We start from the raw sequence: 57671 nt of genomic DNA, 5'->3' as shown, positions 1-57671 counted from the left end.
TCTGCCGGGCGGTATCGCCGCCAAGCTGGTTTATCCGAAACGTCGCGTCATGACCATTTCCGGCGATGCCGGATTTCTCATGAACGTTCAGGAGCTGGAAACGGCCGTACGCCTGAAACTCAACACGGTCAACATGATCTGGTCCGACGGCACCCTTGGCCTGATCGAATGGAAGCAAAAAAACAAATTCGGCCGGGCCTACGCTACTCGCTTCGAAAATCCGGATTGGGTCCAACTGGCCCGCTCCTACGGTGCGCATGGTATCCGGGTGAAGAAGGGGGACGATTTGACGCAGGTGCTCAAGAAGGCGTTCCGCCTGAAAGGCCCGGTGGTGATCGACTGTCCGGTCGATTACAGCGAAAACGTGAAGCTGACCAAACGACTGGGGAAACTGGTGTGCCCGATATGAGGGGCTTTTTGAACAAGAGAGATATTCAGTAAGAGATAAGGATAGTATCATGGCCAAGCAATACAAGATGTACCTCGGCGGCGAATGGGTCGACCGACCGGAAAAAATCAAGGTAATCTCACCCTACGACGGCGCATTGGTGGGAACGGTAGCGTCCGCTTCCAAGGCCGATTATACCGAAGCGATCAAGAAAGCCCAGGCGGCATTTGCCGTTACGCGCGAATTGCCCAGCTACAAGCGCGAGCAGACCTGTCTTCAGATAGCGGCCGGGATCGAGAAAAACGCGGACAAGCTGGCCCGGATGATGGTTCGTGAGTTGGGTAAGTCGCTCAAGGACTCGCGGGGCGAAGTCAGCCGCTCCATTGGCGTGTTCCGGGTGGCAGCCGAGGAGGCCAAGCGGATCGGCGGCGAAATAATCGACTTGGACTGGTCGCCCGGCTCCGAGGAGCGCATGGGCCTGGTGCGGCGTTTCCCGCGCGGCGTGATCGCCGGTATTTCGCCGTTCAATTTCCCGCTAAACCTGGTGGCACACAAAATCGGTCCGGCCATTGCATCGGGGAATACGATTGTTCTGAAGCCGGCTTCATCGACGCCGATCATGGCTTTGTTGCTCGCCGAACTGATTGACCAAACCGACTACCCCAAAGGAGCGGTGTCGATTCTTCCGGGATCATCGCGTGAGTCCTCGCCGCTGCTCGAAGATCCCCGCGTGAAGTTGGTGACTTTTACCGGATCGTCCGAAGTCGGCTGGTGGATCAAGAACCACGCCGGACAAAAGGAAGTAGTGTTGGAGTTGGGCGGCAACGCCGGAGTGGCGATTGCCGACGACGCCGATCTCGATTTTGCCGCGAGTCGTTTGCTTTATGGAGCGTTCGCGGCGGCCGGGCAATCCTGTATTTCGGTCCAGCGGATCTACGTGCACGAGAAGGTTTATCCCCGGTTCCTTAAGATGTTCAAGAAGAAGGTCGAGGGCCTCCGTATCGGTGATCCGCTTAACGAGAAAACCGATATCGGCACGATGGTCTCCGCCGACGCAGTCAAAGCCACCCTTGAGACGATCAAGGAGGCGGTGGCCGGGGGAGCGAAAATACTGACCGGCGGCACGGCGCGTAAAAATCAACTGCGGCCGACGGTGTTGACCAATGTCAAGACCTCGATGGATGTCTGTTCCAGGGAAGCGTTCGCGCCGCTGGCTGTGATTATGAAGTACAAAAACTTCAAGTCGGTCGTGGATCAAATCAACCATTCCGACTACGGTCTTCAGGCCGGAATTTTCACCAACCGCGTGAAGGATATCTTCTACGCTTATAAATATATCGAATGCGGCGGTGTGGTGATTAACGACATCCCGACTTACCGGGCCGATCATCAGCCTTACGGTGGAGTGAAGTCCTCCGGGCTCAAGCGCGAGGGAGTGCGTTATTCGATCGAGGATATGACCGAGTTAAAAATTCTCTCGATGAACTTCAAGACCGAATAAGCGGTCGAAGGAAAAGGGGCTAAATGATGTCGGAAGACAATAACAATCGCCGACGGAGTTTTCGCTGGACGGCGATAATCCTGATCCTGCTGGTGATTTTCGTCTGGGTCACCTGGCCCAAAGACGTTGATCGCGAGTATGATTTCGAGGCGGTTGAGCCGAATCTGGATACGGCCGGTCTCCCGCCCGAAACACAGACGGCGTTGATGACGGCTTATGATGAAATCGGGCTCCATTTTACGGAAGTGGAACCGATTTTCAATCGGGCTTGTTACGACTGCCACAGCCATCGCGATAAACTGCCGTGGTATTTCAATCTCCCGGTTATGAACGGTATCATGCGCGACCATATTTCCGAAGGCCGCGAGCATCTTGATTTCACCGCCGGATTCCCGCTCCGAGGCAGAGGCGCTCAGGGCGAGTTGCTGCATGAGATGGAGGAGGAGATCAGCGAAGGCAAGATGCCGCTTCCATCGTATCTATGGACCCATCCCGAGGCCAAACTGGAAGGAGCGGTGTTGGATTCGGTAATGACCTGGCTGGAGAATGCGCAGGATCGCATTGCGGCGGTATACACCGCAACCGGCGAGCCGGTTGCACCGCCGGCGAAGAGCGTTGAATAAACCATACGTCCGAACATTCGGCTGGACACGTTGGCAATGCGGGCGACACCAGGCCACCCGCTATCGAGTGCAGGTTTCTTCAACGTATAGCAGCGGAGTTTGTCTCCGCCTCGGCCGAAGAGGGTGAGGGGGAAGACTGATGCGTTTTCCGGACAGTCCCAAACATGACAACGGCAGGAGCACCGTGCTCCTGCCGCTGTCCGTTGTGTCGCGCGGGTGGAGATTTAACTGCAGATCGGGTCCGGGCCGTTCTGGAACATGTACGTGACCAGATAAACCAGATCGGCAATATCTACATACGAGCCGCTGCCGTCGATGTCCGTGGCACGCATCAACGGCGGCTCCGGTCCGTTCTGGAACATATAGGTTACCAGGTAGACCAAATCGGCGATGTCCGGTCCCGAACCGCTGTAGTCGATGTCGGCGCAAACGAAACCGGTTCCCTCAAGTACGACATCCAGTGTTCGTTCCTCGGTCATCATCAGCACCGTATCTATCGTAGCATAGCCCAGCCGTTCAATCGTTATGGTCTGGTCGGCTCCGCCGCAGAGTAGTGAAAACGCGCCGGTTTCATCGGTCGTATCGACGGCGCTGCACGGCGCAGCGCTGATAATCGATCCTGCCAGGTTGGGGTAGCTGTCGCTGAGGCCGACCGTACCCGACAAGAGTATCTCGTTGGCCACCGTGATAGTCATGGAATCGGTGGTCACGTTGCCGCCCAGATCGGAGGCGCTGACGAATACTTCGTAATCGCCGTTGTGAAAGAAAACGGTATTCCAGCCGAGTGCCTGATGCTCCGGTTCGATGATCGTGTCGCCGTCACTGTTGGTCAGATTGAAATAATAGCGATAGGTGTTCCCCGGCGCATCGAAGCTGTTGCAAGTGGCGTCATCCTGATAGACCGTCTCGGTCAGGTCAGCCATGTCATCGTAGGAACCGTGTTCGTGCGTGAAACGCACCGAACGAGTCCAGTCGATCGAAGAATCGCCCTCGATTTTGTATTTCACTTCGTAAGGGACCGAGCGAAAGACATCGAAATTGTGCAAATCGTGAATGCAGGCGATGATGTCGACGTCGCCGCTGATCGGGGCGCCCTCGGCGAAATAACTGTCGGTCTGATTGGTACAGAAGGCCAGAAGCTGATCACCCAGGGCAGGGGTTATCTCCGGGGGAATGGTATCGTTAATCGGCTCCAGGAATTCGAGCGGATTATCGTAATAGCGCCAGTAGTCCCAGCCGGTTGACCATGCGTGGTTGGTGCCGGAATACCGAATTTTCGAGAGATGAAGATGCTCGGTGGTGGTTGGGCTGGACGGCCAGTTGACCACGACGCCGATAGAGTCACCTGCCTCAATATACTGTCCGGGAATGCCGGCGATGCTGGTGCTCACGAGGTGAGCGTACATCCAGGCGTCACATTCCTCGGTTCCGGATGAGTCGCCGATTATGATCCGCCACATGCTGTAAGAGTCGCTATTAGTCACTACGGTTTTGACCCAGCCGGATTTCATGGCGAAGACCGGGGTCAGGTACGGTACGGCGATGTCGATACCGCTGTGCATGAACGGCGGCTCGCCCGGATTTTGCAGGTAAATACCGTAATGCGCCGATACCGCGTGGTAGGTCGAGTCCGGCCACACCGGCCAGTTGTAGGCTGCTGCCGGTGAAACGGCGACGACCACCAGGACAGCCGATACAATCAATACTTTAATTGACAATCTAGCTCTCATCGAATCTCTTCTCCTTAGATTATCAGACACGACGCCACAAATCGATACCTCACATAAGGTATTATTTCTGTCTGTATGCAGTCCTGTTAAGGACTGCAACATAGAATGGAATAGCGGTGATACAGGCCGGTGTGAGGTAAATGCCCGACCTATGAAACAAGTGACGCACGATGCTTGCAAGTCTGACAGACTGCAGCACGTTTTTTTACAAGAGCCACCCCGTCAACTGCTGTTAATCTTACGGTTGCGAATCAGCGTTGTCTAACAATAGCTTAGGGCTATTTGTCGATAGTGAGGCCCACCGCCGAGGGTTCAAAATCCCCCCCCGTCGAACTTGACTAGTTCAGGTTGAAAGCTTCAACCAGATTAAGTCCCTGTTCCAGCACCTGGTAGTTTTGATAGGTAGAAGTTGTCATGAGATGTCCGGTCCGGCTGTAGAATTCGATCGTCAGATCGTGCGGCCCGGTTGGAACCACGAAATCTCCGACGAAAATTCTCCCCGGCAGATATTGCGATGAGCGCAGATCGGCGTTTTCGCTGAGATCGGTGGCGACATCGACCGCCAGCTTCTTGAGCCAGCCTTCGAGTCCGCCGGTGTCGGCTTTTTCCTTGAGCTGATGTGCCGCAAGTCCCTTGGCCAGGGCTCGCGCTATTGTTCGGATGAACACCCAGGATTTTTTAGCGTCAAACGTTTCCCGCGCCACTTTGTTGACATCCTCAATCAGGTTCAACTCACCCGCCGGTTGCCCGTCGATTGTCAGTTGTACCGAACCGACGTCGGAAAACCGATCAACCAACTGCGGGATGGCGAACTTGAAATAATAGTCCTCATTGATCGGCGCGGGAAAATGTGCGTACTCGACCTGGTTGGTGTCGGGACCGTCGTAAAGGACCTGTACCAGATTCAGGTCCTTGTCGGTGCGCAGGCGAAGACTGAGAGTCTGCTTGTTGGGAGCTAAACCTGCCAGAGCGACAACGGCCAGAATGGCTCCCTCGTCTGAGGCGTAGGTCACCTCGGGCAGGGTGAAGTCATAGACGTTCGGTTGCAGGGTGAACGCCTGACGCAGTTGCTCCTCGTCGATGCGGGCATCATCGTATTTGCCGTCAGCGGCATAAAGGTGCATGCTCAGCCAGCGCGCGAAGGCATCGTTGTAAAAATGAACTTCCTTGACGTCGTAATCGAAATCGATATAGCTGGTGTCTTTGCGTGATTCTTCACGAAAAACCGCGGCCGCATCGGCGTATTTGGTTTTAAGCAGATCCAGCTTGAGGTTGGCGCGCCGTATCTCTACCAGGGCATCTTCATGATCGTCGAGAGCAGCATAGTTGAGAGCTTTGATCAGATTGGTGTAGAGGATTTCGTAGTCTTCGCCGGAATAATCGAGAGCGTTGTCGTTGAGCACGGTCGAGAGCATCGCCTTGGAGACCGACTTGGTGAAAAGCTCATCGGCGGCCTGCTCCGCCTGGGTTAGTTTCTCGTTGCTTATCTCGTAATTCTCGGCGTAATGATTGAGCATACCGGCATCGATGAAATAAATCAGGCGATCTTTTTCACCGAATTTGTTCTTCTCCCGCGCCGTTTCGAGCGACTGCACCGCCGTCTGAAGACTGTCGGCTCGGACCTGAGCGGTTATCGGCTCGTAGAACCCGAAACGGGTCGCCATGGAGCCGCAACCGCTCAGCAGCCCGATAACGATCAGGCCGAGAAGAAGCCGGAATGACTGAATTGATCGGGACAAATCAGATTACCATTTGGTTTTGCCCTGGGAGATTCCCTTTTTGATCTTCTTGGTGCCGATCCAGACCTTCTCCATCGACTCGATATTGATCAATTCGAGATCGGTCTGATAAAAAGTAACGTGTTTACCTTCCTCCTGGTCGGTGATGGTCTTGATAGAGCCCTGGAGGATAAAATCGGCGCCGGTCTCCTCGCGCAACTTTTTAGCTGTTTCACGTGAGGCAAATTCCTGCTGCTCCTGGCGTTCTTCGCGGATCTCGGACCGTTGCTCCTTGGCCGCTACGAATCGCACCTTGCCGGAGTTGATCAACTCCCGCTCGAAATCGGCGATAAAGGTCCCGGTGTTGATATGCTCCGAACTTTCGTTGTGGATCGTTCCGACCGTCACTACCGGCTTGTCGGCTTTGGCCTGCATGTAGTCGGTGTACCAGGGGCGGTTGAGGCAGTCGGATATCATCTCCTCGGCAACCAGCCGGGAGTCGGTGTCGTTCCATTGACCCGAAAGGTCCGTGACCGAGTCGGTGTCGAGGCGAGTTACGGTCTTGCCGCCGCCACAGCCGCCGATCAGGGCGATTACGATCAGTCCCGTCAATAACAGTCTCATGATTACTCCTTTGTCTATAAACACTTTGTATCAATCTTTCCTGACCCACGTCAATCATATCGGCCAAATCCTGACGGTTCAACATTATTTTCGGCTATGGTCAACCCTTGTTGAAAAATGACCGATAAAAATGATATAGATTATAGTACCGCCGGGAGTTGCGGGTTCATTCTGATCAATAGGAGGCAATATGGCCAGAAAGAATATCTTTTCCACGTCCCCTTTCGAGGAACAGCTAGGATTTTCACGTGCCGTTCGGGTAGGTAACCATATTTACGTTTCCGGTACGGCGCCAATCGCTGCTGATGGCTCCACGGCCTGCCCGGGGGATGCTTATGGTCAGGCCAGACGTTGTCTTGAGATAATCCAATCGGTGCTGGAAAACAGCGGCGGGTTGATGTCTGATGTTATTCGTACCCGTACTTATATCACCGAAGCCTCGGTTTGGAGAGATGTCGGTCAGGCTCACAGCGAGTTTTTTGCCGATGTCAGGCCGGTATCGACAATGGTGGTGGTGAGTGGTTTGGTTAGAGACGACTGGATGGTCGAGATCGAGGCGGAGGCGATTGTCGAGGAATAACAAGACAACCAGCGGCAGGTAAATAAAAACGGGCGGCCCGGCATGGGACCGCCCGTAGTTTTTTTTGGGGACGATCAGTTACAATCCGCGGGAGGACCGCCGTTGAACATGTAGTTTACCAGGAGCAGCAGATCGGTGATATCGATATTCCCGTCGCAATTCATGTCGCCTCGGAGGACATCGCCGGGATCACCGGTGATTTCGGTCACGTGAATCGATACGTTTCTGGTGGAAGTGTTCCCTAACGCATCGGTGGCCAGCAGTTCAAGCGTAAAGTCTCCGACATTGCCATAGGCCGGTTGCCAGTTGAAAGTCCATGGCCCGTCACCCGTGAGAGACGGTTCCGGGAACTCCGACCAGTAGCCGTAGAAATCATTGATTTGCAGGCTGACCGGGGTGTTAAGACCGTACACCGTGATCGGGAAGGACAGTAAGTGCGTAGCCTGTACACTGTACTCACTAGCGCAGGAAATGGCCAGATCTGATTCTATTACCTGCAAGTGGCTGGTTAGAAAAGTCAACGGATTATCCCACCCCGATCCGCCGACTTCGTTGCTGCAGACGCCCAGGGTGTCGATTTTAATGAAGCTTAAAAGATCTCCCGGCCAAACATTCGAAAACCACATCTCGCCGATTTCACCGGCGCCCGCCGGTAAGTAATGCTGCATGGAAATAAACCCGGCGCAGATCGAATCGATGGTGCCGCCCTCACTGTAATATCCGTTACTGAACGACATGAATAAATCAAAAATGTTGGTTCCTGAGGTTCGGCCCGAACGAGTGATCGAATCCGCATAAATTCCGGGACTGGTTGTGCTTGCCGTGAAAGACAAACTTGCACCGATCAATTCATGGGAGCGATTGTTCATGTAGACCGGGACACGAATTACACCATTCCCCATGTAATAGGCGAATCCATCTCCTATCCGAACGGTATCGGGGGATTGTCCCACCGCTGTCGATCCCACGATTAACAGCGCTATTGTGGTAATCAATGCCAACTTATGCATACATATCTCCCTGAAGCTTGACAACGTGATGAACGGTATACTTTATAATAGCAAAGCCGGTCGATGTATGCAACGACAAATAAGCCCTGTTTTTTTCAAGAGGATTAGTCTTTGTCGTCGGTTTCCAACACACCCAGCTTCTGAAGCCGGGTACGAATCGCTCCCCGCTTGCGCTGCAGCGCTCGGGCGATTTCCTGAAGGCTCCGTCCCGAGCGATAAAGCTCCACCAACTGGCTTTCTTCAGCCTTACTCCATTCGGCAAAAGCTCGCGGGTACTCCTTGCGCATTTCGGAGAGGTTAACGATCCGACCGCCGGAAGCGCGGATGCGGATTTCTCCCTCGACGTTAAGCTGTTGCTCCGGTGTCACGAATTGTTCGATCAACTCGTTGGCAAGTTTGGCCGTGACCATGATGTCCGACAGGGTGAGTCGTGAGTCATGGAGCAGAATCTGATAATACGAATATCCCTTGGCGATCATCGCCAGGATATCGGTTACCTTTATTTCGGTGTCTCGGATAGTAATTGGTTGTTGCATCGTAACTCCCCTTTATAACGGGTTTTCTGTTTTCTGATCCAACATGCGACAGGGAGGTGACAGGGGATGTCAGTAATTCTATGGCGAATTGGTTGACGAGGGAACCCATGCCGAGTAATTTGGTTAATGATAACAGTTTAGACGGCCAATAAATCGGTCGACCGAGAACGGGGATAATTCAGGAATACGGGGCCAGATATATGATATTCGGAGCACATGAATCAATAGCGGGTGGTGTTTACACTGCCATTGAACGAGGGCAAAAGGCGGGTTGTGATGCCGTTCAACTGTTTAACAAATCCAACAACCAATGGCGGGCCAAGAAGCTGACCGATGACGAGATCGAGAAATTCTTTGCCCTCCAAAAGGAGACCGGTGTCGCCGCGGTAGTTTCCCATACGAGTTATTTGATCAATATCGCTTCTCCCAAAGACGATCTGGCCAACCGCTCTCTTGCGGCTTTGACCGAAGAAATGGAACGTTGCCATGTGCTCAAGATTCCTAATCTGGTCATGCACCCCGGATCGCATGTCGGCTCGGGCGAAGAAACCGGGATGCTCCGTATTGCCGAGAATATCAATCGCATGTTCGAGAAACTTCCCGACAACTCTGTCACACTCCTGCTCGAAGCGACTGCCGGACAGGGATCAAATCTGGGTTACACATTCGAGCAACTGGCCGGGATCATCGATAAGGTTGAAAACGGACAACACATGGGAGTATGTCTCGACACCTGTCATATTTTTGCCGCCGGCTATGATATCCGCGATCCTGAGGAATACAAAAAGACGTTTGATACTTTCGACAAGGTGATAGGACTTGATCTCCTTCGGATTATCCACGTCAACGATTCCAAGCGGGAGTTAGGTTCGAGGGTAGATCGTCATGAGCATATCGGTAAGGGGCAAATTGGCCTGGAGGGATTTCGCAATCTGGTCAACGACCGTCGCCTCAAGAACATTCCGATGATTCTCGAAACTCCCAAGGGGGAAGACCTGGCCGAGGATATCGAGAACCTGGCTGTGTTGCGGGGATTGGTGAAGGAGTGATCCTTAATAGACCGTGATCCCGGTTATGAGAGTATAGCTTTTGGTGGATTCGAAGACTATATCTACAGAGAGAAAGCAAATCGTCCGCAGCGCAGGTCCGTCTTCGAACCTGCGCTTTTAAGTGATATGCAAGCTGACCTGCCTGTCGAAACTCATGTCCGATGCCGACGCCATGTTGACGCCTACGAATGGTTAGCACGCCTTATGCCTGACCCTTCGCCTATATTTACTGCGCGATCAAATATACCCTTAGGTAAATCTGCTTTACCGGCGTTATATTCCGGCATCCTCTTAGCGGGGACATTTCGGTGTAACCGTTGAGCCTTCCTTCACGACTTTCGCCGATCAACGGTTGTTTGCAGTCCGATCTGTTTCCCGGAGCGGTGTTTTAAACGTACCTGTCTTTTATTACCATTCATTAAGCGGAGTTATAACCGATGAAGTCACGCCTTATTACGTGGCTGCTCGCCGGTATGGTGCTGGTTTCAGGCACTGGTGTACGTGGCGAGCTGAGCGGAGACATTGTCGAAACGCTTCAGAATCTCCCGTTGACCTTCACCCCGAACGTTGGTCAGTGGGACAGTCAGGTGCTTTTTCAGGCCGATGCCGGTCCCGTAACTATCTGGATTACTCGTACCGGGATCACTTATCAAATGACCCGGCGCAGTGTTGCCGCAACATCGGGATCGCCCCGGGGCGGTCAATACGAACAGCTTTTATTACGTGTCACACTACCCGGTGCTCGTGAGGAGTTTGTCGCCGTCGGTGAGGAGTCGATCGAGCGGCATACCAACTTCCTGATCGGCAATGATCCCCGGGGTTGGTGGACCGATCTTCCCGGCTATCGGGCGGTGTGTCTGTCCCAGGTCTATCCCGGTATTGATCTTCGTTTTTACGGTCGCGGCGACGGCCTTCTGGAATACGATTTCATTGTCGCCCCCGGAGCCGATCCCGGTTTGATCCGGATTAACTATGACGGTGCGGAATCAATGACAGTTAATGAGGCCGGGGAATTGGTCATTGGTACGCCCTGGAACCGGGTAATCGAGAAATGTCCGCAGATTTTTCAGGCTTCATCCGATGGCCGGTCATCGGTTACTGGTGCTTACCGCCTGGTCGATCGATTCTGTTTTGGGTTTGAGATCGGCGACTATGATCCGACTCGCCCTTTGGTGATCGATCCCACCCTGGCTTATTCGACCTATCTCGGCGGCGGCGGGAGCGACATTATCGAAGATATGGTTGTAGATGCTACCAGTTCGGTGTATGTCACTGGGTATACTTCCTCACGTAATTTCCCGTTACAGACGCCTTACCAGACCACTTTTGCCGGTATCGACGCGTTTGTTTCCAAACTCTCTTTTGCCGGTGATGCTCTTGTTTTTTCAACTTACCTGGGTGGTATGTGGGACGACTACGGTCGCGGTATCGCAGTCGGGTCGAACGGTCGGATTTATGTAACGGGGGAGACGGAGTCATCGAATTTTCCGATTATGAACGCCGCCGATCCGACTCTGGCGGGGGAGAAGTTCGACGCTTTCGTAACGGTTCTTAACGCTTCCGGCAACAGCCTCGTGTTCAGCACTTTTCTTGGAGGCGCCATGGATGATTACGGCCGCGACATTGCCGTTTCTCCCGCCGGTACGGTGTACGTTACCGGTGAAACCAAGTCGACCGATTTCCCTACCCTCAATCCGTTCCAGGCGGCTTTGGCTTCTTCGAATAAACCGGATGCGTTCGTTACGATGTACTCCGCGACCGGGGTGGTTTCAGGCAGCACTTATTTAGGCGGCGCGGGTGACGACTACGGGCAGGCAATTGCCTGGGCCGATACCGGCGGAGTCGGGATCGCCGGTAAAACCAATTCAGCCAATTTCCCGCTCCAGAATCCGCTGCAGTCGACACTCCAGGGAGCGACCGATATCTTCTTCGCTCGTTTCAACGCCGCCGGTAACGGGCTGGTATATTCAAGTTATCTGGGCGGATCAGCCAATGAATTGCTGGGTGGGTTGGTTTTTGGATCAGGCGGAGCCGCGACACTGACAGGATCGACCGAATCAGCGGATTTTCCAATCGTTGCCGAGTTACAAACGGACCAGACCGGATGGGATGCTTTTATCTCGCGGGTTACACCGGATGGCTCCGCGCTTCAGTTCAGCACCTATTTAGGTGGCGTTTCCGCTGATTACGGTCAGGCGGTGGCGTTGGATGCGGCTACCGGAACGATCTATCTGACCGGGGAGACTTTCTCCAATAACTTTCCAACCGTTGACCCTTATCAGTCCGGTTTGAACGGTACTTCGGATGTCTTCGTGGCCGGTATCAGCGCCGATGGCTCCACGCTCAATTTGAGCAGTTACCTGGGTGGTTCCACCGGACTGGACTACGGGACTTCAGTCGGGTTCAGCGGCAGCCTGTTCGTAGCCGGTTACACCTATTCAACCGACTTCCCGATGCAAGCTGCTTTTCAGGACAGTCATCGCGGGGGTAATACCGATGGTTATATCGCGCGGATGATTCTTCACCCTATCTGTGCCGACATCAACGGCAATGGTTCGGGACCTGACATCGCCGATCTGGTTTATATGGTGGCTTTTATGTTCCAGGGCGGGCCTGAACCGCCTCTTCCTGCGGCATGTGATATCAACGGTGATGGCTCTATCGCCGACATTGCCGATCTTGTCGATCTGGTCACCTACATGTTCCAGGGCGGCAGCGCTCCTTCCTGCTGGTAGGAGTGGCATCTATCTCACATCGCACAACGTGTCGACGCTCCCCAATGGCCGGGGGCGCGACACGTTTCGGCGAAATGGGAACTTCGTCAACCTTTACGGATCATTTCCCCGCGTTTATGATCAGGGTGTCTTCGATATCAAAACCCAGAACGGAAGGCGTGTCCGGGCGAAATACCAGTTTGAGAATCGCATCCGGCGAAATCACCACGCTGCGACTCTGGGCCGAGTTGTAGCGATGGTCGGGAGAAAAATCAGCCTGGTCGATACAATCGGAGTCAATCGAATAAGTACGCTGGAATTCCACCGCACAGCGTGTCGGTTCCGTGATCGAACCGATATCTTCCGAAAACGACACCACTACGTTGTAGTCAAGCAGGGCTGTAGTCCCGTTAACCGTGCGTGAAAACCAGGTCCCCAGTTCGTTACCGGTCTGCGCCAACGGACGATCCGCATAGTGGCGATCGCGGCTCGAAGGATCGTTGAGTCTTCGCGAAATGATTCCGATCCGTTGCGGGCCACATTCGGTCGGAAGGCCCGTGCGTTCGGGAGAGGCGGTGACACTCAATACCCCCTTGCGGCCTTCGGGGCCGATTCCCAGGGGAATAAATATCGGCGCATCGCCGGGAAGGGCGGAGGAAACCGGAATCGCTCGGCCATCGGAAATATCATAGTAGTTCTTGCCGACTTGATCGGTCAGGTTCATTACGATCACCGAGCCCTCGATGAATCTTCCATAGCTGCGATCCATCAGTCGCAGATCGAAAACAATCTGGCGGTTGACACCTGAGGCTTCGAGATCGATCGATCCCACCTGGACTGATTTCTCGTTGGCGGTCCAGTACATCACACCGGTACAGGGAACGGAGCCGGTGCAGAAACATTCGCCGGACATACCGCCGTCAATCAGCAGGGTGTCTTCGAGGTACATCAAGCGGACTTCAAGATACGTGCTGTCCGGCGCAGCGGCGAACGAGGCTGCCGCCGACAGCAATATCAGCATTAGGCAGGTATATCGTTTCATATACTGTCCCTCTCCGTTTTGGGGGTGACGGGAATTTCGACCGATACGGCCGTGACCGGTTCGCAGGTTATTACCTGAACGAACCGAGCCTGTTGTATTGCCGCCGGTGGTTGTTCTGGTCCGATGTTTTGAGACCAAGGGGTGAGCCATCCCCAGGCGGCCGCCAGAAGTACCGCCGCCGCTACCGGCCAGGGGACTCGGATCGAGTGTCGGTACCAGGGGATTACATCCGGTTCGTTGGGGAGCCCTCGTTCGGGACGAATCTCCGGCATGGAAGTAAGTTCCTGCCGTAATAGTTGCACGCCTTCAAAGAAGCGGCGACAATCAGGACAATCTTTCAGATGTTTTTCGATTTCGGGCGGGATATCCATCGTGCCGCTGTCGAGCCGGTCGGAGATCGACTTTTGTATTTCTTCACAGGTCTTCATTTCAAGAAAACCTCCTTATCTTTTATCTTCTTGCGAATGCGAAAGAGTCGCACCCGCACGTTCTCTTCGGACAAGCCCAGCATTCCGGCAATCTCTGCGACGGCAAAGCCCTGTTGCTCCCGCAGGAGCAACAATTCTCGCTCGGCCACGGTCAGTCCGGCCAGTACCCGGCTTAAGGTCGTGCCGAACTCGGGATTGTTCGGGGCGCAGAGATAATTCTCGGGAAGCTGATCCAGCGATCGACAGCTCGCGCGCCGCCGCCGATTGAGGATCAGGTTGCGGGCGGTTACGATCAGCCAGCCGCGTATGGAGTTCACCGTGCGGTGCGAACGAGCCTCGCGCATGAGTCGCAGAAACGACTCCTGCACGGTGTCCTCGCTTTCGTTTCGGTCCCCGCATAGGGCGAGGCAGAAACTCATTACGGCCGAGCTGTGGCGGTCGTAGAGGCGCTGCATGCCCGAGCGGTCGCCCCGGCGGAAGGCGCTCCAGTCTGTCCGATCGTTGTTTTCCATATTCTTAAGAGAACGACACATGAACCTCCCGAACGTTACGAACAAACTACACCGGCGGAGCGGTAAAAACAAGAATCCGCAGTCCCTGGCTATATGTAGAAACTCGGTGGCCCGCCCGTCCACGGGTGGGATTGATGTGCCGTTGGACGTCTCTACCTGACAGTTCCTCGTAGGCCTGTTTTGTGTCGTCTTTGCGAGCGAAGCGAAGCAATCTTGATGTCGGGAAGGTGAGATTGCTTCGTCGCTTTGCTTCTCGCAAGGACCTGGATGGGGCATTATCAAACGATTCGCGGGGATTCAGGTTTCTGCGTTCGCGTGGCTTTGCGCGCGCGCACTCCGGAACCCGACATACGACACTCCTCGAAGACGTTCCAGGGGAATATCATGCCGGCGAAGGCCGGCATCAAGAGATGGGGTCGAAACCTGCAAGGTTTCGACAATTGTTATTGCAGGTCTCTCCGAGACCTGCAGCACCGCTGGTCCCCGGCCTCCGCCGGGGTGACGACAAGCGAGCCGTGCGTCTGGCTACTGGTGCAGGTGCAGACCAGGACGTCTGCCGCCCACGAAATGACATTGTTACCTATCTACCCGGTTTGTATCCACCTTATAATCCCACCCGTGGACGGGTGGGCCACCGGACGTCTGTCGCCCACGAAATGAGTTAATGAGCGGATTCGAAGACGGACCCGCCCGAGTTATCAACCCTGCTGTCTCTAACAACCACTTGCCATGATCGCCCGATTAGCGTACTTTCCAGCCTATGAAATTAGGAATAATCGGACCGCCTCAGAGCGGCAAAACGACTATCTTTAACGCCGCCGCCGGCAAAGAAGAAGCGGTCGGCGACTATAGTCAGGCCTCACACCGGGCCATTATCAAAGTCCCGGACGAACGGCTCGACAAGCTGGCCGAAATTGTCAATCCCAAGAAAATCACTTACGCCGAAATCGATTTTCTCGATGCTCCCGGTTTCACCGGCAAAGGGAAAGAATCCGGTGCGATCGATATCACCCCCGAGCTGAGGGAGATGGATGCCCTGATCATGGTGATCGATGCGTTCTCTCCCGATACCGATCCAAAAGCCGCCGTGCGCAATTTGTTCGATGAAATGATTCTTTCCGACCAGGTGATTATCGAAAACAACATCGAGAACAAATCCCGCCGCAAACAACTCACCGGTGATCAGTCGATGATGCGCGAGCTGGAACTTCTTGAAAAGCTCAAGGCTTGTCTCGAAGAAGAGCGACCGTTGATCGAGCTGGAACTGAATGATGAAGAGCGGAAGATGCTTCGCGGCTATCGGTTCATGACGCTCAAGCCGGTTCTGGTGGTGCCGAACATTGCCGAGAGTGATCTGGCGCGGCAGGATGAATTAACGGATGAGTATAAGTCCTTTGTCAGTCCGGGCAAATGCGAACTGGAAGTTATCTGCGGCAAGGTGCAGATGGAGCTGGTCGGGCTCGATCCCGAGGAGCAACAAGCGTTTTTCGAGGAATTGGGTGTCCGCGGATCGGCGATGGAGAAAGTAATCCAGAAATCGTATGCGTTGTTGGGATTGATTTCGTTTCTGACGGCCGGTCCGACCGAGGTTCGCGCCTGGCCGATTCGCAAAGGAACGACAGCGGTCCGAGCTGCCGGTACGATTCACAGCGATATCGAACGAGGTTTCATTCGCGCTGAGGTGACGCGCTACGAGGATTTCATTGAATATAAAACAGCCGCCGCGTTGAAAGCTGCCGGTAAAACTCGCCTTGAGGGCAAGGAGTATATTGTCCAGGACGGCGACGAGATTCTCTTCCGCTTTAACGTCTGAGCCGATGCTTAAATTCTTGAAACAGTGACCGTTATAACTATGTTTAAGGTACACTGACGAGCGGCGGCGCTCCCCGATGGTGTTCACTATCTGAGCAATCCTGCCGATATTGATATGGAGAGCATGTCGCCCTCGAATAAAAGTGAAATCTCAGGAGACCGTTTGTGTCAATAACCAAAGAAAAAGAACCGATTACCGATACACTGGTCCTGTCCATACTCCCCCTCAAAGGCACGGTCGTCTATCCCTACCTGGTCGTACCGTTGATGATACAGGACACCGAACAAACCCGTTTGCTCGACGAGGCGCTCATGCGCGGTGCGCGTATCGGTTTGTTCGTCCAGAAGGACCCCTCGGTGGATCATCCCGGTCCCGACGACCTCTACGCAATCGGAACCACCGGCAACATTCTCAAAATGCTCCGTTTTCCGGACGGTACGGTCCGTTTTTTGATTCAGGGACTGTCTCGGATCAGGATTAAAAAATACACTTCCGAATCGCCGTTCCTGACGGCCGCGGTCGAGGAACTCACCGAGACGCATACCTCCTCGGTTGAACTCGAAGCCCTCCGCCGCAACGTGATCGAACGGGTGAAAAACCTGGCTGAGTTGGCGCCGTATCTGACCGAGGAATTTCACGTTTCCGCGCTGAATCAGGATACACCGTCGAAGCTGGCCGATTTTGTCGCTTCCGGGATGAATATCCCTGTCCAGGCCAAGCAGGTGATTCTGGCTGAGCTGGATGTCTTTCGACGTCTGAAAGCTGTCTATGCGATTCTCAATAAAGAGATCGAAGTCCTCGAGCTGTCCAAGAAAATCCAGGCTCAGGCGGCCACTGAATTAGGCAAGTCACAACGTGATTATATCCTGCGCGAACAACTCAAGGCGATCAGAAAAGAACTGGGCGACGGCGACGGATCATCCGAGCTGGATGAGTTCGAACAAAAAATCACCGATGCTGCGATGCCGGAATACGCTGAGAAAGCGGCGCTCAAGGAATTGGATCGCCTCTCGCACATGTCGCCCTCATCGGCCGAGTACACCGTGGCGCGCACTTATCTCGACTGGCTCGTGTCGCTTCCCTGGTCGGTTGCGACCGACGATAAGCTCGATCTGCGCGAGGCTAAGAAAATTCTCGATGAAGACCATCACGGTCTCGAAAAAGTCAAGGACCGCATTCTCGAACAACTGGCCGTACGCAAGTTGAAGAAGGATGTCAAAGGCCCGATCGTTTGTTTCGTCGGCCCGCCCGGGGTCGGCAAGACCTCGCTGGGGCGCTCGATCGCACGTGCGATTGGACGTAATTTCGGACGGGTGTCGCTTGGCGGCATGCGTGATGAAGCCGAAATTAGGGGACACCGCCGTACTTATATCGGAGCGATGCCGGGACGAATCATCCAGATGATCAAGCGTTGCGGGTCCAACAACCCGGTGATCATGCTCGATGAAATCGACAAACTCGGTTCCGATTTCCGAGGTGATCCTGCCTCGGCCCTGCTTGAGGTGCTCGATCCCGAACAGAACGACAGCTTTTCCGATCATTATCTCGAACTGCCGTTCGACCTTTCCGGGATCATGTTCATCACTACCGCCAACTGGCTCGAACCGATCCCAAACGTTCTGCTCGACCGTATGGAGATTATCCGTCTGCCCGGTTATACCGATATCGAAAAGCTGGCGATCGCTAAAAAGCACTTGATACCTAAACAGTTGGTCAATCACGGTCTGACCGAGGCCAACCTCGAACTGGATGACTCGGCGGTCAAAGCGATTATCGACGGTTATACCCGTGAGGCGGGACTGCGCAATCTCGAACGTGAAATCGCATCGGTCGCACGAAAAGCAGCCCGGAAAGTGGCTTCCGGCTACAAGAGGAAAATCAAGGTCGATGCCAAACAGGTAGCCAAGCTGCTCGGCCCGCAGAAATTCGTTCGCGAAGTCCTCGAACGCAAGGGGCAGGTGGGAGTGGTGCCGGGTTTGGCTTATACCTCCGTCGGCGGCGAGATTTTGTTCATCGAAGCGACCGCAATGGAAGGTAAGAATACGCTGACCCTCACCGGTCATCTCGGCGATGTCATGAAGGAGTCGGCTCAGGCGGCGTTGTCGTTCCTGCGCTCCAATGCGGGGGAGTTGAAAATCGACAACGATGCTTTCGAAAACCGACAGATTCACATTCATGTTCCCTCGGGAGCGACGCCCAAGGATGGACCGTCGGCGGGAATCGCCATGCTGGTGGCGCTTTCGTCATTGTTTACCGGTCGGGCGGTCAAGCCCTGTCTGGCCATGACCGGTGAAATTACTCTGCGCGGGCAACTGCTGCCGATCGGCGGTCTCAAGGAAAAACTCCTGGCGGCTTACCGCGCCGGGGTGGAGACGGTGATATTACCGAAGGAAAACCAGAAGGATACCGCCGACATTCCGCCGGAGATCAAGAAGAACATAACGCTGAAGTTTTTTGCCGACGCTCTCCCGGCGATTGATTTCGCCCTGGAACCGTCGTCAAAGGGCAAGAAAACGAATACGAAACGCGGCAAGGCAAAATAAGCCGTTCGCGCCGCGATGGATGAGTGAGCGCGATGAAACTGGTTACATCGGATGAAATGCGGCAGGTCGATCGCGAGACAATCGACCAATTTGGAATTCCCGGTCCCGAGTTAATGGAAAATGCCGGATTCGGAATTGCCGAACGGATCCTGGCGATGGTCTCTCCTGAAGACGATGGTTATTTCACCGTTATCTGCGGTAAGGGGAACAACGGCGGCGATGGTTTTGTCGTGGCTCGCTATTTACACGAAGCGGGTTGTGAGGTGGAGGTGTTCTTTGTCGGACCACCGGAGAAGCTCTCGCCCGATGCTCGTCTTAACTACAACCGGGCACTCGATCTCGACCTCAACTTGACCGAGATAATTTCCATCGAATCGCTCCCCGAGGAACTCAATTCCGATTATATCATCGACGCCGTTTTCGGCACCGGTTTCAGCGGAGCGCCGCGCGGCATTACCGCTGAGTTGATCGAGTACATGAACGATCAACCGCAGCCGGTGCTGGCGGTCGATATGCCCTCCGGTCTCAACGCCGATACCGGTCAACACGAGGGAGCGGTGGTCCGGGCGGTGGCGTCGTACACACTGGCGCTGCCGAAATACGGGCTATATGTTTCACCCGGCCGCGAACTGTCCGGGCCGGTGCAGGTCGTGCCTATTGGCGTACCGGATGAGGTCCTGCGTAAATTCGATTTTAGAACGGATCTGATTTCTCCCTTCGATGTCAAAATACTCCTGCCGCAACGACAACCCGAAGGACACAAGGGAAATTTCGGCAAACTGCTTATTCTGGCCGGCTCGACCGGTATGACCGGAGCGGCGGCGCTGGCCGGTAAGGCGGCTTTTCGTTCCGGCAGCGGTTTAGTAAAAATCGCCTGCCCGCGCAGTTGTCTGCCACTGATTGCCTCGCAGATTTTAGAGGCGACATCCTGGCCTTTACCTGATGTTGCTAAAAAAGGAGCATTGGCGATGCGCGGTTTGGGCGAGGTCAGGGCATTGCTCAAAGAACAGGATGCGATCGCTATCGGTCCCGGAATCGGACAACATCGCGAGACGGCGGAATTGGTGCGCAGACTTTTAACGACACTCGACAAGCCGGCGGTGATCGACGCCGATGGTCTCAACGTACTTGCCGGTCACATGGATATCGTACGCGAATGTCCCGCGCCGCTGGTGTTAACGCCGCATCCGGGTGAGTTCAAGCGGCTGTCGGGGAAATCGGTTCCGACCGACATCCACGGCCGTCTGGCCATCGCACGCGAGTTCGCTTCGGAATACGATGTAGTGCTGGTTCTCAAAGGTTCCCCGACGGTGGTTGCCGATCCCAAAGGCAACGCCTGGGTTAACTCAACCGGCAACAACGGTATGGCCACCGGCGGTTCGGGTGATGTCCTCACCGGCGCGATCGGTTCGTTGCTGGGGCAGGGGCTGGATGCGATTGACGCTGCCGTATGCGGTGTGTTCGTGCATGGTCTGGCCGGGGATCTGGCTGCTCTCGATCTGGGTGCACGCTCGATGATTGCGGGCGACCTGGTTGAATTTCTCCCCGATGCTTATCTGGCGATAGAAGGATAATTCAGTTCATCCATGGAATGTAGGGCAGGTCTCCCCGAGACTTGCCGCCGTGTTGTCGAAACCGGTACGCGCAATCAGGGAGGCGCTTCGCTAAATAAAATCGTCGGGTAAAAATTGGACCAACACCCCGTTGAATCAGGATATCTGTTGTTGCACCACTACAGCACGGCGCAGCCTATCAGCGGGGGAGGACCGCCGGAGAACATATAGGTTACCAGATAGACAAGGTCGGCGATGTCGATACTGCAATCGTTGTTGACATCCGCTTGTTCGGGATACGGCGGTGGTGGTCCCAGCTGGAACATATATGTAACGAGAAAAACGACGTCGGCAATATCCTGGCTTTCATCACCGTTGATATCCCCCGGGACAATCTGTCGCGGGACGATATGTAACTCGAATTCCTGCTCGTCCCAATAGTTACTCCCGTTGTCGTCGACCATTAAGGTGAACAGGTATTTTCCGGTATCGGTCGGTCGACCGCTCAGCAGGGCAGTCTCCGTATCGAAAGTCATCCCGGGTGGAAGAGTACCTTCGACGAAACTGAAAGTATTATCTTCACTGCCGCCTCGACATTCCATCTCAATCGAATAGGCTGCGTTAACGGGACTGTCGGGTAATCGATTGGGCACGATGAAATGAAGCCGCCAGTTGATTTCCGTTTCGTAATTCATCAACCAGTCACCTGGATCGATATCGATGTCCACCATCGGGGACTCGAATTCGAAAGCGAACACGTTTTTACGTCGGTCAACCCAGAGCCGCAACGTGTCGGTGGGACCGCTTTCAAGTTGCAGAACAACATCCACCGGCATGATGAATACCTGGGGCTCGGTGGTCTGCATCTGATCCAGAGCCAGATAGATATTATAGGTTCCGGAATCGGTCGGTTCGTTAAGGAAGGCCCAAAGGTAACGGGGACGATATTCACCGTAAAGCCACTGGTCGAAAAACCAGTTCAATTCAAGGCCGGTGGTTTGCTCCCAGAAATCGATATATTCAGCCGTGGACAGGGAGTGGAAGCGGTATTGCGAGTGTGTGTAGGCATCGACGGCATCGAAAAATACCGAGTCTCCGATAGCCCGGCGCAACATGTGGAGCATCCAGGCTCCCTTGTCGTATACGATGATGTCGAATACATCTGCTTTGGTAGTGGTGTCGGTGCGGTAGATCGTGCCGCCATCGGTGTATTCGAGTCCGTTCATGTATTCATGATATCGTTGCCATTGATGATGGGCGTATTTGTACTGGAAGTAAAGAGCCTCGGAATAAGTGGCCCAGGCTTCGTTGAGCCAGATATCGGCCCAGCTTTTACATGAAATCATATCTCCGAACCAGGAGTGAGACATTTCATGGGCGACTACGTATTCCTCGAAACCCCAGTACGAGGAGTATTCCGGCATAATACTGGTGGAAGTCATCGTAATATGCTCGGTAGCGCCCCAGTACTCGGTCGTGGCATGGCCATACTTGCAGTTGACGTAGGGATAAGTCCCGTATAACGAGGACAGCTCAGTCATGATGTCGGGTGTGATATCCAGCATATCGAGCGATTCATCGACCGCCTGCGGGTAGACTGCCTGCACGATCGGCATCGAATCCGCACCGTCGTTGTAGTACCATTGGTCGTACCATATTTCGTAATCGGCTACGGCCAGGCTGATCAGGTCGGTTTCAGCCGGATATGGCAGGAAATAGTACCAGTTCAACACATGCACCATGCCGAATATCGTTACCACCGAGTCCAGATTGCCGTTGGAGACGACATAAAAATCGTCAGAGGCACGCACCGTTATGGCCATGGAGTCGCACAGGTCGTCCCGGCGATCCTTGCAGGGCCACCATGATCGCGCCCCGTAAGGCTGAGAATGGCTGTAAATCACCGGATCGGTATAATAGTTGGACTCGAAGAAAAAACCGGGGGAAATCGGATGTTCTCCGTCGGGATGACCCTGATAAAAGACTGTCGTTTCGACCGTGTCGCCGATGGAATGCGATTCATCGAGCGTCACGATAAGAACATCGCCGTCGCGATTGAACGTAAGTGTTGATGCCGGTGACTTGACGGAATCGACGATCATGTTTGATAAAAGGTCGTATTGAAGCTCGCTGGTGTTGTTCTCGGCGATTTTCGATACCGTTCGCAAATGGCCGTACAGGTACTCGGTGGTGTCGTCGATATCCAGCCAGAGATCGTAAAACAGCACATCGTAATTGGTCTGAGTGCATTCGACGGTTGTCTGTTTAAGCAGACTTTGCTTGACGGCAGCATCAACCGTTGCTCCCGCTTTTCCCTGAGCCAGCCAGCGGTGGAGTTCGGAAGGAGTCGGAGACTCGGACATATCCCCGGTTGGAACCGATTGGGCGCCGATCGACCAGACGGCAAAAACGACTAGAACAAGTGTCAGACCGATAAGGAGATTATTGCTGTTTCTTCGAATCATGCCCGGCCTCGTTTATATCGTTCTTTTCCGATATGAATCTCTATTTATGGTTCAATACATCCAACTACCGGTTCCGGACCTTCCTGGAACATGTATTCGACCAGATAGATCAGATCCGCAATATCCAAGACGCACGAGCCGTTAACATCTGTCAGATTAATAACCGGCGGTTCCGGACCTCCCTGGAACATATAGGTCGCCATATATACCAGGTCGGCAATGTCGAGAGAGCCGGACATGTCGATATCGCCGGGGACTAGATCCGGCTCGATGACATGCAGGAAAAACTGCTGTTCGTCCCAGTAGTTGCTTAAATTGTCGTCAACGTATACGGTAAAGGTGAATTGCCCGGTATCGGTCGGCTGACCGGAGATGATTGCGGTGTTGGGATCGAAAACCAGACCGTTCGGGAGTGAGCCCTCGATCCAGGAAAAAGTATTGTCACCGCTGCCGCCCCGAGTGTCCAGAAGCAATTCGTAGTCCAGGTAGGTGTAGGCCACGGGCAATTCATTCTCGACGATAAAATGCATTTTCCAGTTAATCTCGGTAGTGTAGTTCATAACCCAGTTGGCCGGATCGATATGCACGTCAACGATCGGATCATCGAGCTGGCGAACGAACACCTTGCGACGCAGATCGAGATTAAAAACCATAGTGTCCTGCATGCCGGCTTCGGTTTCTAAAACGACATCGACCGGCATGTGGAAAACCTGTGGTTCGGTGGTCTGCATCTGATCGATGGCGATGTACGAGGTATAGGTACCGTCGCCGTTCGCCTCGTTAAGAAAAGCCCAGAGATAATGCGGGCGATATTCACCGTAGAGCCAGTCTTCGAAGAAAGTTCTCAGTTCGACTCCGGTTGCCTGTTCCCAAAGGTCAATAAACTGGTCGGTGGTAACCGAACCGAAGCGGTATTGAGAGCTGGTATAAGCATCCAGGCCGGTAAAGAAAAGCGAATCACCCAGGACACCGCGCAGCATGTGGATTAACCAGGCGGCTTTATCGTAAACGATGATATCGAACAGATTGTCGACATCGAGGGTGTCGTAACGGTAGATCGTCCCACCTTCGGTGTGGTCCATGCCGGCCATATACGTATGATAGGCGCTCCAGCCGTTCGCGCCTGCCTGAGCCTGGAAGTACAACGCCTCGGAATAACTGGCCCAGCCCTCGTTCAACCATAAGTCAGCCCAGCTATGACAGGTCATCATGTCTCCGAACCACTGATGAGCCAGCTCATGCACTACGGTCGCTTCATTGAAACCCCAATCATAGTATTGATGACACCAGGTTGAAGTCATGGTCTGGTGTTCCATCGCCGCCGTCCATTCGAAATTGGCATGGCCGTATTTCAAGTCGGCGTATGGATATAACCCGTACAGATCGGAGTAGATGGTCAGCGCTCCCGGTGTTACGGCCAACATCTCTTCAGCCGCAGCGCGTTTATCGGGATAAACGGCGTTGATGATCGGCATAGTGTCGGCGCCGTTGTTGTAAACCCATTCATCCTCGAAGATATAATACGGGTATAGTGCGATGCTAAACAGGTAGCTGACCATCGGATACGGCATGACATAGTAGAATTTGCGTATCTGCGTCTGGCCGAAAGGCGTCACGATCGAATCCAGGCGCCCGTTGGAGGCTACGTAAAAATCTCTTTGCGCCTCGATGCACACGGTGAAAGTATCGGCCTTGTCGTCGTTGCGATCCTTGCAGGGCCACCAGCTTCGCGCGCCGTATGGTTGCGACAACGATGAATAGCACGGCTCGTTGGCATAGGTTGTATCGAAAGAGAAACCACCGATGAACGAGGTTGCATCGAGAGGACGTCCCTGGTAGTAAATGTACAGGTGGAAGAGGTCATCGACGTTATAGGAATTATCGAGATCGATAAGTATCATGTTGTCGGATCGAGAGAAGGAAAGCGATCCTGAAGGAGCCACGATCGAGTCGACCGTCATGTTGTCGGCTAAATCGACCTGGATAGCGTTAACGGCCGGCTGGGCGGCGCGAGCGTAGATTCCGACCGATCCGCGTAATTCCTGAGTCGTGTCGTCGACATCGATATAGATGTCGTATTTGAGGACATCATAGTTCTCCTGAGTGTTGACCAGGCTGCTTTTCTGATTAAGTTCATCAATCAATCGACCTTCCAGCCAACCGCGTGATTTAGCGTAGGCTTCGAGACGATGTAGTTCCGTGGGAGTGGGATTGGAGTGATCAACGAAGTCCGGTGTTTCTGAAGCTGCGACTGAAACTCCGATCATTAATATCAGGGTTGCAAGAACAGCAACCAACTTATGCGGATGCATCTGGCTCAAAGTCAGTTCCTTTCTTTCCGGTGAATATCGAGATAGTCCAACCTAACAACGTTGGCCAACACGTTTTGTTTAGTATCCCGGATACGCATATACATTTAGTGAATCGGAAAGCCGTATTCCTGGCTCGGCTTTATCCGATTAAGTGGCGGTGAATATGGGCGACAGCAATCCCACGAACTTATATCGATTGAAACACTGGTTTAGCTTGTCGCATAAATCGAATGAGCGCTGGTATCAATTAACAATATACGCACAACCGGCGACAGGTCAATGCTTTATCGAACGGGAGGTGAAGAGATAATAAAAAAAGCCCGGCGGGAACGCCGGGCTGTGCTTCTTATGAAATGAAGACCAAATTATTCGGCTTTTTTAAAGACGAACGCTGGGACAATCGTCAGTTTTTCGGCTTCCGCCTGCGGGATGGTATCCGGCGGGTCGGTGAACTGAATGGCGTAGGCGATCATCATGAGAGAATTATTCGGATGTGTGGTGGTGGTGTCAATCAGAAGTTCCTTGATCGGGGAGCCGTCAAGCGACGAAACGAACACGGTGGCTACACGACCCGGGCCACCCTTGCTTGGCGGCATGAAATTCTGGGTCGGTCCCATATTGGCTACCAGACCGAGGGTTACACACTGAATGGTAGTATCGGCGCGGAATCCCTTGAAGGTAAATTCCTCAACCCTGCCGCCGGTGTAGACGGCCGAATCTGCTACAATCTTGGTTTGCCCCGCATGCAATTCGAGCGGGATAGAGAGGGCCTGTACATACTCATCGTTGAATACCGACACCGTTATCGTCCAGGTCGTTTCATTTATCTGTCCCACCTCGGCATATACGGTGTCGAGAGCTGAGAATTGATCGACCTGTCCCCAGGCGAAAGTCGGCAACAACGCCAAAGTAGCCAGGATGAACAGTTTCTTAACAGATGATTTCATCGTTCCTCCAGATGGTCAATAATCCTTATTCCCAATGATGTTACACTTTCGTTATCAAAAGGATCCTGTTATTCCCATACATCGGCTCTGGTCACCGATGACCTGAGTCGCTGGATCAGGGCTTCGGCTGCCTCCGGATTGCCAATCAGGCGTCTTTGAATATCGGCAGCCTGTAGGAGGGCCTGCTGGCCCTGGTAGGTTTCCGGGTATTTATCGAAGATCGAAATCAGGATATTCGCCGCCTGCTGGGGCTCATCTCGCCGCAATAAAGCCTCGGCTTTGTACTTCAATCCGCGAACCTCAAACACCGTACCGACATTCTTTTCAGCGAGCCGGTCATAATAAACCACGGCGTCATCGAGCCATTTATCCGCCAGTTCATCTTGACCGAGTTCACGATATTTATCGGCTATATACAGGTAAGCAGCCAGAGCCGGTTCGGATCCCCGGTATGATTCTATCAGGTATTTGTATTCGGTTTCAGCCCGAGTCCATTTCCCCTGCCGCTCAAAAGTCTGTGCCATGGCCTGTTGAGCCTGGGGAGTCATGTCGAAGTATCGCTGGTAGTTACGCTTCAAATCTACCAGCATCTGACGGGCGATATCGTAATTCCCTCGTTCCAGATGCGCCAGAGCCGATTTAAACATCATAACCGGTTGGTAAAGAGAATCAACCTCACCCAGTTCGAGACGAATTTCATCGTAGATAGCAATCGCCGAATCGTATTGGTGGAGTGAGGCCACCATGATATCCGCCATCCGAAGTCTTATCTTGATATAAGCCGGATCGGACGGATCGAGCAGACTTCGAAGCTCCGCCACCGCCATCTGGGGTTTGCCGATGCCCAGATAGAGCCGGGCAAGAATCGCTCCGGCGCTGGCGGAGGTTTCTGATTCCGGAAAATCGGACTGGAGATGCCGATAGTAAGTCTCTGCCAGGTCCAGTCGGTTGGCCGCTAAGGTTGAATCTCCCAGAACCACCGCGAGTCGATACAGGTGGAACGGTAGTTGAATCAGAGTCGATACGACTTTCGCGGAGTCATCTATAGGGGGATAAAATTCATTCAATGTAGTTGAGTACACCGCCAGGGCGCTGTCCCATTGACCAGCCGATTGTAGTGACTTGCCAAGGTTGAGCAGGCTCGTCATGCGGCCGGCGCCGTGCAGCGGCACCTTGTTCAACAACGTTTCCAGCAGAGTAACGGAAGTATCGAAATGTCGAGCGGAATAATGAAGCTGAGAGAGCAGGTTGGTCGCCCGAAAGGCCAGATAGCGCAATTGACGTACTTCGACATCGTTGCCGTCGTTGAGCGAATCCAAAGAGACCAGGCAGAAATCCATCGCCTTGCGATAACCGATTGCCGCTTCCCGGACGATCTGTTCATCGTCGTGACGGGGACCAACACTACCGCTACGGTAGACGCGGTCGGCGTCATAGATCAACCGCTCAGCTTCATAGCGCAGACGAACGGCCGGACTCTCATTGCACGAGATCAACAGCAGTGCCGTTGCAATCAACAAGATGCCTGTTACGAGGCTCTTCATAGTCATATTATCGGTAGTTATGGTCATAGTTAAATCATTTAGGCTGAATAATATAGAGACGCATATAAGCTGCCACAAGCGGTTTTTACATCAGCTTCGTAAGGCTTATACCAGTCATTCGTGATTAAGATCAAAATCATTATAACTCTTGTGTAACCGGCCAGGTGGTGACTTCTGGGAAAAAGGAGTTGCCATGAAACTGTTTACGCGTATGAAAAAACGGGCGGATCAGCCCATCAGCACTCGGGTCATAGCGGCCGACCGGGCTTCAGGAAGGTCCGACCGGCGTTTGATGACGCACCGCAAGTTGCAGGCTATGTTGGATATTTCCCGGGATGATATCCGTCAGGGAAACTACCGTACCCGACTTTATCGTTTTCTTACCGATCATGTGCCGGTGATTGACAGTTGTGTCTGGACCTGGAGCCGATTGGCGGCAGCCCCGGGGCGTTTCGAGTTGATCGACACCTCGGGACAGCCGGTCGAAAGTACTACTGATCGCTCCGCCCTCAATGAGCTTACTACCCGAATCGGATTGACCACCGCCGGGCGGCGCCAGGAACTGCGGCCGTTCCTGATCGAGCTGTTTCGAGGTCTTTTTCGCGACGGCCTGTTCGGCGGATTCGCGACTGTCCGACAGGATGGTTCCGGTCTGGACTGTTTCATCCCGGTCGATCCGGTCGATCTTGCCTGCGATACCGACGGCGTCGTACCGAAACTGAAACTGGAGAACGGCGACCGGACCGTCAGTCTCGACCGCGCCGACTACTACCAGATCATCCTCGGCGACGGTCTCACCACACCGCTGGGGCGTTCGATTCTGGCCTCGATTCCGTTCGTAACCTATATCGAGCAGCAGTTGGTGGATGACATGCGGCGGGCCAGCCACAATTCCGGATTTCATCGTCTGCATGTCAAGATCACTCCCCCGGAACGGTTGTCCGGTGAATCCGACCGTGCTTATGTCGAACGCATTAATGGTTATTTCGACAGCACCGTGTCGATGATAAAATCCTGTGAGGTGGACGACAACCCGGTTACCTGGGACAACGTACAGATCGAGTATATCGGACCTGAAAACACCCGAGCCGTCAGCAACAACTGGTTCATGAACCATCGCGCCATGATCGAGGAAATCTGCGCCGGGACCAATCTGGCGCCGTTCCTGCTGGGCTATTCTTACGGCGATACCACTACCTGGGCATCTTTCAAATTCGACCTCGTGATGCGGCAGGTTACCACGGTTCAGGCGCAGGCGGCGGCGTTTCTGAGCTGGCTCGGTGACATTCATCTGGCCCTGAATGGTTCTTCGTATCGTTGCCGATATCGTTTCGACAACGGTATGGCCTGGCAGGCGGCCGACTCGGCCAGAGTGGCTACGGAACGGATCGACGGTCTCCTGCGTCTCTACGAGGCCGGTCTGATCGACCGCTCCGAAGCCCAACGCAAGGCGACAGGATTGATCTGATCCCGTGCTGAAACATTTCGACTGGGTGCGGGGATTTACCGATCCGGCTTATTTCGCAAGTGAGGCGCTGGGAGTAACGCCTCATCCCGGACAGGAGCGATGGCTTTCCGAATCCAACCGGCGCGAGAATCTGCTCGTAACCGGCAACCGCTGGGGCAAGTCGTTCGTGTCGGCTCTCAAGGTGATTCATCATGCTATCTATCGTCCGCGACCACTCCGTTTCGACAACAACGCCCGCTACCGGATCGTTACGGCCTCCATCACCCAGGATCAGGCGGCGATCATTTTCAACCAGGTAGTCCGGTTCGTGCGCCAGACGGACTGGCTGAGTGAGTTGGTAACCGGGCACGGTCAGACTCCCTATCCGCATCTGGAATTCGGCAACGGCAGTCTGATCGAGGCTCGCTCGACTCAGAACCGTGGGCAATACCTGCTTGGACAAGACTACGATTTGTTCCTTTTCGACGAGGTAGCGTTCGAAACCGACCCGGAATACGTGGTGGAAGAGGTTATCGCCATGCGCCTGGCCGACCGCGCGGGCCGCCTGGATCTGATCAGCACCCCGAACGGCAAAAATTGGTTCTACCGGCGGGTGCGAGAGGTGATCGATAATAAGCGTCCCGGTTATTTTCAATCCGGCGACAGTCGTGAGAACAGTCATATCTCGGCCGACTATCTGGACGACCGGGTGAAGTATTTCTCGGACCGAAGACTCCAGCAGAATATCATGGGGCAATTCGTCGATACGGGCGGCGAAATTATTCCCGGCGGCGATATCGACCGGGCTTTGGATTGTTTCATCGAGTCGCCTTCGGCGAGCGTACCGCCGCCGCTGTATCTCTCCGGCTGGGATCTGGCCCGCAAGCGCACGGCTACCGTCGGTGTTACTGTAGCGGTACACGGCGAAACCGCTCGGATAGTGAAACTCGAACGAATGCGGCGATTCGACTGGAATATCGTCATCGACCGGATCAAGCGACGCCAGGAGGAGTTTCCCGGGAGACTAATAGTGGATGCTACCGGCCTCGGTGACGTGGTTGTCGAGCAGTTGGCCGAATTCAAGCCGGAAGCGGTTATTTTCAACGCTTCCACCAAGGCTCAATTGCTGGCCAATGTCGAGCTGTTCCATGCTCGCGGCAATCTCGCTTACGAGCGCTGGGAGCTGCCCGACGGTCCGGGGAGAGTCTGGTCGCTGGAGGATGAACTGCGAGCGGCGCGTTGGGACGACAACAACGAGTGCGATGCTCTCATGGCGCTGGCGCTGGCTTTGTGGCCCCTGAGAAAAAGATCGGAGGCGATTATCGAACCGCGTTTGGGGAGAATCAGCCGCACCAAATGAAAACCCCTCGAGGAGGAGGATCTCAAGGGGTTGGGAATGGATAGAGTGTCGGGAACAGGTATGGGGATTATTTGTGCTTTCTCATTGCCACGTGAGCCGCCCCAAGACCGGCCAGCAGGAGCAGAATAGTACTAGGTTCAGGAACGACCTCAACTGCGTCATCGCCATCGCCGCCGTTGGTGACATCATACGTTTGATCGCGGCTGTCCAACACGTTCTTCTGGCCGTTCAATTCCTTGACATGGCTTTGAGGATGATGTTGCTGCGTCAGAGAAACGTTTGTCCCGGCACTGCTGGGAACACCAACTCCGTAGACGTCGTCGAACGTTACCGTCATCACCAGGATGAAGATAATCAAGGCGACCAGCCATTTCAGAGGGTGGGTTTCTTTCTTTGTGTATACAGTCATCGCAGTCATCCTCATGTTGAGATATATTTCTTAAGCATCTTTCAAGCAACTGCTGTGCCGGGCTTGTTACAGGGGTTTGACGAGACAGTTAACACGTTGTCAGATAATGCGGTAAGCATTGTGTCGAGGAGGGTGGGTATGGGGTGAATCCCATACCTGTCAGAGCAACTCTCTGCGCATTTTTTCCTCAGAATTCATACAGCTTCACAGTTCCGGCGCTTAAGTAAAGAGAACGGAGGATTTATGAGCGCCAGTTTAGGAAGAGTAACGGCCCGTCTGGCTGAGCCGGCTGAGACCGCCGAAGCGGACCTGGTTCACCTTATCAACGAGAACATCAATCCGCCCGACCCGGTCACCGAGGCCGAGGTCTACATCCGGGCTATGTATGTCACTTCGGATCAGGTCAACAGCTTCGGCGGCTGTTTCCCGGCGGTGGAACATCCCTGCCTGGCTGAATTGCTGATCGACTCGCCGGTCATGGTGGGACATCGTAAAGACAAACTCCCCATCGGTCGAACGTTCCACGCCGTAGTGGTTGAACGCGATGGTCTCAGTTGGGTTAAAGCCTACTTCTACTGGCTCAAGAGCGCCGAAGGAGCTCATTCGCTGGCTGAAAATGTCGACGGCGGCATCTATAAAGAGTGCTCGGTGGGATTTACCTTCCTGTTGCCGGAGTGCTCGATCTGCGGTAAGGATATCCGTCGTTGCCAACATGAACCGTTTGAGCGGTACGAGGTCGACGGCAAGGCCGTTGTCTGTCATTACAACTATCGCAAGCTGGAACGGGTATTGGAAACCTCGCTGGTTTATCGCGGCGCAGCGCCGGGGACATCCATCACGCGTGAATTGGCGCTCACTCAGGAGTCGGTTCTAGCACCGGTGAAACTGGCCGATTTGAGTTTTTTGCCGGATGCCGACCGTTATCTGGTCATGCCGCATTACGAGGGGATCGAAGTGCGAGTGGCGGCTGATCGAGATCGACTGAAAATCGTGGCGGCGAATGAAAGCAGCGAAGAATCGGTAAGGGCGCTGTTGGTTGGATATCGCGGCAAGGAACGTCGCTCCGTCAAGGAACTGACCGCATTTCTCGATGACCGCTCCGGTCCCGTGACCAGAGTCGAATTGAAGCTGTATCCATCCGATGAAACGGAGGCTTTGCTGTCGTTGACGCCGCCTGACGGGTGCACCGTTCACGCCGTACGTTACCGGGAATGTGACCGCGATAATCTGTCGCAAACCGCCGCGGCCCTGGCGACGCGTGAGGGCGTGCGCATCCGGCTCGGAGATCGAACCGACCAGATTGATTATCTGGCTCGCGTGCCTGCGCCGACAACTACCGACCGCTCTTATCGTTTGCATTTGCTGAGAAACGACCGCGCCCGTCTGACATTCATCGAGCCGGAGCGGGAGCGGTCGTTGCTGATCCGGCAGTTCAGTCAGGCGCGATTGATGAAAGGAGCCCGGTTCGTGGCGGAAACGCTCGCCAAGGATTACCGGCCCGAACCGGCCATGCACAGCGCCGGCGGGACGATTATCAATCTCTCCCGAATGGACGAGAGTTTCGTCATGGAACTGACCGGTACTTTGTGCGGACGATTCGCATTACAACCGATCCGCTTACACGGTCGCGAACGCCTGCTCTTTTACCGGCTGATCGATGGGGAGCGACCTACTGCTGACTGATAAGGCTCAGGGTGCGGTTGAGTGATCCGCCTCGGATGTTCTGCTGAACCAGGCCGACATCCGGCACGTAGTATTCATCGGCTGTTACGTCCGGGTCGCCGTCGATCGGATTCCGATAAAGACCGGTGCGGAAATGATAAGTGCTGAATGAACCGGCCGGCAGATGCAGCAACTCGCGTCCCTGGTACTCCCTGGTGAAATAGAAGCCGTAATAAGCGTAGTACCAGATCAGCTTGACATCCTCGCCGCCGTCGGAGTAATGCGGGGTGTAACCCTGCCAGGGATCAACTTCTTCGGTCGACCGCACCATCATTACCGGCGGTACAGCGAAATAACTCAGGATTTCGTCGTCTCCGTCCTGTCGCCAATAGCCGTTTTGCAGGATCGACACCGAGGTCACCTTGAGATTGATAAGGGATTCATCACCGTCTTTGATCACCCAGTCATTGCCGTCGCCGCTGATATTGACGGTCTCGTAGTCGGTCGTAACGGTAATACTGAAGTCGGTATTGGTTACGGTATCGGTCTGAAGGTAAATCATGCTGCGGCCGTTTTCCAGACCGAGCAGGCGAAGGCCGTCGAACGAACCGGTCGACTCGGAGGGATTGCCGTCTTCGGTGCAGCCGGCCCAGAGTAACACCGCCATGATGACGCCCAGTAACGATATGATAACACGAATAACTTTCACGGGTCTCCTTTGATTCGGTTAAGCTAACGGTGATCCGTAAAGGCCCGAACAGTCAACTAAAAACGGGGAAGAAGCATGTTCAGAAACGACACCGGACCGGCGGCGCTGATCAGCGGGCCGCTGTTGAATTTCATAACGATCATCCTCGGTATTGCCGCCGCTTATTTTCTGACGATTCAGTCGCTCAAGGTGGAACTGGCGGCCAAAGCCGAGTCGGCGGTGGTGGAAACATTAGACAAGAAACTGGCGGCTTTCGAGGTAATTATCCGTCAGGGATTAGTCGATAAGGAGCAGTTTTATCGCTTTTCCAACGACCTCGAAGCCCGCCTGGCTCGAATCGAATACTACCTCAAAGACAATACAGGAGTGACCATTGACAAACCATGAAGTGGATGAGGCGTTGATCGAACGGTTGCTTGTCGATCTTGACGACCACCGCTTGCCGCCGGTCGATCTGGATCGGCTGGCCGAGCAACTGCGCCTGGCTCGGGATCGCATTCATTGCCTGACCGAACAGGAGACGGAACTGCAACTCCTGCGCGAGGACTACACCGCCCGTATCGCCGGGATGCTCAAGGCGGTCGCCGTGGCGGAGCGATCCGAAGCAGGCACGCTGGAAACAACCGAGCGGATAGAACGACTGACACAGTTGTCGGCGACCGATTTAATAAGGCAGTACCGGATCGCGGCAGCCCGGTATCGTGATGCTTTTCCGGCTAGTTTCCGGCCGTTGACCGCGCGGACTCAGAACCTGCCCAATCAACGCCGTATCGAAGATTACAAGTAATCCGTGGGATTATCATCCCGACCGCGTGGGAATCTGTCCCGGTCATGAATCAGAAATTATCCTGAAAGGGGAAAACATGTCTGTAAGAGATCAGAATCTCGAGGCCGTAGCGCCGGTGCTGGCTACGTTCAAAATCAACCAGACCGCCGGTGTCGATAACCTCGCCGATGCCAATATCGGGCAGGCGGTAACGCTAACGGCGGGAGGTGAAGTCGGTCCGGCCGGTGAGGGTGATCAGTTACTCGGCAAACTCATCAGTCTGACTTTGACCGATGCCGACAACGGCGACCGGCTCGCTACGGTACAGGTCGGCGGGATCTGTCGTCTGGCAATTGCCGCCACTTACCCCACGGTGGGTGATCGTGTCGTGGGCGCCAACGGCGGTGCGGTCAAACAGGCCCCGGCGGTGGCCTCCGATCCGGCCGGAGGCAATATCGCCCGGGGTACCGTGCTCGAAGTCAACAGCACGGTCGATTGTGTCATTCTGCTTAACTAGAAAGGATTCATCATGGATTTTGACCAGTTTCTTGATTCCAAAGCCCTCTCGGAAATGATGAATCGCACCGGCGATTCCGAAGCCGCGACGGCGGTCGATCTTACTCGCACGGCCGGTATCGAAATCAGCCGTGACCTGTACCACGAAGCCGAAAGCCGTGGCCTGACGCTCTCCGAGTTGCTCGAATGCGAAGAGTACGATCCCTCGCCGAACGGTTCTCCGCTCGATGCCTTCGAGCGCCAGTTGGCCCTGGCCGGCATAAGACTCGGGGGGAAGTCACCCAGTACGGTCGAGCTGTTTTATCAGCAGTCACCGGCGCTGTTGCCGGAGTTCATGCGGCGTGAGATCAAACGCGGGCAGTCGATGCGACCGGAACTCGGCAAGCTGTTGGCTAATTCGACCAATGTCGCTTCCAACTCCTATACGCCGTTCCACATCGATACTTCCGATGACTCCAAATTCGCCCTTCGTCCGATCGGCGAGGGTGCCGAGGTGCCGCAACTGCTGGTGACCGAGCAGAACCACGCCGTCAAGGTGCGAGACTACGGCCTCGCCCTCAAGACCTCCTACAAGGCGTTGCGCTATCGCACTACCTCGCAATTCCGCGTGCTGCTCTGGTACATCGGTTTCAAGCTCCAGACCGACAAGATCGCCATGCTCGTCGATTGTCTGATCAACGGCGACGGCAATTCCAACGGTGCGACTGTGGTCAATGCCGCGAGCAGTGGTACTCTCGACTACGGCGACCTGATCACCCTTTGGGCATCGTTCAATCCGTTCGAGATGAACACGATTGTCTGTCACGGTGATCAGCTCAAGGCGATTCTCACGCTCGATGAGTTCAAGGACCCGCTGGCGGGGTATCGTTTCCAGAAAACCGGTGAACTATTCAGCCCGCTCGGGGCCGGACTGGTGCGTTGCGATAACGTCCCGTCCGACTATATCATCGGTCTCGACAACCGCTTCGCGGTCGAGGAAGTCATCACGCAGCCGCTCACTATCGAGTACGACAAAGTGATCGAACAACGCTTCGAGGAAGCGGTGATCTCCGAGTCGATCACTTATGCCAGGGTGATCAGGGAAGCCTCGGTGGTGCTCGACACGGTATTCAGTTGATCCTGACGCGGGAATCTGTCAAAAGCGGATTCCCGCCCACTATTAGGGAGTAAGATGGACGTTAAAATCACTAATCCGACCGGCGCCTGCGGTTTGGGTAATCCCGGTTGTCGTCTGTTGATGAAAGTCGCGACGGGCGCCTACGCCGGACGTATGGCGCTGGTATTTCAGAACACCGCCAACGTGATCCAGTTGACCTGGACCGATCCGCCTTATGCCGTCTGGTCCACCCCGATCAACCTGGCTTCCGACGCCGCCGACGTGCCGTTTGACGCTGTGATGGATGCCGATGGCGCCATACAACTGGCATATACCGAACGCACTTCGGAGTATGTCGTCACTCGGCACGTCGGTTTTACGGGCGGCAACTGGACCAGCGGCGCCCGGATCACCGTCTATGACGGTCAAGTCGGTTATTATCCGTCCCTGGCGGTCGATCCGGACGGGAGATTGTGGATTTCTTTCAGCCGCAAGGAAGGAAGTTTTTATTACCTGCACGTCAAGTCCTCCGATGATCTCGGCCTGACTTGGGGGACGGGGACTTCCGATACCGGTTATGTCCTCAATTCCGGAACGACGTTGCTTTACAGTCGCATTGCCCTTGACAGTCTGAACATTCACGTTTTCTACGTGGACGGCGGCGATCTGCTGGCCGTGCGGTCGATGCCTCTTGGTGGAGAGGCGTTCGAGGCGGCGGTGGCGGTGGTGTCGACCGGAATCGTATTGGATCAGCATTTCGATATCGCCGTGTCGGATGAAGGGCTGATCGGGGTATTGTTCGACGGTGACCAGCTCAAATACCGGGAATACGACGGAGCCAACTGGGGGGCGATTGCTACCCTCGATGAAAACGAAGCGTTCTGGCCTCGGCTGAAATTTGTCGGCAATTGTCCGGTTGCCTGCTATCTCAGTCAGTTCGCTGCCGGGCAGTTTCGCCCGATGATCGTTACGCGCCGTATGGGCAGCTTCTCCGATCCGGAACCGTTGTTGACCGCTTCGGATTGTTTCCATGCGGTTCTGGCCTGGTCCGGAGCATCTTCGAGTTTTGCCGATTTGACTTCGGTTGCCGCCGATGCCGCCGTTGCCGACCTGTACCATCCGGACAGCGGAGCGTTGCTTGCCCAGGCCGGTGATCAACTCTATCTCGGCTCGATTCGGCCATTTCGTTTCGTGCGGTTGCTGCTGTCCACGGCGGGGGTTGGTGGATCGGTCGCTTTTGCCTATTTCAACGGTTCGGCTTTCACGCCCTTCACCCCGGACGGAGGAGCTTACGATTTCGATGCAGCCGACAAAGAACTGCTGTTATTCGACGATCTTGCATCGGCTCCGGTCGACTGGCAGAAAACGACCATAAACGGACAAAACCTCTACTGGATCAGGATCGAGGTCACTGATAATTTCAGCACGGCGCCGGTCGGCAGTCAGATTACTTCGATCAGCAACCTGACCGCATTCTGTGTGAGGAGGTAGCACATGTCCTATGCCACCGTAGATATGGTAAGACGCCATCTGATTTCCAGAACGCCCGCTGTGGATCGTATCCGCAATCAACTCCTGACTTTCGATAGTAACGATCCGATCATGTTTTACGCGGGTGATGTCGAAGCTGACAGCTTTCGGGTGAAGTCGCTCCGATCCGGCGCGTTGCAGCGGGCAACTCTGGTGCTGTCCGCACTAACGCCGCTTTCCGGTTTGCCTCTCGTGGAAGGCTCCGTTGTGGTTGCCTCGAACAGCTCTCTCGGACACGTCTTTATCGAGAATGTCGATTACGTGATCGACTACGACAACGGCGCCCTTGCGATCAAATCGTCCGGGGCGCTGGATGAAGGAACGGAGGTGTCGGTCTGGTATCTCAGCTATTACCTTTACCGCTCCGGCAGCGACTACAGCCTCGACGCCGAGGACGGTTATCTGCGTCGATTGACCGGCGGAGACATAGCGCTGAACGAACAGGTCCGGCTCGATTACCGTCCGAACCGAACGGTCTACTCGGAGACCGTACTGGCTTCGGCCGTTGCTGAGGCGAACGGGATGGTCTCGGCCGAAGTTGACCCCGACCGGCAGTTCGGTGCGGAACCGGCTCTGCAAGCGGCGGCGGTGTATCGGGCGCTGGAGATTGTCAGCCTCAGCGCCGCCACCCGTCAGTTGAGCGCCCAGCCCGACAGCGACCGCGCGGCGTTGGCCTGGATCAAACTGGCCGAGCAATTTGCCCAACGCTCGCGCCGTTATCTCGATGATTTCCGACCCGGCTTGAGCGGCCCGGTCAGTCCCACCCACAGCTAGGAGAGGAACATGATTACAGGATTGGAACGCCTTAAATCGCATCGGATGTGGTTCGTCCCGGACATCGCCGTCTGGGGCCTGGCGATATGGGAGCAGATAGAATTCGCGGTCCTCGAACGAATCGGCTCGGATACCGCATTACTTTTCGGTCGAGTGGATCTCGACGACAATGCCCAGCAACTCCTTTATGTCGATCTGGTCGACCATCGCGGTAATCACCTGCCTGATACGATTGACACACCGCTGGTCATGATTCGCTCCCGTGGTGAACAGCGCAGCTATGTCGTCGGCCGGGAATCCAACCAGGGGGTCAAGGTCGCCCGCACGGCCGCATCACCGGCAGCCGTGACCAGTGATCTGCTGGTAATTGAGATGGGTAGCTGAATGACAATTAAATCGGCGGAAGAAGCGGACCAGCTTCAGGTCATCGGGCTTTTCGACAACCTCCTGAACGAGGTCTATGAACTGGTTCTGCAACAGATAAAAAGCAATCCGCCCAAACTGGGAGATTTTCTGAAAATGTTCGAAATGCGACTCAAATCGACACCTCCTTCGACACGCCATAAGAAATTCTGGCAACTGCTCGAAGAGATTCGGCAAAATACACGACCGCTCACCGGGGAAACAACCGCCGACGGCAAGACGACGGTGAAGAAAGAGACGACCAAATGAGGGCTGCCTTACTTGTTCTCATCCTATGTCTGCTCCTGCCGAATCGTCCCAAAGCCGCGGTCGATACCCTCAGGGGAGTTTCAGATATGGTTGACGCCGTCATTTATTCCTGGTCCGATTGCAACGGCGAGGTCACCGGTGAAGACTGTCGCCGCTACAACGGCGGCGGTGTTTACAACATGGGAGTAGGGCTTCTGGGAAGCGCCCAGGATCGGCGCATTCTGTTTCGTCTGACCGGTTGGGACGGGGTGGTTCCTGACTCATCGGAGTTTAAAGTATATTGCTACGTCCAGAGCAGCATACTTCAGCGAAGGATCTTCCTTTATCCGTTGACCACACCGTTCATCGCCGGAAATGAAGCAGCCTACGGCCTTGGTGACTACCCCAATCCTGATAGCGGCGTTACCTGGCTGCATCGCTATCTGGATACGGGTGATGGCGACTCCCTGTTATGGAATAACGCGGGGGGCGACTACACCACGATGGTAGCTTGTACCACGATGATCAATGGCACCGGCCAGTATTTTTCCTTCCGGAATTTCAACCGGATCCTGACTTACTGGGACACCGGCGGCGCCAACTACGGTTTCATCCTCATCAACCAGAACGAACTTCCTGTCAATCTCAGTGCTAAGATTCTGAAGTCATCCGAGTCCGGCCCGGGATATTATCCGTTGTTGTTGCTTTATACCGGTGATAGCGTTACGACTTCCCCCCGGCGTCGTCGATGCGTTATTGCTTCTGATTTCCTTGATCCGCAAATCAACTGAGAGGTGCAAGTCCATGCGCGTCATTCTTGCTTTTATCGTGATAGCTTTGGTTTTCTCGGTCAACGCCGCGGTCGTGAACAACTCGAGTGTGTCGGTATCGTCGGAAGATTCCCTGTCGGTGTTTTTCTACTCGCTCGATTCGCTCGGTAATCCCGCCGTTGCCGATTCGGTCTATCTGCTGGTAGTAGGGCCTTCGGGAACCATCACCGCCGCTGATTCGTTGGCGATCTCCGACAGCCGCATCACCGCAACCAGCATCGGGGCGAACCAGTGCTACAGCTTCGCGGAGCAGGTTTCGAATCTCGACGGCTCCGGCAGTACCGGTTGTTATTGTCTCACTCTTCTCGCTCACAGCGGCACGTTGTCGTTGTTGACACCGAACCGAACGAGTTTCCAGCTCATCTCGACCGAGCTGTCGGATCAACTGGCGGCGGTTGATGACTCGGTTCTGGTCAAAGGCGGCATCATCGACAGCAATCGCACCGAACGGGGAGCTGATTCTGCTTCCATCGGTCGTTGGGTTTGGGATGTGCCGCAATCGCTTCATAACCTGTCCGGGAGTTTCGGCGGATATCTCGATACCGATATCTCCGGAATCAGTTCCGGCGGCGGGGCGTATTCATGTTCTGTTCGCCTGATAGACAGCGCCACCGGACTGGCTGTACCGGGAGCGGGAATAACGGTGCGGAGTCTGAACCAGTCGAGCGTGCTGGCTTCGGGCAGGAGCGATATTGAGGGTATCGCCCGGTTCAATCTCGATGCCGCTTCTTATTTGATAACAGCAACCGCCCCCGGTTTTACCTTCCGGGCTTATGACACGGTAGCGGTCGATGGCCCGGGGGAGGATACCCTGTTTGCTTTTCAGTTCATCCCGGACGCTCCCGAACTGCCGGCTTTCTGTCGTGTGTGGGGCTTTCTGTTTACAGCCGATGGCTCCCCTGAGGTTGGAGCAACCGTGGCGGCTCGCATCCCGACCGGTATGACCAGCTACGGCTGGGCTATTATCTCACCCGTAGCGGTTACGGCCGGAACCGACTCCACCGGGTATTTCGCTCTGGACCTGTTGCCCTCCGACTCGCTCGGTTTCGAGGGTGCCGACTACGAGTTTACCATTACCCGTAACGACGGCGCTATTTTCCGTCGGAGGCTGAACGTCCCGGACTCCACGACCTGGCGTTTTCGCTGGTAATAACCATGCAATGAATATCGAAAGGAGAATTCATGGAATCGTTCCTGACCAGTTCCTCATCCTGGCTGGGGCTGCTTGGCTCGATCGGGCTTATGCTGGCCTCACAGTTAGCCACCAGGTATGTCATCCCCTTCCTCAAGATCGGCAAACGGCAGCAGTATGCCGGGTACATCGCGACCATTGCCGATGAAGTAACCGATGACCTCCGTACCCGTTATCCCGACAAGGACTGGCTGGCGCATCTTGATGAAGCGATCGACAGCCTCATCTCGATCTGCGGCATTTCATCCGAGATTGCCCAGCGGGCGGTCAGCGCCGCTGTCGGACGCAAGACTTCACAATGAAAAAAGGCCGCCCCTCGGGGCGGCCTTCGTACTTGGGTCTATAACTCCGTTAGTGAGCCGGTTGCGACATTCCGGTGAAGATGAAATTGAGATAATAAATGATATCGGAAACACTGATCAGTCCGTCGCCGTTGGCATCGGCCCGACTGGCGCCGCCCACCGGAGCCGGCCCGGCATGAACGATATTGTCGATCAGATAAACCAGATCGGTAACATCGGTGGAGCCGTCGTTGTTGTAATCACCGGCCAGGTAAACCGCACTGCAGTTGTAACGAGTCATAATCGTTGAAATATCGGAGAAGCCGGAACCGTCGGTTCCTTTGCTTCGAATGAAATACAGCGAATCCTCGTACAGGCCGGTCGGCGTCCAGTTGAACGACCAGCCGTCGGCGCTGTTAAAATCACCGCCGATCGTTTGACGAGTCGAAGTCCAGTCCTTCACGTAGAATGAGATCATGATGTCGATATTGAGCCATGATCCTTCGTATTGAACCTGGTTGACTCCGGCGTATTGCCGCATCGGGAGCGTCACGATCGTGCCCGTCAAAGGATCCGAAACAGTTATATTGTAGCTGCCGTCCGGTTGTTCCCAGCCGGGGAAACCATCAACCGTCATATAGACACCGATATCACCGCTGAGTCCGATCACTACCACCCGTTCCAGTTCTTCGACCCAGGAACGCATTTCGAGATAGTCCGGATTGCGCATATAATCGTATTCGAGCAAGTTGCCGCGTGGAATGAAAAATTTCCTGACGCCGGTTAAAAGCAGTTCGTCATAACTGTCGGTTGAGTCGTTTATCGGGATAGCGTTGGCGATCTTTCCGGCCAGCTCGAACGTGGTTTCGTAGTTGGAGCCGGATTTCATCAGATACGAGAACCCACGATCAAACCAGGCTTTGACCGCGATTGCCACCGCCACCGGGCCGGTGCGATAATATCCTAAACCGGCGGCGTTGACCTGATCCAGTCCCAGCGAATAACCGGATGAAGCCATTTTACGACTCATCTCAACGTACAGCATGTCGGCATCGTTGCATTGCATCAGGATATTGACCGGTGTACAAATCGTATCGCCGAAATCGGGTGAAACGATTGTCGGTTTCGGAGGAGTGGGTTCGAGATAAACGGCGACTGAATCAGCCGAACTGCGTCCCAGCGTGTCAACTGCTGTCGTACGAATATAGTAACTCCCTTCGGCCAGAGAGGAGAAATCCCAATCGTAGCTATAGCCGTTGCCTGCAAGGATTGCATGGGAGCCGTCACGCAACGGACGTAAGCCTTCGTAATCACGACCGATCTCCGTGTAAGCGCCGCCGGTCGAGTATTCGAACGACACGTAGTCGATAATATCCGAACCGGACTGTTCCCAGGCCCAGAGATCAGCCGAACCGAGCAGGTTGGCGCTTGCGGCCGGACTCATCATCACAACCACCGGCTCCGGTTGTGCGCCGCCGTGTCCGCCGGTTATCCCGACCACGAACAGCCAGATTCTGCCGGGGAAGTTGTAATAGCTATTGTTCACCAGGTCGATAAAACCAACATTTTCATCCCAGATATTGTAGGAGTTGCAGGTCACCGGTGTGACATCGGTTACCAGACAGGGATTGCAAGTGTCGGCCAGTCCGCCACCGATATAAAATCCGGCAAAGAACGGTTCGTTGACGACTACCGGTGTATCCAACTCGACCCAGATGTCGTAAAGGTTGGCCTCCGGCACCTCATCGCTGAAATTATCGCTGTAGTAGAGCAGTTCCCCCGGAGCCGGGCAGGAGCTGTTGGTCCAGTCGGCGGCTTCGATATCCGCACCGTATATGATTGGTGTGGGGGCATCGAAATTAAGGAACATGTGTACTTCGAGGATCGTGAACGGATAAGGAGCGGGGCAGGTCAACTCCGGATCGATGTATGCCTTGTACAGTTCATCGCCGATGATCCAGGACTGAATCAGCCAGGCCAATGAATCGGCATTCAGGCCGGTGCAGGTATCGGCCGCTGAAAGACGGGCGCCGGTGCGGAGAGTATGTATCGTTGAACTTCCGAGTGGTTTGATCACCGGATTGCTTTTATCAACCGCGCCGACAGTGGCAGCTATGATCAAGACCAGGCATAATGCCGCGGCCGAAAGGCGTTTCATGCGCTTGCTCCTTCGATTATACGACTTTAATCCTTTGTGTTGATTATCGGCCGATTCCCATACATATTGAGTATCATCGACCGGTGGCAAATAAGGTCGTTGTGTCTGTTTAACATAGAAAGGATCAGGCTTATCCGCCCCTACGAAAGAAAACCTCCCTGGCTCAAGGTTTCTGCGTTTCGCGGTCAGGGTTTTAATGAGGTTACCCGAAGGCTCAAGGAGCTGGGGTTGAATACCGTCTGTCAGGCGGCCAACTGCCCCAATCGCGGGGAGTGTTTCAATCGTGGAACAGCTACTTTTCTCATCATGGGGCCTGTTTGTAGCCGTAATTGTACCTTCTGTGATATTCAAGGGGGTAAGCCCCACCCGCTCGATCCGACCGAACCACAACGAGTCGGCCTGATGGCTGCCGAGTTGAAACTCAAACACGTGGTGGTGACTTCGGTTACGCGAGATGACCTCCCCGACGGCGGCGCCGACCATTTTGCCCGGACGGTTGCCGAGATCCGCCGGGCTATCCCGAGTGCCACCGTTGAGCTTCTTACGCCTGATTTTCGGGGAAGTACCGAAGCCCCCGACATCATCATTGCCGCCGCTCCGGACGTTTTTAACCACAATGTCGAAACCGTTCCCCGTCTTTATAAAATTGTTCGCCCCGGGGCCGATTATCAACGTTCGCTGGCCCTGCTCGATTACATCGGCCGGACATCCGGCATTCCCACCAAATCCGGTCTCATGGTCGGTCTGGGTGAAACACCTGAGGAGCTTCAGGCGGTGTTCGAGGACCTGGCCCGGATCGGCGTAGTAATGTTGACCATCGGACAATACCTGCGTCCCTCGATGAAACATCAGCCGGTGTTTCGTTACGTTACTCCCGAAGAGTTCGATGTTTTCGGCAAAGCCGCCGAAGCTGCCGGAATCAAGCGCGTTTTCTCCGCGCCGCTGGTGCGCTCTTCATATATGGCCGAAGCGCTCTGAAGCCGTTTTATCGCTTCCCGATCAAAAATTAAACAGAAATAAACTCACCTGTGAGCCTTGAGCCCTTTTATCCGATAAGGTTAAAGGACAGAAAGGTAACCAATGAGATGAGAATCGGCGAAGATAAGCCTAGCCTTTTAGTTGTCGATGACGAGAAATACATCTGCGGTATCATAGTCGAGGCGCTCGCCTCAGAGAATTATGAGACTGTGGCTATGTCTGATCCAGCCGAAGCTCTCGCCTATATCGAAAACAACCCGGTCGATCTGGTGTTGACCGATCTGGTTATGGGCGAGTTCTCCGGAATTCAGGTTCTCGAATCAACCCTGACCCATCATGAGGACGCCGCTGTCATTCTTATGACCGCCCACCCGACGGTTCAGACGGCGATTTCGGTTCTCAAGAAGGGGGCTTTTGATTTTCTCATCAAACCGTTCAAGCTGGAGTTGTTGCGTGCTACTATTCGTCGCGGATTGTCGCATCAGCGAATAGTGCGTGAGAATCTGCATCTGCGCGGTCAGGTGGAGTTTCTGAAAGTCGCCGGTACGGCCGGGGCCGAGGTGGATATCGACGAATTTCTGTCTATGGTGGTACGGTCCTGTCGCAAAGAGATGTCCGCCTGTGCCGCCGGATTGATCGAAGTCAATCCCAAGACCAACGAAATCGTGCGCCGAGCCTGTGAAGCGGAGCATGAGTCGCTGCACGCGGTGGTGCTGGATGAGTCAACCCTCGAGCATTTTAATTTCACCAAAAGCAGCAAACCGATTATCAGTTCGGAGCCGATCGAGGAAGGCGGTATGCAGATGAGCCGTATCTACATCTCGCAGCCGATCTTCTCCCGGCGCAAGCTGCACGGTGTCATCAATCTTCTGATCAAAGCTCGTTTCGATCGGCTTACTCAAGGCCAGATCAACGTACTGAATATCCTGGCTAACTCCGCGGCCGCCACCATGACCAACTTTGCTCTTTACCAGGATCTGCGACAGTCGTATCTCCAGGCAATCCGCGGTCTCGCTCAGGCGATTGAAGCCCGCGACGAGTACACCGCCGGTCATACCGACCGCGTGTCCCGTCTGGCTGAGTCGATTGCACGGGAGTTGGGCTGGTCCGAGAAAAGTATCGAGGCTCTTGCGATGGGGTGCACCCTGCACGACATCGGCAAGATCGCCATCCCCGACTCAGTGCTCAACAAGCCGGGCAAGCTGACCGAGGAAGAGCACAAACTGATGCTGGATCATCCTAATCTCGGTCTTAATATCATTCAGGGCATCGACCTCTTCCGTCCCGCCGAGCCTTATATCGTTTCACATCATGAAGCATACGACGGCTCCGGTTATCCGCTCGGCCTGGCCGGTGAGGATATCCCTATCGAGGGACGCCTGCTGAGCGTTGCCGACACTTTCGATGCCATCGTAACCGATCGGCCTTATCGCAAGGGCGCCGATCTCGATGTGGCGGTGAGCGAGTTGATCAAATACAAAGGGAAGCAGTTCGATCCGGACCTGGTCGAAGTTTTTCTGGATTTGATCGCCGACGGTAAAATCGATCTTAAAACTCTTTACGATCGTGAGTTCGATCTCTCCGTGGTAAACGAGATCAGGGCTACTGAAACGGCACCGGCGTAAACGATATCACCAAAATCGCTAAAGCTATCCATCCCATCGCACGTGCGGTCGGTCCGGGCGGAGTGGCATCGTGTAATGTCGGCGGATGTTTCATCCCGAAAATCAAACCGAAAGCGGCAAATACCCACCAGGTCGGGGAGAGGAAACCCATCGCCACCAACCCGACCGTGGCGATTATCCCCAGGATATGCTGACGCTTGCACACCAGTCCGTAAAGGATATGTCCGCCGTCAAGCTGACCGATAGGCAGGAGGTTGAGGGCCGTTACCAAAAGACCGACCCAGCCGGCAAAAGCAGCTTCGGACAGCAGGAAATAGTGTCCCTCGGGAGCGGTGCCCAGAATCATGCCGGTCAGGAAGCGCATCAGGATCGATTCACCGTCCATCGAGAAGGCCAGTTCGGTCGGGTTAAACCAGTTGGGAGGCATGACCTGTGAATGACTCAAACCGTATATCAGCCAGATCAGGGCTACGATCCAGCCGGCGATCGGTCCGGCGGCGCCGACCTCGATCAGATCGCGGCGGTTCCAGAAGGGTGATTTGGATTTGATGATTGCCCCGAAGGTTCCGATTATGCTCGGAGCCGGGATGAAAAACGGCCATGACATGACGATATTGCGCCGACGTCCCGCGATGTAATGTCCCATTTCATGAACGAACAGAATCGAAATCATCGCCATCGTGAACATGATCCCGGCGCCGTTTTTCAGCGCTTCGACCGTGTCGTCCCAGGCTGCCGAAAAAGTCGGTGCGGCGTTGAGCATGCGCAGATAAACCGGAACGAGATAGACGGCTATCACAGTAGTAACGAACATGACGATGTTGGTTGTTGGAATTTTCCGGCGCGGTCGCGGATTGATAATCAGCAGGCAGGGCTCGTCGCTGCTGTCGAGTTCGAATTCATAACCGGCCGTGGTCAGGCGATCGCGGATCATCTTGAGCGAGCGAGTCGTCTCATAGCGGCAACGAATCGACATCGATATCTTGTCGGCGCCCTGGTGGTAAATGGCGTCGATCAGAAACAGGTCCTCGAGCAGGCGGCCAATCGTCTGTATGTCGCGGTCGAAATGCTCCATGAGGGGACAATATATGCGATCCGTCGCAAACTACCAGTGAGAATTTTAATTCCCGCACGGTCGCGGCATTGACAAACCAGCCCTCGCTCACGATCTTACGGCAATTCATCGTATCACGTTTTTCAATCGGAGAAATAAAGATGGCGGACGTAATAGACTTCAGGATTTTTGGCGATGATATGCAGATCGTGGAGGTCGAACTCGATCCGGGCGAAACCGTTCGCGCTGAGGCCGGAGCCATGATGTATCTCGAAGACGGCATCGAAATGCAGACCTCGACCGACGGCGGTATCTTTCGGGGGCTCAAACGAATGGTGACAGGTGAGTCTTTTTTCATTACTTCGTTCATGAACGTCAGCCAAACGAAACGACACGCCGCCTTCGGAGCGCCTTTTCCGGGCAAGGTGATCCCGCTCGATTTATCCCGGTTGGGCGGGCAGTTCATCTGCCAGAAAGACTCGTTCCTTTGCGCGGCCAAGGGGATCGAGATCGAGGTCGCCTTTACGAAACGGATCGGAGCCGGGCTGTTCGGCGGCGAGGGATTCATTCTGCAGCGGCTCGAAGGGGACGGTCTGGCATTCGTCCATGCCGGCGGCACGATCATCGAGCGTGAGCTGGCGATCGGTGAAATTCTGCGAGTCGACACCGGTTGTCTTGTCGCGTTTGCCCCGACGGTGGATTACGACATTAAATATATCGGTGGTTTCAAAAACGCCCTGTTCGGTGGTGAGGGATTGTTTTTCGCTTTGATGCAGGGGCCGGGCAAGGTTTATCTCCAGTCTTTGCCGTTTTCGCGCCTGGCCGATCGGGTTATTTCCGCCGCGCGCTGGAACAACAAAGGGGAAAAGAAAGGCATAGGCGGCTTCGGCGGCGATCTGCTGGGCGGCTTTTTACAAGGGGATTGACGATATGAACGGATTGTTTCGGATACTCGTTTTGTTGGTGGCGGCAACGCTGCTGTTCACCGGTTGCGGCAAGAAAGAAGAACCCCGGGGTAAGGCCGAGCCAACCTCAAAACTTGGCCCCGGGGATGTCGCCAACGCCGAGTACGATCTCGGTATGGAGGGGCAGACGGTGGTGTTGGAGAACGGCCGATATGAAAGCGATCCCGCCGACCGGGATATGTACATGGAAGCCGACATGATCAAAGCGGCCTTTGATGATCTCGACGACGACGGCCACGGCGATGCGGCTGTCGTGTTCGGTTGGTCCGGCGGTGGTTCCGGGTATTTTACTTCGTTGCACGTCTTGATCAACGAAAACGGCCAACCGCTCGACCTGGCTCAGGAATCACTCGGCGACCGCACCCGCGTCAACGGTGTCGCGGCCAACAACGGTTTCATCGTGGTCGACATGGTTACCCACGGTCCCGACGATCCTTCATGTTGTCCCACACTTCATGTCAAGTACGGCTACCGCTGGGACGGTCTGCACCTCACTCAGGTCACCTGGGACACGCTGGGAGTGGTCAACTGACCGGATAGTACGTGGGGCCTGGCTTTGTGAGTTTCCGTAGCACAGGTCCGTCTTCGAACCTGCAGCGGATGAAGTAGGTCAGGTTTGCTTGCATGCAACCTGACATTGTAGGGCACGTCTCCCCGAGACGTGCCGAAAAGGTGTTGGGTGCGAATTTCCCCCCCTCGGGGATTGTTGACAAACCTCCATCGCGGCGGAGACAAGCCCCGCCGCTACGCGTTAAAGAACCCTGACCTCGCGTAGCGGGCGGCCTTGTGTCGCCCGCATTACTGACGTGTTTTGCTGAACATCCGCGCGTACGGCTTTTTCAACACTCCCTTTCGTGGGAAAGACGTTCCGGGCAGGTCGATACCAGGCTGACGATGACGTCTGCCGCCCACGAAAAAAAACGGTCGGACAAAAAACGCCCGACCGTTCATATTTCCGAATGATTCTATCGGCTATTTCTTAAATCCGAATTTGATCGCATCCTCCGGACATGCCCGCACGCATTCCCCGCACGAAGTACAATCGGGGAGAACTTTCATATTTTGTTCGACCAGCGGCTTTATGGTCGGACAGGGGGAGGCTTCCATACATGCGCCGCATTCGGTGCAGGCATCATGATCGATCCGGATTCTTCCCGGTGCGATTTTTTCGAGCAGCCAGGTGATCGCACCAATCGGACAGACCAGATAACAGAACGGCCGATACAGCATCAGGCTGGCCACGAAAAGAATGATAAATCCCGCGATGAAATAGGCATCGGTGTATTCCCAATGAAGCAGATGGAACATATTGATCGAGTCATAAATGCTGTACGAGGAAAACGCCACCCAGGTATCACCGGTCGGATCGGCGCCGACCTGTTCGGCCAGGTAAAGAATGTGATCCATGACCCAGAAGAAGGTCATGAAAAACATCACGAGCAGGCCGAAACGAAGCGTGTTAAACGCCGTGAAATTGAAATTCTTGAACTTCTTGGGGAATGGAATCTTGTTGATCAACTCCTGCATCGCTCCGAGCGGGCAGACCCAGCCGCAGAACAGCTTGCGTCCGATAAGGCTCGGGACTAGCATCGCCAGCACGATGGCAATGAAGGCCGGGAACCATTGCCCCCAGGTGAAGCGGAACATAATCAGCTTGGTAAGGCCGCACATCGGTGAGGGATGCAACGGGTAAACGAGACCGACTCCGAACAGGAAAAACGACAGCGCCATGACGCCGATTCGCACCCATTTGTTGATCCAGCGACCGAACAACAATATCAGCCCGAGGAGCATGATTGCCCCGAAGGTGAAGTATTTCGGGACAAACAGAAAATCACTCACACCGGGCGGGGTTCTTCTTCGGGCCGGAAGCGGCGGTGGTTCTTCTTCGACCATGGCGGCCGCAACGACAGCCGAATCCTCAACCTCGACAGAGTCCTCGTATCGCGCCGGGTGGACGCATTCCGGTTCACCGTTGGCGACCGTGGCCGAGTCGAGCACCGGCTTATTGGTATTGTCTTGAGCGAAAACGGGCGGTGATAAGAGAATCACGCACAGGACGGCAGCCACAAGGCCGCCGAGCAGTAGAAACCTCTCATACTTTTTCATAGCGGGGAATATATGTTACCGGTGTCTTTTGTCAAACAGGATCGACAGCGTCTCAATAACAAAAGCGAAGTTCGCAACCGTCTTCGCGAAAATTCTGAAGGATGAGGCATAGTAAGGCCTTCCACCTACAGGTTTGGTTCCAACTGATGAGAAGTATCGGTGAGGGATAAAATGTCGTCTGGTAGAAGTCCCTGATGGTGCGATTAAAATCCTTAATACTGACAAACAGTTTGCGGCCGATTATATTCGGCCAAATGGATTTAACCTCGTAATAGGGCAGGAGCGCCATGAAATATCTGATTCCGGTCCTGGTTTTGGTCTGCGGTCTGGCGGCGATTCCGGCTGCGGCAATCGATCAGGTGGAGAAAGGGGTTACGGTGACAGACAGCGAACAAACCGCTGATGCCCTGCTGGAGCAAGCCGATGAGATTTTCCAGCAGCGCGATTATCAGGCGGCGTTAGACAAATACATGGAGGTAATAGAAACTGCCCGAGCGCAGTTCAATCGGTCGGTTGAAGCCGAGGCTATGGCGCAGGCAGCCCGGATGAATCTCCTTCTGGGTAACAAGGAGGTCGGGCGCGAATGGCTGGCCGATGCCGCTGAAAAAACCAGCGATGCCGACCCGATGGGCTGGTCGCGCTATCTCGGCGTCAGGGGCCGATTCGAGTGGAAGGACGACAATCTGGTCGAGGCCCGCCAGACGTTCGAAACCATGTACAACTACTGTACCGTGAACGCTCTCTACGGTCGGGCGGTTGATGCCGCTCACATGATCGCAATCGTCGCTGCAACACCGGATGAACAGATTGAATGGGGGCGACGCGGGATCGAGGCGGCCGAGGCCGCCGATGCGGAGAATTGGCTGGGACCGCTTTGGAACAATCTCGGCGCCACCTATTTTGACCGGCAGCAGTATGACTCCGCGCTGGAATGTTATCAGAAAGCTCGCGACTACCATTGGCAGTACTCCGGCGAGGTCGCCAAGCTGTTCGCCGACTACCACGTCGGCATGACCTATCGCTTCCTGGGGCAGTACGACGAGGCGGGACAGTGGCTCCGGCCGGTGCTGGCCTGGGCGGAAAGACTCGACAACCAGAGTGCGATCGGCCAGGCTTGTGAGGATTTGGGTGAAATCGCAGCCGCTCAGGGTAATAAGGTCGAGGCGCTGAAACTACTTAAGAGAGCTCGCGACTGCTATAAAGCCGAGGGATTTGATGAATCCTGGCCGGAAATTTGGGAAAACATTAATACCCGTATCAGTCAAGTCGAAGGGAATTGATTAACCGGGCGACGGTCGAAATTTGGGAGAGTGTGAAGGTGACAAGAGTCTTGCGGGCAGTTCTGCTGTTTTTCGGTTTTCTGTACATCGGTTCGGGGCAGGTTATGGCTGCCACCGGCGAGGAGTTGAAGGCTGTGGTCGAGGCAATGGCCGATGCCGATCTCAACACGACCGAGGTGTTCACAATCGTCGGTCGTACGATCGAGCACGAAGGTTTTCATCTTGTTCTGGATACCGGACGATTGGCCTTTCTGAAGCCGGTCGTAATTGACGGTGTCCCGCGAGTGTACGGAGCAATGTTCGAGGGGAAAGGCCGCTTCCAATTTACCCCGCAGCTAAGATACGAACGGGAGCAGATCCGGCGCTTTTTCAAATCCGACTCGCTCGACGCGTCTTTCGAGCGAACGGCCCTTTATTTTTCTCAGGAAATCTATGACAGTCTGACTGCCTGGGGAACACCCGGAGCTAAGCCGTTCGGAGGAAAAGAACTGCGCTGGATGGACGGGAAGATCGACGAAATTACCAAACGCGAGAACTACGGGCACCTGTTTCTGGTGCTGACCGGTCTGATGCGTCCGGCGGAACGACCCTATCTCATGGTCGATGTCGAACCCGAAAAATATCCCCCCGTTCGTTATTGGTTCGATCCGGACTGGTCCGAAGAAGTCAGTTTGTCGCGGGAACTCTGGGAACCCGGGGTCAGATACATGGAACTGATAAGCAGTTATTCCCAGTATGACGTTGCGGAATATCCCCATATAGGCGGTCATGCCAAATCACGTCTCCGTCCGATTAAGTATCGCACGAGCGGTTCGATAGATCGCTCCGGGAACTATTGTGGCAAGGCGGAAATGACGGTCGGATTTCATGACCCGACACAACTAACCCCGCTGACTCTGCATCCGGAGCTGACCGTTGACAGTATCCTTGACGAAACCGAAACACCGGTGGCATTTCTGCGCTGGACAAAGCGTGACAACCGTTCTTCGCCGCTCTATCTCTTTTTGAACCGAGTATATCAGCCGGATGAAAAAGTCGTATTCAAGTTTTTCTATCAGGGCAAGATTGCCGAACGCTTTAACGGTGAGTTCATCGTCAGCGCCGGGGCCGACTGGTACCCGCGCACATCGGCGCAACCTCATGTCGATTTCGATATGACCTTCTATACGCCCAAGGATTTCGCCTTTGTGGCTACCGGCAGGAACACCATGTCGGAAACGGTCGATGATACCCTGATGACTCGCTGGCAAACGATAGAACCGGCCGACAATGTCACTTTCACCATCGGCAATATGACCAGGTTCGAGTTCGGCGATGAGGAGACCGGCCCGATTGATATTTATTATCACAAGGATGTTCATCTTAATCGCAATCGACAGAAATACGTGGCTGAAGATATCGAGGGTTCTCTCCGTCTGTTCGAGCGGCTGTTTGGCGAATACGCTTATCCCAAGACGACGGTCAGTGAGATATTCGCCTATCACGGCGAGGCGTTTCCCGGCTTCATTCATCTCGGCCATGAGTTCTGGGAGACCGACACCTGGGGAGCGGAACGAATTCTCCGCAGCCACGAAGTAGCGCATCAATGGTGGGGGGTAGGTGTCGATTATTCTTCGTATCATGACCAATGGCTCTCGGAGGGATTCGCTACCTACAGCTCACTGATGTACTACCAGGCCGCTTACGGTCAGGAGAAATTCACCGATAAACTTCGTGAGTACCGCGACCGGATATTCGATGTCCGCAAGTACCTGTTTATCAAGGGCGCGGAGTCGGGACCGATTATCCTGGGATATCGTACCTCGAGCAGCAAAACCGAAGACGACTACAGTCTGGTGGTCTACAAAAAAGGCGCACTGGTGCTTCACATGTTGCGCAACATGCTCCTGAATCTGGACACGATGAAGGAAGACTTGTTTCTGCGCATGATGCAGGAATGGTATCGCGACTGGCGCGGTAAATATGCCACCACGGCCGATTTTCAGGCTCTCACCGAGAAGTACACCGGCATCGACATGGACTGGTTTTTCCAGCAATGGGTTTTTGGGACGGAGCTGCCGACCTACAAGTTCGATTACGATCCGGTTCAGGATGAAGATGGTCGCTATCGGGTTAAGTGCCGCGTGAAGGTGGAGGGAGTTCCCGAAGGTTTTAAAATGTTCATGCCGGTTGAAATCAGACTGGGTGAGAACCGAAAGGTTTACACTCGTGTAATGATTGACAAGCTGCAACAGGAGTTCGAAATCCCCGGATTGCCGGTAAAACCTGTCGAACTCATTTTTAATCCGTTTGAATCGGTTCTCTGTAAGGTCAAAAACTAGGCTTGTAGAAACCGATATAACTGTTTGACAATGTTCGCCTTTGGGTTACCTTGGGGCCGTTATGTCAGAGACATCGCACCATCACCAGACTCGTGTCGAAAAGCTGCTTCTGGAAGCGGCCCGGACATTCAACTCCACCCTGGAATATGAGGAACTCGTTGAACGGGTGCTTCGGCTCGTAATTGCAGCCGCGGATTGTGAAGCGGCGCTGTTATTCCGGGTCGATCATGACCGGACCGATATGAAGGTCCGTCTCATGCACTGCGTCGATTGTAAGATCCGGGTGTTCCGACGCGAGTTCGGTTCCGGATTGCTGGGTTGGATGACTCACTACCGCGAGCCTGTTATAATCAACGAAGCGGCCCGGGATGAACGTGTTGACCATGAATTGGGTCGTCTGGGTGAGATCGAACTTCGTCAGGTTATGTCGGTGCCGTTGATCGGCAAAGGACAGATGATCGGTGTTATCGAGGCGATTAACAAGAGTGACGGGGGATTCGATGATGCCGATCTCGATGTGTTGATCGGGTTGGCCAACCAGATTGCCGTAGCTCTCGACAATGCCCATTTGTATCGTCTGGCCCGACGTGAAGCTCTGGAAAAGCGGCTCCTGAACGATATCGGCATCAAACTCTCCAGTCCGCTTCGTCTGGATGAGGTCCTCCAGGAAATCCTTAGCTCACTCAAGGAGGCCGTTTCTTATGACGCCGGCGGTGTCTATCTGATCAATTCCGAAAAAGGTGATATTCAATCACTTTATACGGTTGGCTATGATCCGGCGCTTGACGCCAAGGTACGCCTGAAAGTCGGCCAGGGGCTGGTTGGATATGTCGCCAAATCGGGCGAAACGATCAACGTCCCGGATGTCACGGCCGATGATCGCTATGTTACGGCTCGCCCGGAAACGCGCAGTGAAATGGCCGTGCCGATCATCCTCGATGATCTGGTGATAGGTGTGATTAACCTCGAAAGCAATGAAATGCACGCTTTCCAGGGTTCGGATCGGTCGTTGCTGAGCGCTTTTGCCAATCACGCGGCCATTTCGATCGAACGCGCCCGTCTCCACGAAGAAATAATCTCAGCCAAGAAGCTCGAAGAGCAGCTTAACATCGCCCGTGAAATACAGCAGACATTCCTGCCCGATGGTACGCCGTCGATAGCAGGTTACGATATCGCGGGGCAGAATATCCCGTCGTTCCAGGTCGGTGGAGATTATTACGACTTTATTCGAATCGTCGAATCTCAATACGGCATTGCCATTGCCGATGTCGCCGGAAAAGGCATTCCGGCAGCTTTGATTATGGCTTCGTTTAGAGCCTCGCTGATCGCCGAGATTCGTAATAATTATTCGATCCGGACTATTTGCCGGAAGGTCAATCGCCTTTTAACCGAATCGCTGCAACCGGGCCGGTTCGTGACGGCGGTCTACGGTGTGCTCGACGCCAAGAACCATGTACTGACTTTCGCCAACTGCGGTCATAATCTGCCGATTTTACTCCGAGTCGACGGCTCCGTGGAGTATCTGCGCGAAGGGGGACCGGTGATGGGAGTCACGGCCGAAGCCGAATACGAGGAACGGCCGTTATACATTCATGCCGGAGAAGTATTACTTTTTTATACCGACGGTGTATCCGAAGTGTTTAACGATAAAGGCGAGGAGTTTGGTCTCGATCGATTGATTGAAGTGGTGCGAAGCAACCGGGATCGATCCTCGCGGGAGATACTCGGCGCAGTTTACAATGCCGTCAAGGCCTGGGCGGCGAGCAGTCATGTGTTCGATGATCTGACCATGATTGCCGTCAAACGGATACAGTAAATAAGTGCTTTGCAAGCTGTTATGGTTGGGCTATCTTGTACTGTACATATCCTGTGGTTGATTTTGGAGGAAAGCTTATGAGGAAGTTACTCGGAGTAGCGCTGCTGCTCACCTGTCTTACCTGGGTCGGTTGCGGCAGTGACGACGACGACGACGGCAACGGAAACGAACCGACTTTAGTTGAAGTAACGGCTGTGGAGGTTACCACTCCGCCCGACATGAATAATGTTAACGATTCGCAGTGGGGCATGGCAACGGCTACGAAACTTGATGTTGACTACCGAACCGCTCCGCCGACGGCTTTGGCCACCCTGACCGATTCTCTCTCGTTGCAGGCGATTACCTCCGAGGGGGATCTTTATTTACGGTTGATCTGGACCGACGACAGTCTGAATCAGACTCGCGGCAACTGGTCTCTGGTTGACCTTCCCCCGGAATTTTTGTTCTCCCGTAACCCGGAAACCAGCGGGGAAGATCAAGTCCTGGTTATGTTTGATAACAGCACTTTCTGGGATGTCTGGAACTGGCGGTCGCTTACTACCGCTCCGGTTCATTTGGCCGAAGGTATGACCTGGGACGGCGCTGATTTGGTATCCGATTCGGGCCAGCAGAAAGTGGCTTATGAGAATATCCTGCTTGACCAGACCCGGCCGCCGTATGTTCACAAGGATTTGGCTGCTTTTGACGGTCTTGTCATGTACAAGGAAGATATTATCTCTTCGAGTACGGCAACCAGTTCAACGGGATGGGAAGTCGGCGACATGGTTCCGGGTTTCTATCTGGATTCCACGCGCAACGTCTGGTTTGCCGCACATCCCGAAAGCCGCTGGGATATTACGGCCAATTACAGTTATAGCAACGATACCTACACCTTGGTTCTTAAATGTGATATGGCGGGAAGTAACACTATCGGTTCGGTCGATGACATCAACATGACCGCTATGGATAAGGTCAAAATGCGTATCGGCATTTTGAACGATCATGCCGCAATCAACATCGGCGGCAGCTCAGCCCGCGGCTTCACTAGTGATTTCAACCTGGTATTACCCTAATCTCCTGATCTGAAATCGCAACAAGCTGAATATAAAGGGCCGGTTTTAACCGGCCCTTTTTCTTGCCACCCGATCACCGCATGACATATATTGTTGGCGATATCAACGCATTGAGGAACAAGGAGCAACATTATGGCTATCAGGACCTATGAGGAATACTTGCAGTCGCTGCGCGCCATGCGCCCCAACATCTACAAGTTCGATCAGTTGATTGATGATGTCACCACCCACCCGGCTACCAAACGGACGGTGGAAGGGCACGGCTGGGCATTCAAAGCCGCGGCCGATCCGGAGTTGAAGGATAAGATGACGACCGTTTCGCATCTTACCGGGGAGCCGATAAGCCGATATCTCTCGATCATCCGCGAGCCGGAGGACATGTATGCCAACTCTATAATGAAACGGCTCATGTTCAACCTGACCGGTACTTGCACCGGCGGCCGATGTGCCGGATGGACGGCTTTGAACGCCATGTTCATTACCACCTGGGAGATGGATCATGACCTCGGCACCGATTACCATCAGCGTTTTCTGGCCTGGCTCAAGGATGCTCAGAGCCGCGACATTACCGTCTCCGGTGCTTTGACCGATCCCAAGGGTGATCGGACTCAGGCCCCCTCGCAACAGGAAGATCCCGATATGTTTCTTCGCATCGTGGAGAAACGGGACAACGGTATTGTCGTGCGAGGAGCCAAGATCATGATCTGCGGGGTGGCGGCAGCCAATGAGGTTTTCATCCTGCCCGGTTCCGGCTATCGCGAAGACGACAAGGATTACGCCGTTTCGTTTGTCATTCCGCGTGACATCGAAGGGCTCACGATCGTTGAGACCAGACATCCCTCCGACCGTCGCGACGAGGAAGATGGCTTCGACAATCCGGTCAGTGAGGGTGGTATCACGCAGGCCTTCCTGTTGTTTGAAGATGTTTTCATTCCCAACGAGCGGGTATTTCTTTGTGGCGAATTCAAATACTGTCTCAAAGCGGTGCAGAGTTTCATCATGCCGTATCGTTCGGCTATTGGCGGCTGTGTCGCGGGGCAGGGAGATGTCAAAATCGGTGCGGCGGTTCTCGTGGCCCGGGCGAACGGTCTTTCCTCGAAAGTATTCAACGATAAATTGATCCAGATGCACATCAATAACGAGACGACTTTCGGGATGGGTATTGCCGCCGCCGCTTGTGGCAAGAAACATCCTTCCGGCGCCTGGCAATGCGATCCGCTACTGGCCAACGTCAACAAAGTACACGTTGCAACTCTGCCGTATCAAACTTCGGTACTGGCCCAGGACATTTCCGGCGGAATTGCCGAAACCGGTTGCATACCCTCAGCAGTTGATTTCGAGTCGGCTAAATACGGCCATCTGATCAAGAAGTACATGAAAGCCAAGGCTTCGGCTGAGACTCGCACCCGGGCGGCACGCCTGGTGGAGTGGAGCACGATCGGCGGCGGTGTCCCCGGC

General features: G+C 54.4%; 49 protein-coding genes (2 of these 49 only partly in view). 32 read left to right on the top strand and 17 right to left on the bottom strand.

The genetic code is table 11. The annotated features are described in order from the left end of the window. The 3 genes in view from PLF13_02055 to PLF13_02045 are tightly spaced (at most 49 nt apart) and all read left to right on the top strand, a layout consistent with a single transcriptional unit that may run on beyond the window. On the top strand, positions 1-409 hold the final stretch of the coding sequence (locus tag PLF13_02055) for an acetolactate synthase large subunit (protein HOP06055.1). The gene continues 1241 nt to the left of window position 1, outside the view; 409 of the gene's 1650 nt are visible here — the last part of the coding sequence; its start codon lies off the left edge, out of view; the stop codon is at positions 407-409. A gap of 49 nt (positions 410-458) precedes the next feature. Next, the gene (locus PLF13_02050; GenBank protein ID HOP06054.1) at positions 459-1889 is read left to right on the top strand and encodes an aldehyde dehydrogenase family protein; all 1431 of its coding nucleotides are present in this window, start codon (positions 459-461) and stop codon (positions 1887-1889) included. A 23-nt stretch (positions 1890-1912) separates the two neighbouring features. Beyond that, positions 1913-2512: a heme-binding domain-containing protein gene (locus PLF13_02045; GenBank protein HOP06053.1), complete on the top strand. Its 600-nt coding sequence runs from the start codon at positions 1913-1915 to the stop codon at positions 2510-2512. Between the two features lie 224 nt (positions 2513-2736). Here the strand turns inward: PLF13_02045 and PLF13_02040 are convergent, their stop codons facing one another. From PLF13_02040 to PLF13_02030, 3 genes are all read right to left on the bottom strand, one after another. Further along, complete coding sequence (locus PLF13_02040; protein ID HOP06052.1) at positions 2737-4242, bottom strand: M23 family metallopeptidase; 1506 nt, start codon at positions 4240-4242, stop codon at positions 2737-2739. Between the two features lie 338 nt (positions 4243-4580). Then, positions 4581-5981: a hypothetical protein gene (locus tag PLF13_02035; protein ID HOP06051.1), complete on the bottom strand. Its 1401-nt coding sequence runs from the start codon at positions 5979-5981 to the stop codon at positions 4581-4583. A gap of 6 nt (positions 5982-5987) precedes the next feature. Next, positions 5988-6584, bottom strand: a complete 597-nt coding sequence (locus PLF13_02030; GenBank protein HOP06050.1) for a penicillin-binding protein activator LpoB — start codon at positions 6582-6584, stop codon at positions 5988-5990. A gap of 190 nt (positions 6585-6774) precedes the next feature. Here PLF13_02030 and PLF13_02025 point away from each other — a divergent pair, with 190 nt between their 5' ends. Next, positions 6775-7164, top strand: coding sequence for a RidA family protein (locus PLF13_02025; protein ID HOP06049.1), 390 nt, complete (start codon positions 6775-6777; stop codon positions 7162-7164). 74 nt (positions 7165-7238) lie between these two features. Here PLF13_02025 and PLF13_02020 read toward each other — a convergent pair whose 3' ends face one another. Next, positions 7239-8174, bottom strand: coding sequence for a hypothetical protein (locus tag PLF13_02020; protein HOP06048.1), 936 nt, complete (start codon positions 8172-8174; stop codon positions 7239-7241). 104 nt (positions 8175-8278) lie between these two features. Beyond that, on the bottom strand, positions 8279-8710 hold the full coding sequence (locus PLF13_02015; protein HOP06047.1) for a hypothetical protein: 432 nt from the start codon (positions 8708-8710) through the stop codon (positions 8279-8281). A gap of 200 nt (positions 8711-8910) precedes the next feature. Here PLF13_02015 and PLF13_02010 point away from each other — a divergent pair, with 200 nt between their 5' ends. Together PLF13_02010 and PLF13_02005 are read left to right on the top strand one after the other, a co-directional pair. Continuing rightward, positions 8911-9759 carry a deoxyribonuclease IV gene (locus tag PLF13_02010; GenBank protein HOP06046.1) on the top strand — a complete coding sequence of 283 codons (849 nt, stop codon included), beginning with the start codon at positions 8911-8913 and terminating at the stop codon, positions 9757-9759. 437 nt (positions 9760-10196) lie between these two features. Continuing rightward, positions 10197-12494, top strand: a complete 2298-nt coding sequence (locus PLF13_02005; GenBank protein ID HOP06045.1) for an SBBP repeat-containing protein — start codon at positions 10197-10199, stop codon at positions 12492-12494. Positions 12495-12594: 100 nt separating this feature from the next. Here PLF13_02005 and PLF13_02000 read toward each other — a convergent pair whose 3' ends face one another. The 3 genes from PLF13_02000 to PLF13_01990 are packed head-to-tail and all read right to left on the bottom strand — an operon-like array spanning position 12595 to position 14476. Beyond that, on the bottom strand, positions 12595-13515 hold the full coding sequence (locus tag PLF13_02000) for a hypothetical protein (protein HOP06044.1): 921 nt from the start codon (positions 13513-13515) through the stop codon (positions 12595-12597). Then, positions 13512-13943, bottom strand: coding sequence for a hypothetical protein (locus tag PLF13_01995; protein HOP06043.1), 432 nt, complete (start codon positions 13941-13943; stop codon positions 13512-13514). The genes PLF13_02000 and PLF13_01995 overlap by 4 nt, the downstream gene beginning before the upstream one ends. Beyond that, on the bottom strand, positions 13940-14476 hold the full coding sequence (locus PLF13_01990; GenBank protein HOP06042.1) for an RNA polymerase sigma factor: 537 nt from the start codon (positions 14474-14476) through the stop codon (positions 13940-13942). Before PLF13_01990 ends, PLF13_01995 begins: the two co-directional genes overlap by 4 nt. 739 nt (positions 14477-15215) lie before the next feature. On the opposite strand from PLF13_01990, the gene PLF13_01985 reads away from it, so the two are divergent. The 3 genes from PLF13_01985 (at position 15216) to PLF13_01975 (ending at position 20385) form a co-directional block, all read left to right on the top strand. Beyond that, entirely contained in the window at positions 15216-16268 is a 1053-nt protein-coding gene (locus PLF13_01985; protein ID HOP06041.1) for a DUF933 domain-containing protein, read from the top strand. 164 nt (positions 16269-16432) lie between these two features. Next, the gene (gene lon / locus PLF13_01980) at positions 16433-18811 is read left to right on the top strand and encodes an endopeptidase La (GenBank protein HOP06040.1); all 2379 of its coding nucleotides are present in this window, start codon (positions 16433-16435) and stop codon (positions 18809-18811) included. Between the two features lie 32 nt (positions 18812-18843). After that, on the top strand, positions 18844-20385 hold the full coding sequence (locus tag PLF13_01975) for an NAD(P)H-hydrate dehydratase (GenBank protein HOP06039.1): 1542 nt from the start codon (positions 18844-18846) through the stop codon (positions 20383-20385). A gap of 158 nt (positions 20386-20543) precedes the next feature. On the opposite strand, the gene PLF13_01970 is transcribed toward PLF13_01975, so the two are convergent. From PLF13_01970 to PLF13_01955, 4 genes are all read right to left on the bottom strand, one after another. Then, complete coding sequence (locus PLF13_01970; protein HOP06038.1) at positions 20544-22829, bottom strand: M1 family aminopeptidase; 2286 nt, start codon at positions 22827-22829, stop codon at positions 20544-20546. A gap of 44 nt (positions 22830-22873) precedes the next feature. Continuing rightward, positions 22874-25141: a M1 family aminopeptidase gene (locus PLF13_01965; GenBank protein HOP06037.1), complete on the bottom strand. Its 2268-nt coding sequence runs from the start codon at positions 25139-25141 to the stop codon at positions 22874-22876. Between the two features lie 365 nt (positions 25142-25506). After that, positions 25507-26088: a hypothetical protein gene (locus PLF13_01960; GenBank protein HOP06036.1), complete on the bottom strand. Its 582-nt coding sequence runs from the start codon at positions 26086-26088 to the stop codon at positions 25507-25509. 68 nt (positions 26089-26156) lie between these two features. Beyond that, positions 26157-27659 carry a tetratricopeptide repeat protein gene (locus PLF13_01955; protein HOP06035.1) on the bottom strand — a complete coding sequence of 501 codons (1503 nt, stop codon included), beginning with the start codon at positions 27657-27659 and terminating at the stop codon, positions 26157-26159. 166 nt (positions 27660-27825) lie between these two features. Here PLF13_01955 and PLF13_01950 point away from each other — a divergent pair, with 166 nt between their 5' ends. Together PLF13_01950 and PLF13_01945 are read left to right on the top strand one after the other, a co-directional pair. Continuing rightward, positions 27826-29100 (top strand): hypothetical protein, encoded by a 1275-nt coding sequence (locus PLF13_01950; protein HOP06034.1) that lies wholly within the window; start codon positions 27826-27828, stop codon positions 29098-29100. 4 nt (positions 29101-29104) lie between these two features. Further along, a complete protein-coding gene (locus tag PLF13_01945) occupies positions 29105-30439 on the top strand; it encodes a terminase family protein (GenBank protein HOP06033.1) in 1335 nt (444 codons plus the stop codon). A 67-nt stretch (positions 30440-30506) separates the two neighbouring features. Here PLF13_01945 and PLF13_01940 read toward each other — a convergent pair whose 3' ends face one another. Next, on the bottom strand, positions 30507-30848 hold the full coding sequence (locus tag PLF13_01940; GenBank protein ID HOP06032.1) for a PEP-CTERM sorting domain-containing protein: 342 nt from the start codon (positions 30846-30848) through the stop codon (positions 30507-30509). Positions 30849-31091: 243 nt separating this feature from the next. On the opposite strand from PLF13_01940, the gene PLF13_01935 reads away from it, so the two are divergent. After that, positions 31092-32531 (top strand): hypothetical protein, encoded by a 1440-nt coding sequence (locus PLF13_01935; GenBank protein HOP06031.1) that lies wholly within the window; start codon positions 31092-31094, stop codon positions 32529-32531. On the opposite strand, the gene PLF13_01930 is transcribed toward PLF13_01935, so the two are convergent. Continuing rightward, positions 32518-33219 carry a hypothetical protein gene (locus tag PLF13_01930; GenBank protein ID HOP06030.1) on the bottom strand — a complete coding sequence of 234 codons (702 nt, stop codon included), beginning with the start codon at positions 33217-33219 and terminating at the stop codon, positions 32518-32520. The genes PLF13_01935 and PLF13_01930 overlap by 14 nt on opposite strands. Before the next feature lie 75 nt (positions 33220-33294). Between PLF13_01930 and PLF13_01925 the strand changes: the two genes are divergently transcribed. The 11 genes from PLF13_01925 (at position 33295) to PLF13_01875 (ending at position 40876) form a co-directional block, all read left to right on the top strand. Continuing rightward, on the top strand, positions 33295-33606 hold the full coding sequence (locus tag PLF13_01925) for a hypothetical protein (GenBank protein HOP06029.1): 312 nt from the start codon (positions 33295-33297) through the stop codon (positions 33604-33606). Next, positions 33593-34006, top strand: coding sequence for a hypothetical protein (locus PLF13_01920; protein HOP06028.1), 414 nt, complete (start codon positions 33593-33595; stop codon positions 34004-34006). The genes PLF13_01925 and PLF13_01920 overlap by 14 nt, the downstream gene beginning before the upstream one ends. Before the next feature lie 76 nt (positions 34007-34082). Next, positions 34083-34502: a hypothetical protein gene (locus PLF13_01915; GenBank protein ID HOP06027.1), complete on the top strand. Its 420-nt coding sequence runs from the start codon at positions 34083-34085 to the stop codon at positions 34500-34502. 12 nt (positions 34503-34514) lie between these two features. Continuing rightward, entirely contained in the window at positions 34515-35618 is a 1104-nt protein-coding gene (locus PLF13_01910) for a hypothetical protein (protein ID HOP06026.1), read from the top strand. A gap of 54 nt (positions 35619-35672) precedes the next feature. Further along, the gene (locus PLF13_01905) at positions 35673-37088 is read left to right on the top strand and encodes a hypothetical protein (protein HOP06025.1); all 1416 of its coding nucleotides are present in this window, start codon (positions 35673-35675) and stop codon (positions 37086-37088) included. Positions 37089-37091: 3 nt separating this feature from the next. Beyond that, entirely contained in the window at positions 37092-37901 is an 810-nt protein-coding gene (locus PLF13_01900) for a hypothetical protein (protein ID HOP06024.1), read from the top strand. Between the two features lie 9 nt (positions 37902-37910). Continuing rightward, positions 37911-38285: a hypothetical protein gene (locus PLF13_01895; protein ID HOP06023.1), complete on the top strand. Its 375-nt coding sequence runs from the start codon at positions 37911-37913 to the stop codon at positions 38283-38285. Continuing rightward, the gene (locus PLF13_01890; protein HOP06022.1) at positions 38286-38573 is read left to right on the top strand and encodes a hypothetical protein; all 288 of its coding nucleotides are present in this window, start codon (positions 38286-38288) and stop codon (positions 38571-38573) included. Further along, positions 38570-39343, top strand: a complete 774-nt coding sequence (locus PLF13_01885) for a hypothetical protein (protein HOP06021.1) — start codon at positions 38570-38572, stop codon at positions 39341-39343. The genes PLF13_01890 and PLF13_01885 overlap by 4 nt, the downstream gene beginning before the upstream one ends. Before the next feature lie 13 nt (positions 39344-39356). After that, positions 39357-40532, top strand: a complete 1176-nt coding sequence (locus tag PLF13_01880; GenBank protein HOP06020.1) for a carboxypeptidase-like regulatory domain-containing protein — start codon at positions 39357-39359, stop codon at positions 40530-40532. 32 nt (positions 40533-40564) lie between these two features. Further along, entirely contained in the window at positions 40565-40876 is a 312-nt protein-coding gene (locus PLF13_01875) for a hypothetical protein (GenBank protein ID HOP06019.1), read from the top strand. A 49-nt stretch (positions 40877-40925) separates the two neighbouring features. Here PLF13_01875 and PLF13_01870 read toward each other — a convergent pair whose 3' ends face one another. Beyond that, entirely contained in the window at positions 40926-43013 is a 2088-nt protein-coding gene (locus PLF13_01870) for a dockerin type I repeat-containing protein (GenBank protein ID HOP06018.1), read from the bottom strand. A gap of 132 nt (positions 43014-43145) precedes the next feature. Here PLF13_01870 and lipA point away from each other — a divergent pair, with 132 nt between their 5' ends. Beyond that, on the top strand, positions 43146-43991 hold the full coding sequence (gene lipA / locus PLF13_01865) for a lipoyl synthase (GenBank protein ID HOP06017.1): 846 nt from the start codon (positions 43146-43148) through the stop codon (positions 43989-43991). 107 nt (positions 43992-44098) lie between these two features. Beyond that, the gene (locus PLF13_01860; GenBank protein ID HOP06016.1) at positions 44099-45616 is read left to right on the top strand and encodes a response regulator; all 1518 of its coding nucleotides are present in this window, start codon (positions 44099-44101) and stop codon (positions 45614-45616) included. Here the strand turns inward: PLF13_01860 and PLF13_01855 are convergent. Continuing rightward, positions 45594-46691 carry a site-2 protease family protein gene (locus PLF13_01855; protein ID HOP06015.1) on the bottom strand — a complete coding sequence of 366 codons (1098 nt, stop codon included), beginning with the start codon at positions 46689-46691 and terminating at the stop codon, positions 45594-45596. The two genes, PLF13_01860 and PLF13_01855, sit on opposite strands and share 23 nt — an antisense overlap. 140 nt (positions 46692-46831) lie before the next feature. Between PLF13_01855 and PLF13_01850 the strand changes: the two genes are divergently transcribed. Both PLF13_01850 and PLF13_01845 read left to right on the top strand, forming a co-directional pair. Beyond that, positions 46832-47596 carry a TIGR00266 family protein gene (locus tag PLF13_01850; protein HOP06014.1) on the top strand — a complete coding sequence of 255 codons (765 nt, stop codon included), beginning with the start codon at positions 46832-46834 and terminating at the stop codon, positions 47594-47596. A gap of 4 nt (positions 47597-47600) precedes the next feature. Next, positions 47601-48167 (top strand): hypothetical protein, encoded by a 567-nt coding sequence (locus PLF13_01845; protein HOP06013.1) that lies wholly within the window; start codon positions 47601-47603, stop codon positions 48165-48167. 440 nt (positions 48168-48607) lie between these two features. Here PLF13_01845 and PLF13_01840 read toward each other — a convergent pair whose 3' ends face one another. Beyond that, positions 48608-49744: a 4Fe-4S binding protein gene (locus tag PLF13_01840; protein HOP06012.1), complete on the bottom strand. Its 1137-nt coding sequence runs from the start codon at positions 49742-49744 to the stop codon at positions 48608-48610. A 287-nt stretch (positions 49745-50031) separates the two neighbouring features. Between PLF13_01840 and PLF13_01835 the strand changes: the two genes are divergently transcribed. From PLF13_01835 to PLF13_01815, 5 genes are all read left to right on the top strand, one after another. Next, positions 50032-51024 (top strand): tetratricopeptide repeat protein, encoded by a 993-nt coding sequence (locus tag PLF13_01835; protein ID HOP06011.1) that lies wholly within the window; start codon positions 50032-50034, stop codon positions 51022-51024. A 38-nt stretch (positions 51025-51062) separates the two neighbouring features. Next, positions 51063-53345 carry a M1 family aminopeptidase gene (locus PLF13_01830; protein ID HOP06010.1) on the top strand — a complete coding sequence of 761 codons (2283 nt, stop codon included), beginning with the start codon at positions 51063-51065 and terminating at the stop codon, positions 53343-53345. 61 nt (positions 53346-53406) lie between these two features. Beyond that, complete coding sequence (locus PLF13_01825; GenBank protein HOP06009.1) at positions 53407-55161, top strand: SpoIIE family protein phosphatase; 1755 nt, start codon at positions 53407-53409, stop codon at positions 55159-55161. A 77-nt stretch (positions 55162-55238) separates the two neighbouring features. Further along, positions 55239-56213, top strand: a complete 975-nt coding sequence (locus tag PLF13_01820) for a hypothetical protein (protein HOP06008.1) — start codon at positions 55239-55241, stop codon at positions 56211-56213. 132 nt (positions 56214-56345) lie between these two features. Next, on the top strand, positions 56346-57671 hold the 5' portion of the coding sequence (locus PLF13_01815) for a 4-hydroxyphenylacetate 3-hydroxylase N-terminal domain-containing protein (protein ID HOP06007.1). 138 nt of this gene lie beyond the right edge of the window; the window shows 1326 of its 1464 coding nt (coding positions 1-1326); it begins with the start codon at positions 56346-56348; the stop codon falls past the right edge of the window.

This window comes from Candidatus Zixiibacteriota bacterium (genome assembly GCA_035380245.1).
Lineage (GTDB): Bacteria > Zixibacteria > MSB-5A5 > GN15 > FEB-12 > DAOSXA01.
This window is presented reverse-complemented; position numbering and strand designations above follow the sequence as displayed.

Excerpts from the sequence above, each read along its gene's own strand:
- PLF13_02050 (HOP06054.1), top strand. The coding sequence starts at position 459 with ATGGCCAAGCAATACAAGATGTACCTCGGCGGCGAATGGGTCGACCGA.
- PLF13_02045 (HOP06053.1), top strand. The coding sequence starts at position 1,913 with ATGATGTCGGAAGACAATAACAATCGCCGACGGAGTTTTCGCTGGACG.
- PLF13_02040 (HOP06052.1), bottom strand. The coding sequence starts at position 4,242 with ATGAGAGCTAGATTGTCAATTAAAGTATTGATTGTATCGGCTGTCCTG.
- PLF13_02030 (HOP06050.1), bottom strand. The coding sequence starts at position 6,584 with ATGAGACTGTTATTGACGGGACTGATCGTAATCGCCCTGATCGGCGGC.
- PLF13_02025 (HOP06049.1), top strand. The coding sequence starts at position 6,775 with ATGGCCAGAAAGAATATCTTTTCCACGTCCCCTTTCGAGGAACAGCTA.
- PLF13_02020 (HOP06048.1), bottom strand. The coding sequence starts at position 8,174 with ATGCATAAGTTGGCATTGATTACCACAATAGCGCTGTTAATCGTGGGA.
- PLF13_02015 (HOP06047.1), bottom strand. The coding sequence starts at position 8,710 with ATGCAACAACCAATTACTATCCGAGACACCGAAATAAAGGTAACCGAT.
- PLF13_02010 (HOP06046.1), top strand. The coding sequence starts at position 8,911 with ATGATATTCGGAGCACATGAATCAATAGCGGGTGGTGTTTACACTGCC.
- PLF13_02005 (HOP06045.1), top strand. The coding sequence starts at position 10,197 with ATGAAGTCACGCCTTATTACGTGGCTGCTCGCCGGTATGGTGCTGGTT.
- PLF13_02000 (HOP06044.1), bottom strand. The coding sequence starts at position 13,515 with ATGAAACGATATACCTGCCTAATGCTGATATTGCTGTCGGCGGCAGCC.
- PLF13_01995 (HOP06043.1), bottom strand. The coding sequence starts at position 13,943 with ATGAAGACCTGTGAAGAAATACAAAAGTCGATCTCCGACCGGCTCGAC.
- PLF13_01990 (HOP06042.1), bottom strand. The coding sequence starts at position 14,476 with ATGTGTCGTTCTCTTAAGAATATGGAAAACAACGATCGGACAGACTGG.
- PLF13_01985 (HOP06041.1), top strand. The coding sequence starts at position 15,216 with ATGAAATTAGGAATAATCGGACCGCCTCAGAGCGGCAAAACGACTATC.
- PLF13_01975 (HOP06039.1), top strand. The coding sequence starts at position 18,844 with ATGAAACTGGTTACATCGGATGAAATGCGGCAGGTCGATCGCGAGACA.
- PLF13_01970 (HOP06038.1), bottom strand. The coding sequence starts at position 22,829 with ATGATTCGAAGAAACAGCAATAATCTCCTTATCGGTCTGACACTTGTT.
- PLF13_01965 (HOP06037.1), bottom strand. The coding sequence starts at position 25,141 with ATGCATCCGCATAAGTTGGTTGCTGTTCTTGCAACCCTGATATTAATG.
- PLF13_01960 (HOP06036.1), bottom strand. The coding sequence starts at position 26,088 with ATGAAATCATCTGTTAAGAAACTGTTCATCCTGGCTACTTTGGCGTTG.
- PLF13_01955 (HOP06035.1), bottom strand. The coding sequence starts at position 27,659 with ATGACCATAACTACCGATAATATGACTATGAAGAGCCTCGTAACAGGC.
- PLF13_01950 (HOP06034.1), top strand. The coding sequence starts at position 27,826 with ATGAAACTGTTTACGCGTATGAAAAAACGGGCGGATCAGCCCATCAGC.
- PLF13_01940 (HOP06032.1), bottom strand. The coding sequence starts at position 30,848 with ATGACTGTATACACAAAGAAAGAAACCCACCCTCTGAAATGGCTGGTC.
- PLF13_01935 (HOP06031.1), top strand. The coding sequence starts at position 31,092 with ATGAGCGCCAGTTTAGGAAGAGTAACGGCCCGTCTGGCTGAGCCGGCT.
- PLF13_01925 (HOP06029.1), top strand. The coding sequence starts at position 33,295 with ATGTTCAGAAACGACACCGGACCGGCGGCGCTGATCAGCGGGCCGCTG.
- PLF13_01915 (HOP06027.1), top strand. The coding sequence starts at position 34,083 with ATGTCTGTAAGAGATCAGAATCTCGAGGCCGTAGCGCCGGTGCTGGCT.
- PLF13_01910 (HOP06026.1), top strand. The coding sequence starts at position 34,515 with ATGGATTTTGACCAGTTTCTTGATTCCAAAGCCCTCTCGGAAATGATG.
- PLF13_01905 (HOP06025.1), top strand. The coding sequence starts at position 35,673 with ATGGACGTTAAAATCACTAATCCGACCGGCGCCTGCGGTTTGGGTAAT.
- PLF13_01900 (HOP06024.1), top strand. The coding sequence starts at position 37,092 with ATGTCCTATGCCACCGTAGATATGGTAAGACGCCATCTGATTTCCAGA.
- PLF13_01895 (HOP06023.1), top strand. The coding sequence starts at position 37,911 with ATGATTACAGGATTGGAACGCCTTAAATCGCATCGGATGTGGTTCGTC.
- PLF13_01890 (HOP06022.1), top strand. The coding sequence starts at position 38,286 with ATGACAATTAAATCGGCGGAAGAAGCGGACCAGCTTCAGGTCATCGGG.
- PLF13_01885 (HOP06021.1), top strand. The coding sequence starts at position 38,570 with ATGAGGGCTGCCTTACTTGTTCTCATCCTATGTCTGCTCCTGCCGAAT.
- PLF13_01880 (HOP06020.1), top strand. The coding sequence starts at position 39,357 with ATGCGCGTCATTCTTGCTTTTATCGTGATAGCTTTGGTTTTCTCGGTC.
- PLF13_01875 (HOP06019.1), top strand. The coding sequence starts at position 40,565 with ATGGAATCGTTCCTGACCAGTTCCTCATCCTGGCTGGGGCTGCTTGGC.
- PLF13_01870 (HOP06018.1), bottom strand. The coding sequence starts at position 43,013 with ATGAAACGCCTTTCGGCCGCGGCATTATGCCTGGTCTTGATCATAGCT.
- PLF13_01860 (HOP06016.1), top strand. The coding sequence starts at position 44,099 with ATGAGAATCGGCGAAGATAAGCCTAGCCTTTTAGTTGTCGATGACGAG.
- PLF13_01855 (HOP06015.1), bottom strand. The coding sequence starts at position 46,691 with ATGGAGCATTTCGACCGCGACATACAGACGATTGGCCGCCTGCTCGAG.
- PLF13_01850 (HOP06014.1), top strand. The coding sequence starts at position 46,832 with ATGGCGGACGTAATAGACTTCAGGATTTTTGGCGATGATATGCAGATC.
- PLF13_01845 (HOP06013.1), top strand. The coding sequence starts at position 47,601 with ATGAACGGATTGTTTCGGATACTCGTTTTGTTGGTGGCGGCAACGCTG.
- PLF13_01840 (HOP06012.1), bottom strand. The coding sequence starts at position 49,744 with ATGAAAAAGTATGAGAGGTTTCTACTGCTCGGCGGCCTTGTGGCTGCC.
- PLF13_01835 (HOP06011.1), top strand. The coding sequence starts at position 50,032 with ATGAAATATCTGATTCCGGTCCTGGTTTTGGTCTGCGGTCTGGCGGCG.
- PLF13_01825 (HOP06009.1), top strand. The coding sequence starts at position 53,407 with ATGTCAGAGACATCGCACCATCACCAGACTCGTGTCGAAAAGCTGCTT.
- PLF13_01820 (HOP06008.1), top strand. The coding sequence starts at position 55,239 with ATGAGGAAGTTACTCGGAGTAGCGCTGCTGCTCACCTGTCTTACCTGG.